Genomic DNA, 57,671 nt, shown 5'->3' on the forward strand with positions numbered 1-57,671 from the left:
GCAATTAATAGCCATCGTGACCTTTTAACCAGTTTTGGTGGGCACCATATGGCGTGTGGACTCTCTTTGGAAAAGTCAAAAATTGTGGAATTACAAGCAATATTAGATGATGAAGCAAAAAAGCAGAAGCTAGATTTAGATAAAAAGTCACAATTGAGAATTGAGCAGACGCTTGAGGTAGATGAGCTTAGTCTTGATTTTATTGCTGAATTGAAGCAACTAGCACCATTTGGGGTAGATAATCCTAAGCCAATTTTTTCTTTTGCAAATTACAAAATACAAAATGCAATCTTAATGGGACAAGAGAAAAATCATTTTAAAATGTCTATAAAAGGCAAAGGAGCAGCGATTGATGCAATTGCATTTTCTGTTGGTGAGCATGGACAACAGTTGGTAGCTAATGCCGATGACATTGAATTTGTTGGCGAATTAACTACCAATGTGTGGAAGGGTCAAACTAAGCTGCAGGTAATGATTAAGGATTTTTGTTTGAATGTCACAGAGATACCTAAGATTAGACTTAATGACTTAAGACGCAGTAGATTGACCGCTGGTTTGTTGCAAACGGATGGCGAATTCTTTTTCTTTAATGCAATAGTTTATAAAAAACTAGCTGGTTATTTTAAGCATGATGCAAGAATTATTGTTGGTCTGGAAGAGTTATCTGGGAGAATAAAAGTAGATAATCTTGTTGTCGTTGATTGTCCTCCTAATTTGGAGAGTTTCGGTATTTTACTAAAAAAAATTGAGTTTGCAGAGATAACAACAATTCTTTATCCGTATAAGCCGGTACTTCTTAATGGAATGCCATCTAAGGAGGAACTGGGAAAAGTTTACAGGTTTGTAATTTCACACAAAAATGTGGATCTAAAAAAAGATTTGAATAAATTAGCAGATTACCTGAAAATGAAAAAAGATTTGTTGATTTTTACCATACAGGTGTTTTTTGAAGTTGGATTTGTTAAAATAGACAATGGATTAATGGCTGGATCATCTTCAAGTAAACAAATTAATTTGAAAGATGCTCCTAGTTATCGTGCAAGACAACGATTGCTTGAAGCAGAAAATGTCTTATTGACGAGTAAAACTGCAGAATTTGAGGCTACTATTTCTCAATTCATAACAGTTTAATTAAAGGAGCGTTTATAAAATGGCACTAGATCTAACGAAGTATATTGCAAATATTCCTGATTATCCTGAGAAGGGAATAATCTTTAGGGATATTTCACCCTTGATGGCTGATGGTGAAGCTTATAAGCAAGCTACGGCACGAATTGTTCAATTTGCTCGTGACAAAAAAGTTGAGATGATTGTTGGACCAGAAGCTCGCGGTTTTATTGTTGGTTGTCCTGTGGCTTATGAACTTGGTGTTGGTTTTGCACCTGCACGCAAGAAGGGAAAATTACCTCGTGAAACAATTGAAGCAACATACAAGCTTGAATATGGTACTTCAGCGCTTTATATGCATAAGGATGCTGTGAGACCAGGACAGCGAGTGTTGGTTACTGATGATTTACTGGCTACTGGGGGGACAATTGGAGCAACAATTGATTTAGTCAAGCAATTAGGTGGCATTGTTGTGGGATGTGCATTTATTATTGAGCTTGATGCCTTAAATGGACGCGATAAAATTAAGGATTATGATATTTTAAGCCTAATGAATTATTAATTTAGTTGCCTTTTATGTTTTGAAGATGTGAAAATATTAGTGAGAAGGGGCTTTGACAGAATTTATTTTGTGTCGCGGCGCCTTTTTTCGTTCAGGAGGAACTTCATAGAATGATTAAACAAACTTTTGCTGTGATTGGATTAGGGAGGTTTGGTTCAAGTGTTTGTCAGACTTTAATAAACGCGGGGGCTGAGGTCTTGGTGATTGATAAAGATGAGGCACGCATCAATGATTTTAAGGACATTGCAACACAAGCAGTTATTGCTGATGCACAAGATGAAAGTACACTCAAATCAATTGGTATTCGAAACTTTGATCATGTTGTAATCGCAATTGGTGAAGATATTCAGGCGAGTATTCTTGTGACATTGATGGTCAAGGAGTTAGGAGTTAAATATATTACTGCCAAGGCACAAAATGAGTATCATGCACGTGTTTTGACAAAATTAGGTGCAGATAAAGTTGTACATCCTGAACGAGATATGGGGACAAGAATTGGAAAGAATCTCCTTTCAAGGAACATGCTGGACTATCTTGATTTATCCTCTGATATTAAGGTTGCTGAAATTAAAATTACAAAAAATTCATTTGTGGGAGCATCATTGGCCTCACTTGAATTCAGAAAAAAATATGCACTTAATGTGATTGCAATTAGGCATGATAAAAAAATAGACATCTCTCCTGCACCAAGTGATGCATTGGTTCTGGGAGATAGTCTACTAGTTGTTGGTTATCAAAGGGATGTTGCTCATTTCAATAGTTTGATGGATTGATAACTGTTATTAAGATGTGTGCAGAGGTTTGCTTTGCTGACCTCAGCGTCGTCTTTTTTTGTGGTCAAAGATAATTATGAATAGCAATATGACTAAACTAATTAGCGTAGTTATGGTACCTATCACAAATAAGGGTGGTGTATAGGTTAAAGTAATTGAATGCTTTCCTTTAGCTACATTTGCTGCAAGAAATGTATTTTGAATTTTGAAAGTCGAAACCTTTTTGCCATCTACACGGATTGTCCATCCAGAGCTATAGGGAATTGTGGTAGCTAAGAGATGGTTTGCAGTAGCATTATAAGATCCCACTAGTTTACGGGATGAAATCTGTTTCAGATTAACTGAATGTTTCTTAATCTGCTTAATCTTATTTTGAACCAAATTATTGTTCATTTTATAAAGGACAAAATTATTTAACCATAGTGAAGATTTTTTAAAACGTGCAGTTAACACAATCTCCTGTCCCTTTGAATGGTTTGCAATATTAACTACGACAGTATGCCTGAAAGTTCCGTATTGTTTCAACGGCTGATTATTTAAGTATAATGAGACGTTGTCTGAATCAAAAGCAGAACCAAGTGTTAAATAGTATGAATTATTTGTTTTAGGTGTAAATTTAAAAATTATTTGGGCTGTTTTCGCAAAATTTTTCTTTTTAAAAACAGTATTCGTCAATTTAGTTGATTGTTCAATATTTTGGAATACGACTTCGTTGAAGTTTTGTGCTTCAAAGTATTTTGTATTTTGCTTGCCGATTGTGTCATTCAACCATTCAGTTTGATATTCAATTGGATTATCATAGAGTACTTGCAGATTTTTCAACTGATTATTGGCAAGATAAGCATAGCCTAGTGCATTGCTGTTTTTATAAATTTGAGTTAATTTATTTTGTTTAATCGACGTATAACGAGATAAATCAGGTTTCTCTGTCAAGGACGAGAGCGGCTGCTCTTTTTTTAGCAATGAGCTATCAATTGGTGCAATGAAATATTTCATATTCAAGAGGGCATCACTAATAATTGTGCCGTTTGAATAAGTAACATAATTATCCCCATCAGGATTTCCAAGCATACCATAAAAATCTGGAATGCTTTTTTCAAGCGCCGAACTAAAATATGAACCGGTATTCAAATTATTAGCTAGGCCATCATTTTTGGTACGACTATATGTTTGTCCGGTACGATAAGCACTGTCTTTGAGACTGTTCAGGTAACTGCTGTCTTTTACAAGTGCCTTTGTAGGAGTTGCATAGTCTTTTTGTGTGAGATAACTCAAATTACCTAACGAAATATAGGCGTTCATTGATATCTCAACAATACTGATCAAACACAGTAAGAAAATTTTGATTTTATTATATTTTGAATTTACAGCAAAAGCCAGGACTACAAGAGCAAGGGTTGCAAAAACGGCTGTAAAAATCAAGGTCTCGTTCGTTATATAGGAGAACTTTTTCTCGTTTACGAAGGAATATGCAATTATACCGGCATAAAGAATGAAACTCAGCCAGATTTTCCAAGGGCGAATGGCTATAAAATTTTTGAGAGTTCGACTTGCTAGAAGAAGCATCCAAAAGCTTATGATGTACGAAAAGCGATATGGATACCAGACTGGGAATTGCCACCCATGCCACAAGAGATCAAGAGGTTCAAAGCATAAAGATAAGACTAGGAAAATACTAATTAAAAATGCCAAAATTCGTTCGCGTAAGCTGATTCTTGAATCGACAAAGTATAAAAAGAATCCAATCAAGAAAACAGAGCCAATAAAGAGATTGGGATAGCCCGAGGGCATTTGTTGAAAGTTAAATGAACCGACAATGAATTTGGAAAGTATTTTTAGAGCATTATATTCGAACTTAAAACTTACAGAGCTTTGCGTATACTGCCCTTTACTTGAAAGTAAAGAAGCAACTGTTGGCAGCAGAATGATCATTGAGGTTGTGACCGCAATAAGTGAGCTGGCAATAAAGCGAAGGCTCAATGAGAAAACTTGCTTTAAATCTCGTTTGCTTGAGAATACAAACCAAATAAAATATAGAATTAAAAATAAGCAGATCATATAGCCCATATAATAATTGTCAATTAGCATAATGGCTAATAAAACAATGTACGGCCAGCTTCTTTTACCTGATAAAAGTCTGTGAAGCTGCAAGACAATCAGTGGTAAGAAAATCGTTGCATCCAGCCACAGCAAATTTAATTGGTTTGCAACAAACCAACCCATCATTGCGTATGAAGTTGCAAAGGCAACGATTGTCAGACCTGACTGTGTCCGCATTTTCTTTAAAAAATAGCCAAAAGATAAACCAGCACAGCCGTACTTTAGGAGTGTAATCAGCATAATTCCTGCTGCTAAGTACTTTTCGGGAAATAACAGCAAGAATAAATTAAATGGACTCATGAGGTAATATGCCCACTCACCAACCATGTTGCCGCCGACTTCTTTGGAGAATGAATAGAAGAAGCCACTTGGATTTGATAAAAGGGTTCTTCTGAAATATGAGAAGAAATCAATGTATTGCTGTCCTAAATCGACAGTTAATAAACTACTTTTACCAAAAGGAAACATTCCTTGTGAGATGAAATAACCGCCCATTAGAAAAATAGGTAAGAAGAAACTAAGTAATAAAGGATAGTGACTACGAACAAAATGTGCTAATCTTATTTTCATGCTAGACTCCTAATAATGATTTATGTAACATCTTCAATTATAATACATACTTAAATGCAAAGTTGAAAAAAGCATGTAGTTTTTATTAAAGTTTAGACAATTAATAAAGTATCAAGACTAATTTATGGTAACATTATTAGGTGAGTTATTATGTGGTAGGCCGATGTTAGAAAAAGGCTAATTAATTATTTATTGTGAGGGAAAAAAATTGAAGTTTCTTAGAAAAACAAGTAAAAAAAGACAAATAAAGAAATCACAGACACCTTTTAGACTGAATTTTCTTTTTGTAATTGTTTTTTTGCTATTTGCTGCTTTAATCTGGCAGTTAGCAAATCTCCAAATTGTTAACGGAACCAAATTTGAATCTGAAATCAGTAGTACAGATACACAGACTGAGACAGGGAGTGTTCAGCGTGGAATGATTTATGATTCAACTGGAAAGGTTCTGGTTTCAAATAGCGCTTCGCGAGCGATTACTTATACAAAACCGTTGTCTGTTACCTCAAAACAGATGTATCAAATTGCTAACGAACTTGTTAAATATGTCAAGATCGACACTTCAACAATGACCACGGCAATGAAATCTGATTACTATCTTGGAAATGAACAAAATCTCAAGGCAGTTAACAACAAATTAAAAAAACAGATAACCAAGTTTTCAAGTTTGAGTGGAACAGCAACTTACAAAGCTGAAGTAGCTTATGTGAAGAAGCATAAGCTCACGGCTAATCTCACAAGCAAACAAAAGCAGGCAGCAATTGTTTATTCGAAGATGAGTGGTGCATATTCACTCTCAACTGTGTACTTGAAGTATGAGGATGTTAGCGATCGTGAAATGTCTGAGGTGGGGGAAAATCTGTCTCAAATGGCCGGTGTAAAGATTGGCACGAGTTGGTCGCGAAGTTATCCGAATGGTAGTTCTGTTAAAAGTGTTATCGGAACTGTCACAAGTAAAAAGCAGGGATTACCAAGTGATCAGTTAAGTGAACTTCTAGCAGAAGGCTACGCAAGAGATGATAGTGTTGGCTCAAGCTATATTGAAGCTGAATATGAAAATGTATTGAAGGGCACTAATTCGGTTACAACACTTGAAACTCAAAATAATAAAATTACCAAAGAAATTAAGACTTATGGTGGCAAAAAGGGTGACAATGTTGTTTTAACAATCAATGAAAAATTCCAACAAGATGTTCAAAGTATTATGAAAAGTGCAGTTAAGAGTGTTTCGGGAAGTAATCCTTATCTCGCTGGTGCGTATGCGGTAATAATGAACCCTAATACAGGAGCAATTTATGGTTTAGCAGGTGTTAACCGTAATATTAAGACCGGTAAGGTTTCTGAAAACGCACTTGGAACAATCAATCAGTCATTTGTTATGGGGTCTGTTGTTAAGGGCGCAACCGTAATGGGAGGTTTAATGTCTGGTGCAATTACGCCCACAAGTAATACTTTTACTGATCAGCCAATCAAACTGAAAGATACAGCAAGTAAATCTTCATGGTTTAACGCTTCAGGAAATGACAATTTACAATTAACGGCTTCTGATGCTTTGGAGATTTCTTCAAACTCATATATGATGCAGTTGGCAATGCGTGAAGCTGGGTTCAATTATCAGGAAAATGCTTCATTGAATATGTCAACCTCAATATTCAGCAAACTTAGGGGCTATTTTAACCAATTTGGTTTAGGTGTGAAGACTGGGGTTGATATTCCAGGTGAAGCTTCCGGCTATGAGGGACCCTCAAGTCAGAGCGATATTGGTAAAGCACTTGACTTGTCATTTGGTAACTATGATTCGTATACTACAATTCAGTTAGCACAGTATATGGCAACTGTTGCGAATGGTGGTTATCGTTTGCAACCGCACATTTTACAGGCCATTCGAGGTACAAATAAAGATGGTACTTTGGGGAAGACTAAATATCAGTTTACACCGAACATCTTGAACGTTGTAAGTGCAACAAGTGCAGAGTGGAATGTTGTAAAGACTGGTTTTTGGGACGTAGTTCATGGATCTAATTCATTGAGAACTGGGACAAAACTTGCAGATTTGAATCCACAAGTCGTTGCAAAAACTGGGACTGCGCAGACCTATTATGGAACTAATGAAACAACGACATTAAGTGGTGTTTCATATGCACCTGCTAAAAATCCGCAAGTTGTGATTGCGATTGCGTTTCCTGGGATGTCTGAAGAAGATTCAATCAACATGACGTCAATGAGTGCAATCTATACAGCTTACTGGAAAGATGTACAATCCAGTGATGGTTATACTACGAATTAGGCTGTCAAGGGAATTTCCTTAACATTTTTTGAAAAAATACTAGCGTGTTTGTATAAAAGATGGTATTATATTTACGTTAAGGGCTTAGTCGCCTTTTTGAAATGAAGTCGTAGTTTGGAGGTTTTGAATATGCGTGTACACATTACAATGGAATGTACTGAATGTCATGAGAGGACATACCTATCTAGTAAGAATAAGCGTAATAACCCAGATCGCTTGGAATTGAATAAGTTCTGTCCACGTGACAACAAGGTAACATTACATCGCGAAACAAAATAACAACAGGAACTTTTTCCTGTTGTTTTTTGTTATGTTACACTCTTTGAAATTCTTAATATAGAATCTTTTTGGGGGTTATTTGTTGGTAATGAATAAAGAAAAAATACTATATAGAAAAAAACAATTGGCGATATTTGAAGAGAGAAAGAGTGGATGGGACAAAGAATTAGATGAACTATTACTTTACAGAAAGCTTTTTAATTCTTCTGAATGGAGTAAGGCTGATACGGTAGGTGTGACTCTGAGTTTACCTTCTGAAATTGATACTAAACCAATTATTTTGCAAGCATGGATGGAATCTAAGCAGGTTTGCATCCCACTCACTTTGGCACAGAGAAAAATGAGTTTTAAATTATTAACTCCAACGATGAAAGTTGCGAGAAATAAATTTGGAATATTAGAGCCTGAAAGTTCCGGTATAACGCTTGAAAAGTCCCGAATTGATTTAATTATTGTTCCAGGATTAGCATTTTCTTCGAAAGGAGAGCGGCTGGGATTTGGCGGTGGATATTTTGATCGCTTTTTAGCTGATTATGGAGGTACAACGGTTAGTCTCGCTGAAAAGGCGCGCTTTTTTGAGGAATCAGTTTGGCCGGTTGAAGAAACTGATGTTTTGATAGAAAAAATATTGACTTTGTGAGGATGATTTATGGTGGTAAAGAAACCTGTGGTTACCTATACACTTTTGGGGATTAATGTAATCGTCTTTGTATTAATGACTTTGGCGGGCGGCAGTGAAAGCATCGGGGTATTAGTTGACTTTGGCGCAAAAGTTAATTCGCTCATTATTGCGGGACAATGGTGGCGCTTAATCACACCAATGTTTTTGCATATTGGATTTGAACATCTTGTTTTGAACATGATAACCTTATATTTTGTAGGAATTCAACTTGAAGGTATTTTAGGCCGTGTCAGATTTTTGGCTGTCTACTTAGTGAGTGGAGTTGCTGGAAATCTTGCAAGTTTTGCATTCAATCCAAATGCTTTATCTGCAGGTGCGAGCACTGCATTGTTTGGATTATTTGGAATTTATTTGATGATGGGAGAATCATTTAGTAGTAACCCATATATCAGGGCAATGGCAAGGCAGTTTTTGCTGTTGGTTGTATTGAATATTGTTTTTGGATTTTATGGCAGTGTTGATTTGGCAGGACATATTGGTGGGCTTATTGGCGGCTTTTTGATTGGTTATTGTGTAGGTGTTCCGCGTGTAGGCAATGTTCCACTCCCAAAAAGGGTTGTCAGCGGTCTAGCATTAGTGTGTCTATGTATTATGATGTTTACTTTGGGTTTTAAAAATTAAAGTTTTCTATTATAATTAATTGGAGATGTTTTTTTGAAGACACTTTACGACGTACAACAGCTATTAAAAAAATTTGGAGTTTTTGTTTATGTCGGTAAGCGGCTATGGGATATTGAATTAATGGCACTTGAGATTGATAATTTGTATCAGGCGGGAGTTATCGATAAGCAAACATTTTTGAATGCTAAACTGGTTTTGACTCGTGAACATAGGGTTGAAGAAAATAACTAGACATTTACTTTTTGGAGGGACAATTAATGGAAAAAAAATTAATTGGTATTGATTTAGGTGGTACAACAATCAAATTTGCAATTTTAACTGAAAAAGGTGAAATTCAACAAAAATGGAGTTTTGAAACTAATATTCTTGATGATGGGGCGCATATCGTTCCAGACATAGTTGAATCTATTAATCATCATCTAAGTTTATATGGGATGGTGCCTAAACAATTTCTTGGAATTGGTATGGGGTCACCCGGTACAGTTGACTTAGAAGCAGGAACTGTAACGGGCGCTTATAATCTTAATTGGAAAACCCAGCAAGAAGTAAAAAAAGTTGTTGAAGAAGAAACAAAGATATCTTTTGCAATTGATAATGATGCAAACGTTGCTGCTTTAGGTGAACAATGGAAGGGCGCCGGTGAAAACGATAAAGAAGTCGCCTTTATTACATTGGGAACGGGTGTTGGTGGTGGATTGGTTTCTAATGGCGAGCTTCTCCATGGCCTTGGTGCAGCAGGTGAAATCGGCCATATGATTGTGCAGCCAAATGGGTATTTGTGTACTTGTGGCAATCATGGGTGTCTGGAGACATATGCTTCAGCTACAGGTGTTGTTCGTGTTGCCCGCGATCTTGCAGAAGAATTTGCTGGAGATTCAAAATTAAAGCGTGCATTAGATGATGGACAGGAAATTACATCTAAAATTGTATTTGATTTGGCAAAAGAAGATGATCTCCTTGGGAAGATGGTTGTTGATCGTGTCTGCTATTACTTGGGACTAGCTTGTGGAAATATTGGGAATTTACTAAATCCTTCATCTATTGTTATCGGTGGCGGTGTGTCTGCAGCTGGGGTATTCTTATTAAGCCGAGTTGAAAAATATTTTTTAGAGTTTGCTTTTCCAACAGTCAGGAAGTCTACTCAGCTTAAATTAGCACAGTTAGGGAATGAAGCTGGTGTGATTGGCGCTGCATCATTGGCTTTGCGCTTCAAATAAGAGTTTAGAATGAAAAAGGGGATGATAGTTTATGGTATTAAATGTTTCGATCTGGGTTGTAATTGATATTATCGCCATTGCAATTCTACTTTACATTATTGGAAATCAACTGTATTTATGGTATCAAGGAAGACGTGTCGCTACGTTGCTTGAAAATAAAGATTTCAGGCAAGGAATGCATGTAGGACAAATTATCGATTTAAGGGATAAGGATAATTTTGATGCAGGCCATATAATGGGGGCACGTAATGTTCCATATACTCAATTCAAGATTATGAAAGAATCGATTCGTAAGGATATGCCTGTGTATCTATATGATCAAGGCAAGTCTTTAAGTACAAGAATTGCAGTTAAACTGCATAAAGATGGTTATAAGGATATTTTTGTGCTAAAGAACGGTTTTGAACGTTGGGATGGTAAGATTAAGAAGAGAAAGTAGCAGACTTGACATAGGGTAGAAAATTTAGAGGTTTTTTGGTGCTATAGTGAGTTAGTGAAAGTAATATATTTATAGGTAATGAAAAAAGGGCTGTGCCAAAACGAATGTTTTGTGGCAGCCCTTTTCTCAGATACAATTAATTAGCTTTTAGGATAGTTGTACATAGATTAATCTAAAGGTGTTATCCTTGATGTGCAGAATGCATTTTACGGATTGCACGACGTCGGTGTTGATCGTCGAGTTCTTCTTTTACTTCAATTGGTTCAATAACGTTCTTCTTGAAAGCATAAAAACAACCTGCAGCGGCGCCGATTGTTGTAACAATTCCTAATAAAAATCCTGTATTAAATTGTTTCAATTAAAAAACCCCCTCAATTTAATTAATACATATTCATTATGAAGTATTTTGATTTCAAATTCCAGTTTATTGATTATTTTGCTTAAAAATAGAATAAAAATATTGAAAGGAGCCATTTTTTTGGCTTATAAAGTGATCGTTATTGTCGGACCTACCGCAGTTGGAAAAACCTCGTTGTCGCTTGCATTGGCACAGAAATTTGATGCCGAAATAATTTCAGGGGATTCTATGCAGGTTTATCGTGGCTTAGACATTGGAACAGCAAAAGCTACTGTGGACGAGCGAAAGTTAGTTCCACACCATTTGATTGATATCAGAGAAGTTAATCAGCGCTTTACGGTTGCAGATTTTGTGCAGGATGCTAAGGACCAAATTAAGGAAATCAGCAACAGAAAAAAATTACCTTTGATTGTAGGAGGAACAGGTTTCTATCTACAAGCGTTACTTGCTGGATATAATTTAGGTGGTAATGAAGTAAAAAACAGTCAGGATATACGAATCAAATTTCAAAATTTTGCTTTGAAAAATGGAAAAAAAGCTCTGTGGAGCTACTTAAATGAGATTGATAGGGTTGCTGCGGCACAAATTCCGGTTAATAATGTCAGAAGAATTATTCGTGCTATTGAAGTGTATGAAGTGACAGGATGCAAGTTTTCGGAACAATTTGATCAACCAGATCGGGAAATTGATGCTTTGGTAATTGGTTTGAATACAGAACGTAATGTTTTGTATGAAAGAATTGAGCAAAGGGTCGATCAAATGATACACGAGGGTTTGGTGGATGAGGTTCGCTGGTTGTTTCAAAAAGGTGGGATAGATTTTCAAGCAGGTAAGGGAATTGGATATAAAGAACTTTTTCCCTTCATCAATGGGACAGATAGCTTAGCAAATGGGGTAGCAGAGATAAAGAAAAATTCGAGACACTATGCCAAAAGACAGCTGACGTGGTTTCGAAATAAAATGGATGTAACGTGGTTTAATTTGTTTTCTGATGAAACAGAGATTGAAAAAATAGAAAACACAGTTTTGTTATGGCTTAAAGAGAAAGGATAGATGAAATTTGAGCACATGGATGGATGAATTACCAGTAAAATTACAACAAAAAATTGAAGAGGTCGAAAAGCAGATAGAGGGTAAGATTCAAGAAATTGATGATCAAGCTACGTACAATCAAATGAAAGTATTGAAATGTTTTAAAGAACATCATGTGGCAGAAGAAGATTTTGCAGGTTCTACGGGTTATGGTTATGATGATGTCGGAAGAGACAAGCTGGATGCAATTTATGCAGATTATTTTAACACTGAAGATGCAATGGTTAGACCACAGTTAATCTCTGGAACACATGCCATTACGACAGCGTTTTTTGGGGTGCTTAGGCCCGCAGACACGTTATTTTATATGACGGGAATGCCATATGATACCATCCAACATGTTGTTGGTATTGTTGGAAATGAACCTGGAACATTGAAAGATTTTGGTATTAATTTTAATTATTCAGCATTACTTAAGAGTGGTGAGGTTGACTATAGAGATGTTGAACAAAAGTTGAAAGCTGACGAGAAGATTAAAGTAGTCGCTATTCAGCGCTCACGTGGTTATTCAGACCGTGCAAGCTTCACGGTTGAAAAGATCAAACAAATGATTAGATTTGTAAAGCAAATCAGGCCGAATGTAATTATCTTTATTGATAATTGTTACGGTGAGTTTTCAGAAGTGCATGAACCTACTGAATATGGAGCAGATCTAATGGCAGGATCATTGTTTAAAAATGCAGGTGCAGGTATTGCTAAGACAGGAGCTTATATAGTGGGAAGAAAAGACCTAATTAAGCAAGCAGGAAATCGTTTAAATGTCCCTGGAGCAGGCAAAAATGAAGGGGCAACTATTGGACATATGCGTGATATGTTTCAGGGCTTTTTTCTGGCACCAAATGTGACCGCAAATGCAATCAAAGGTGCAGTCTTTGCAAGTGCATTGCTAGAAAAAATGGGACTTGCTGTTTCTCCAAAATGGGACGAACCGAGGACTGATTTAGTCCAAACAATTAGTTTTGGAAATCCAGAAGCAATGATTTCATTTTGCGCAGCTATTCAGCATTACTCACCTGTAAATTCCTTTGTAGACCCAGTACCAAGTTATATGGATGGATATGAGGATGAAGAAATAATGGCATCGGGTAGTTTTACAGAAGGTTCAACAATTGAGTTATCATCTGACGGGCCTTTGAGAGCTCCGTTTACTTTGTATGTTCAAGGAGGATTAACTTATTCCCATGTAAAAATTGCGATTAGTAACGCAGTAGGCGAAACTTTCTTTGAAAACAAAAAGATGTAAGAAGATATAACATTTGGCGTTGACATTCATAATAGCCCTTGCTATCATAAGGGCGTAACTTAGAGGAGGGTTGTTATGAAAGAGAAGGAGCTCAGACGTTCGCTTGCCGTGTTACCCATTGGTACAGTAATGAAGCTCACAAATTTGTCAGCACGTCAGATTCGTTATTATGAAGAGCAGCAGTTGGTTATGCCTAAGCGTAGTGAAGGTAATCGTAGGATGTATTCTTTGAATGACATCGATCGTTTACTTGAGATCAAAGATTTTTTGGATGAAGGAATTAACATGGCTGGGATTAAGCATATATACGATGAGAATGAGCGAAAACTTGCTGAGAAGCAAGCCAAACTGGAAAAACCGCTGACCGACACTGATGTACGACGAATTTTGCGTGATGAATTTATTGCAGTAAGTGGGCTTAGCAAGCAGGATGAGTCTTCTTTTAAGCATAATAATAACTTCTAAAAATTTAATAAGGAGCGATTTAATGATGGTAAAGCCTAATTATACAAAAGATGATATTCGTAAGATAGCCAAAGATGAAAATGTTAAATTTTTGCGCTTGATGTTCACTGACTTATATGGTGTTATCAAAAACGTTGAGGTTCCAATTAGCCAACTTGAAAAGTTATTAGACGATAAACTAATGTTTGATGGTTCTTCAATAGACGGTTTTGTTAGAATTGAAGAGAGTGATATGTGGTTATATCCAGATTTATCAACTTGGATGATTTTCCCATGGGGAAGTGAACATGGAAAAGTAGCTCGTGTCATTTGTGAAGTTTACAATGCTGATCGTACACCATTCATCGGTGATCCGCGTAATAATTTAATTCGTGTTCTTGGTGAAATGAAGGAATTAGGCTTTACTGATTTTAATATTGGGCCTGAACCAGAATTTTTCTTGTTTAAACTTGATCCAGAAACTGGTAAGCCAACGCTGAATCTTAATGATAAGGGAAGTTACTTTGACTTAGCTCCTGTTGATTTAGGTGAAAACTGTCGTCGCGATATCGTTTTGGAATTAGAAAACATGGGCTTTGATATTGAAGCTTCCCATCATGAAGTTGCACCTGGCCAGCATGAAATCGACTTTAAGTATGCTGGAGCACTTCAGGCATGTGATAATATTCAAACTTTTAAATTAGTTGTGAAGACCGTTGCAAGAAAGCACGGATTACATGCGACGTTTATGCCAAAGCCACTTGACCGTATTAATGGCTCGGGTATGCATATCAATATGTCATTATTCAACAGTGAAGGAAATGCATTTTTCGATGAAAGTGATGAAATGCAATTATCTCAAGAAGCACGCTACTTCTTGGGCGGCTTGCTGACGCACGCACGTAACTTTACAGCTGTGACTAATCCAACTGTTAATTCATACAAACGTTTAGTACCTGGATATGAGGCACCAGTTTATGTTGCTTGGTCTGGTCGAAATCGTTCGCCACTTGTACGTGTTCCAATTGCTCGTGGTATGTCAACGCGTCTTGAATTGCGTAGTGTTGATCCAAGTGCAAATCCATACTTGGCGATTGCATCAATTCTTGAAGCCGGGTTGGATGGATTGCGTAAAAAACTTCAAGCTCCAAAACCAATTGATCGTAACATTTATGTAATGGATGCGGAAGAGCGTAAAGCAAATGGAATCTCTGATCTTCCATCAACTTTGCATAATGCGATTAAAGAGCTTGAAAAAGACGAAGTAATTGCAAAGGCAATGGGTCCTCATCTGTATCAAAACTTCATTGAGGGTAAGAAACTCGAATGGGGTGCTTATCGTCAAGAAGTTTCACAATGGGAACGGGATCAATACTTAGAATTGTACTAGAAATAAAAAATTGTTGGGGCTAGATCAAAAGTTAAATCTTGATTTAGCCTCTTTTTGACTCCAACTAAATTGGTTTCATAAGTCAAAGTTCTTTACTTAATAAGGAGTTGTGATATAAGTCAGGAAAATTTGAGTATTAATTCGAAGTTAGATGGAGCATTTTGACCTATGGAACATGTTTATACGAAATAAATAGAGGAGGTGGCTCAAAAGTTAAGCTTTGAACCACCCCCTTATTTATATTCAAACTTATTATGTCCGATGTCATACTCCTGATGATTTTTATTAGTTAAACAAGATAATTAAGGGTGATTTATTCTTTGGCAAGCTTAATGTATTTTATTTGATTAATGTTTAGCAGATGTGATAAATTATCTCCAAGATTATCAAGTTTGAAAATTGTTTTATTATTTTTATTTCTTGAAATAAATCCCGTTGCTGCAAATTCATTATCATGGATATCTTTATAACTGATGCTGATAACTTTATGTTTTTGGATTGCTTGGTTAATAAAAAAATTAAGCTGGAAAAGGGGCATTTGTATGCAATTACTAAAGTCTTGTCTGCTGTACGAGGTGAATTGTTTTTGAATACCCTGAGTTATTTGCTGTAGTGTTGTTTTTTTCAATTCTAGCATGTTAGAAGCACTCTCCTTTTTTCAGAACGTCTGTTCGATATTTATATTATAGAACAAACGTTCGAAAAAGCAAGCCATAAATTTATTTTTTATTAAGAAATTCTAATTAAGAATAACTTGAAATATGTTGCAAAAAAGTACATGATAATCTTAATACAATATTTTAGAGGAGAGTTTTGCAAACATGTCTAAACGGGGAATGTTGATAGTATTGTCTGGACCTTCAGGAGTCGGTAAGGGAACAGTCAGGAAAGCTATTTTTGCGCAAGATGATAATAAGTTTCATTATTCAATCTCTATGACTACGAGATTGATGCGTCAAGGAGAAGTTGACGGAAAGGATTATTATTTTGTTTCGAAGACTGAGTTTGAAAAAGAAATTAAAGATGGCGGCATGCTTGAATATGCACAGTATGTTGACAATTATTATGGAACACCGCTAAAATATGTAAATGAGATGCTTGATCAAGGTAAGGATGTTTTTCTTGAGATTGAAGTAAATGGTGCCATGCAGGTTCGTGAAAAATGTCCGGATGGGCTGTTTATTTTTTTGACACCGCCGGATTTAATGGAGTTACGTCATAGAATAAGTGGACGTGGAACTGATGATTTAGCAACTATTGATAAGCGTATGGCTAAAGCAGTCGATGAAATCGAAATGATGCAGAATTATGATTACGCAGTTGTTAATGATGAAGTTTTGAGTGCAGTGGAGAAGGTAAAGACCATCATCAGGGCTGAAAGATGGCGGGTAAAGAGATTTTTACCAGATTATAAAAAACAATTGGGAGATGTTTTAAAATGATTTTATATCCATCAGTTGATGATTTATTAGAACGTGTTGATTCACGTTATTCATTGGTAATGCTGGCTAGTAAGAGAGCACATGAATTGGATGCTGGCGCGATTCCAATGCTTAGTGAATATAAGTCAGTTAAGAATGTTGGCAAGGCACTTGAAGAGGTTGTTGCAAATGATTTGATTATTGATCCAGATGAAAGAGAAGAAGTGTAATTTTGAGTTTTAGAGAAGGGCCATGGGACTGCTGATATTCAATGGTATCAGGATAATAGTCACAATGGTCTTTTTTGATGGTCTTTTTTGATGTTCTTTTTTGACCGTATTATTGATACAATATAATTATTACTAAAGGAGGGTTACAATTGAAAAATATGCATGTTGCTGTCTGCGTAACTGGAGGAATTGCAGCTTATAAGGCGGTTATTTTTATTAGAAAATTGATCAAGGCAAACGCAGAAGTTAAGGTTATAATGACTGAAGAAGCAGCGACTTTTGTAACCCCATTAACCTTTAAAACAATTAGTCGAAACCAAGTATACTATGAAAATAGCCAGCAGCAGGGAATTGTCGAGCATGTTGAACTTGCCAAATGGACAGATATTGCAGTGATTATTCCTGCAACAGCTAATACGATTGGCAAACTAGCCAATGGAATTGCCGATAACTTTGCAACGACTTGTTTGATTGCTATGAATTGTCCAAAATTTATAGTACCTGCAATGAATGATAAAATGTATGATAATCAGGCAGTGCAAAGAAATCTAAAACAATTAATCGAGGATGGCTATCACATGTTAGAACCTGATACTGGATTTCTTGCAGAAGGATATGATGGCAAGGGACGTATGCCGGAACCAGATACGATTTTTAAGTGGGTTAGTGATATTATTGCAAATAAACAAGATTTAAAGGGGAAAAGAGTTGTGGTTACTGCAGGGCACACAATTGAAGCAATCGATCCTGTAAGATACATTACAAACCATTCTTCAGGTAAGATGGGATTTGCAGTTGCCAGAAATGCAGTACAAAGAGGGGCTGATGTGACCTTGATTAGTGGGCCAAGTCATCTGATTAATGATACTGGTGCGAGGTTAATAGCTATCAGAACAACAGCGCAGATGTATGAAGCTGTAAAAGAGCGCTATTCGGATGCAGATATTGTAATTATGTCAGCTGCAGTGGCCGATTATCATGTAATTCAGCCTGCAAAACAAAAAATTAAGAAAACAGGAAAAAGACTAACGCTTGAGTTGGAAAAAAATATTGATATTTTAAAGAAACTTGGTCAAGAGAAGAAAGCACAAAAATTAGTTGGTTTTGCTGCTGAAACACAAAACTTATTGGAAAATGGTCAACAAAAATTGATTAATAAAAATCTTGATTTGCTGGTTGCAAATGATGTATCACGCTCAGATATCGGCTTTGGCAGTGATGAGAATGAGGTGATTTTTATGCGACCAAGCAAGGAAAACATCAATAGTCCAAAAACTAATAAGGATGATATTGCTAAAATGATTTTTGATCTCATTACCGAAGACTAGGAGGAATTCACAATCGTATCTTTTGCTGAAATAATTGTTGACGTACCGGCTAAGCAGACTGACAAGCCTTTTGTATATCAAATTCCTACAAGATTTGAAAATATGATTAAGGTAGGAATGCGGGTAAGTGTACCATTTGGAAACGGTAATCGGTTAATTCAGGGATTTGTAATAGGATTAAAAATGGGTAATGATTTCTCTGGGAAAATCAAAGAAATAAAGTCCTTGATTGATGTGGAACCAGTATTAACTGAAGAAGCAATTGCATTGGCAAAATGGATGGCACATGAAACATATTCATTTTTAATAAGTTGTCTACAGGTAATGTTGCCAAGTGCAATGCGTGCTAAATATTATAAACAATTGGTTCTAGTTGACGATGAAGTAGATTCAGCCGTTAGGGGATACTTTTCTTCTAATCGAAAACAAATTCTGAATGAGGATAAGATAGATTCAGGCTTGCTGAAAAAATTATTAGCTGCAAGGGTCTCAGGAAAAATCGAGCTAGAATATTTAATGAAAGATAATCTGGTTGAAAAAAAAGTTCAGGTTATTTTAAATAGATTGACAGCGGAGAGTTATAAAAAAGAAAAAAACAAATTACGTGCTAATGCTTTAAAATTGCAACGGCTGCTAGATTATTTAATTCAACTTGGAGAGGTAGAAGTTGAACAAACGGTTCTTGAACAGAAATTAGGAATTACAAGTACCGTAATAAAGAATGCGGAAACAAAAAAATGGTTGAAACGCAAAGCTGTTGTTAAGAGAAGAGTGGCTTATAAACAAAGTGAATTTGTTAGAACAAGACCTAGAAAGCTGACTGTTGCTCAAAAAAAGGTTACTGCTAAAATTTGTAATTCTATGAGTCAAGGTAATGAAAGAACTTTCTTACTTGAGGGTGTAACGGGCAGTGGAAAGACGGAAGTTTATCTGCAGGCAATGGCGCAAGCACTTGAAAATGGTAAGACGGCTCTGATGCTTGTTCCTGAAATTGCATTGACACCTCAAATGGTAAAAAATGTAGTTGGAAGATTTGGTTCAAGAGTTGCACTACTTCATAGTGGATTGTCAGAAGGTGAACGGCTTGATGAATGGCACAGGATTCAAAATGGTGATGCCCAAGTAGTTGTTGGTGCAAGATCAGCGGTCTTTGCTCCTTTGAAGGAGATTGGGATAATTGTTATTGATGAGGAACATGAGGCAAGCTACAAACAAGAAAAAATGCCGCGTTATCATGCCATAGAAGTGGCCAAGTGGCGTGCACGGTATCATAAATGTTCTTTAGTTTTAGGGAGTGCAACACCTTCGCTTGAATCAAGGGCGCGTGCGCAAAAGGGTGTTTATGAGTGGCTTCATCTGAATGAAAGAATTAATAAGATGCCACTGCCAGAAGTTAAGTTGATTGACATGAGAATAGCAACGAAAAGGATTACTGATAACGTTGATTTTTCATCCGAATTATGTGGTGAAATCGCATTAAGACTAGAACGCAAGGAACAAATTATATTGATGCTTAATCGCCGAGGCTACTCTTCTTTTATGATGTGTCGTGATTGTGGGGAGGTTTTGCAGTGCCCAAATTGTGATATTTCGCTGACCTTGCATTTGGACAGTCATTCGATGAAGTGTCATTATTGCGGACATGAGGAGAAAATACCGCAAAAATGTCCAAATTGTGGCAGTAATAAAATTCGATACTACGGAACTGGAACTCAAAAAGTTGAGCAGGAATTGCAAAATCTATTTCCTGAGGCTCGCGTTTTGAGAATGGATGTGGATACTACTAGAAGAAAGGGAATGCATGCGAAACTCTTGAAACGATTTGGTGATAAGAAAGCCGATATTCTATTGGGAACACAAATGATCGCTAAGGGGTTGGACTATCCTGATGTGACACTGGTCGGTGTATTAAACGCAGATACAGCACTTGGATTAGCTGATTTCAGAGCAAGTGAGCGAACGTTTCAATTATTAACTCAGGTTAGTGGAAGGGCTGGCCGAGCTGATAAAGAGGGTAAAGTTATTATTCAAACTTTTAATCCCGAACACTATGCTTTACAATTGGCAAAAAAACAGGACTATGAAAGTTTCTTCTTTAGAGAAATGAATGTGCGGCATCAAAATGGCTATCCGCCATATTTCTATACAATTCAAATTACGGCTGGCGCAAAAGAAGAAGGGTTAGCTGCAAAAAAAATTTATCAAATTTATGCTGAATTAAAATCTTTTTTGAGTACAAAATCAATTATTTTAGGACCCACACCGAAAGCAATAATGCGTATTAATAATCAATTTTATTATCAGCTGATTATCAAATATAAACAAGAACCTAAATTAGATGCAGCTTTGGATGAAATTTTACAGAAGAGTCAAAAAGATGAGCGCCAAGGAGTTTTAATTTCGATTGATAAAGAACCACTTAATTTTATTTAAAAAGAAGCGAGGTATTTCAATGACATCAGTAATTTTTATGGGGACTCCCCAATTTGCAGCAACTATCCTTGAAGGAGTGATTGCAGCTGATTATGACGTTAAAGCAGTTGTGACACAACCAGATCGGTATACAGGCAGAAAACGAATTTTAACTACGTCACCAGTCAAACAAGTGGCAGTAAGGCATGACATTCCAGTCTACCAACCACAGAAGCTGGGAAAGAGTGTAGAGCTTGCACAGTTGATTGCAATCCAACCAGATGTAATAATCACTGCAGCTTTTGGACAATTTTTGCCAATGTCGTTAATCAATTCTGCAAAGATTGCAGCAGTAAATGTCCATGGCTCGTTACTACCTAAGTATCGCGGAGGAGCACCTGTTCAATATGCTATTATGAATGGCGATGATAAAACCGGAGTCACATTGATTTATATGATTAAGAAGATGGATGCTGGTGAGATGCTGGCACAAGCCGAATTACCAATCTTGCAGAATGATGATAATGGAACTATTTTCTCTAAGATGAGTCTTTTAGGAAGAACTGTTTTAATAGAGATGCTCCCTAAGATTATCAGCAAAGAGATAACCGGAACGATGCAGGATGAAGCGGCAGTCACATTTGCTCCAGTTATTTCACCAGAACAAGAAAAACTATCTCTAGATTTGACCGCACAGCAGCTTGATTATATGATTAGAGCACTTAGGCCGCAACCGGGTTCGTATTTTGAAAAGTTCTTGAATAAAAGAACAAAATTATGGGATATAAAGCCGCTTGATGAAAAAACTGAGTACGAACCAGGAGTAGCTGTATTCGTTGGTAAAAACGAGTTGAAGGTAGCGGCTGCTCAAGGAAGCGTATATAAAATAAGAGAGATTCAGCCTGCTGGGAAGCCACGAATGACGATTAATAATTTTCTAAATGGTCAAGGTCAAGGGATAAAAGCAGGACAGAGGATTATAACAAATGAATGAAGAAAATAAAAACCCACGATTAATGGCAGTTGAAATTCTAACTAAGGTTGCAAAAAATGGGGCATATTCAAATTTAGCGCTTAACCAGGTTCTTAAGAAAAATCAGCTGTCAAGAGTGGATGCTAATCTATTGACAATTATTGTGTATGGAGTACTTCAGAATCTTTTATTACTTGAATTTTGGCTAGAACCTTTTGTTAAAGGTAAAAAAATGGATGATTGGGTTAACCAATTATTGTTAATGTCTTTGTACCAGTTGAAGTTTCTAGACAAAGTTCCAGATCACGCAGTGCTCAATGAAGCAATCAAGATTGCAAAAAACAAGGGGCATGATGGTACGAGAAAATTCGTGACAGGTGTTTTGCATGCAATTTTGCGTAAGGGTGTTCTTGAGACTGCAATAATTGAAGATGAAACTGAACGTCTAAGCATTAGTTATAGTGTACCCGTGTGGATAGTTGAAGAGTTAAAGAAACAAGTCGGGTATGATAAAACAGTTTCAATTTTGGTTTCCCTGAATAAAGCACCCAAGCAAGCGCTTAGAGTAAATGAATCAAAGATTTCAGTTGAAGAGGTTGCAAGTGAATTGATTAGTCAAGGTTTCAAAGTTGAAAATAGTCAAGTTGCTGCTGGAAGCTTAATTGTAGAAAAAGGAGGGCATGTCAGTTTGACTAGTCTCTTTGCGGAAGGCAAGGTCATGCTGCAAGATGAAAGTGCAAGTCTTGTGGTTGAGGCTATGGGGTTGAACGGAGATGAACGGGTTCTAGATGCCTGTGCTGCTCCCGGTGGAAAAACAATGCAGATTGCTGATTATCTGAGAACAGGGACAGTTACAGCATTAGATATTCACAAGCATAAAATTAAGCTGATTAAAGAGAATGCTTTGAAATGCGGTTTTGAGGAAAAGATTAAGCTACTACAGCTAGATGCTAGAAAAATGGGCGCATACTTTGAACCCAAGAGTTTTAATCAAATATTAGTTGATGCACCTTGTTCTGGTATAGGATTAATGAGAAGAAAACCGGAAGTCAGATATGAAAAGTCTTTGCAAGATTCTTTAAACTTGCATAAGGTTCAAGTCGGAATATTGGATAAAGTTGCGGACTATGTTGAAGTTAATGGCTATTTAACATATAGTACTTGTACGATACTGGATACTGAAAATACACGGGTAATTACCGAATTTTTGGAAATGCATCATGAATTTGAACAAATTGAGGTAAAGACAAAACTAAAATTGCCTAATATTAGTAAAAGTTTGACAATTTATCCAGATGACTATGAATCTGATGGCTTTTTCATTACCCGATTGAAGAGAGTAAGATAAATGAGGTGGTTACCTGATGAATTTTGCATATAAGAGTGACGTGGGAGAAGTAAGACCCAATAACGAGGACTACGTGGGTGTTTTTAAGAACCTTACTGGGATAAGTTTTGCAATTGTTGCGGATGGTCTAGGTGGTCATAAGGGTGGAGATGTTGCTTCGGAAATGGCAGTTTCTCATTTAGGATTTCGTTTTGAAGAAACTGAAATTGATACAATTGACGTTGCTGCAAAATGGTTGATAGATGAAGTTCAGCGTGAAAATAAATTAATTTTAGAGCGCTCTAACCAATATGAAGATTTGAATGGTATGGGAACTACGATTGTATGCGCCCTTTTTTTTGGTGATGAGGTGCTTCTGGCTAATATTGGTGACAGCAGAGGATATTTGCTGCGAGACAGTGATTTACTGCAGTTGACTGAAGATCATTCTTTAGTAAATGAATTATTGAAAAGCGGTCAGATCAGTACTGAAGAAGCGAAAAATCATCCGCAAAAAAATATTGTTACTAGAACACTAGGAATTTCGGAAAACGCAAATATTGATGAGAAAATTATTAAATTGGAAGATAATGATATTTTATTACTATGTTCTGATGGACTTACCAATATGGTTGATGATCAAGTAATAAAAGAAGTGTTGCTGAATAATAAATCCTTTGCAGATAAATGTGACAAGCTGATTAATCTTGCAAATAAAGCTGGCGGAAATGATAATGTTACACTTTTACTTGCTTCTTCTTCGTTTGAGAGGAGGAATGAACAGTGAAGCCAGGATATGTATTGAGCGGACGATATCAGGTTGTAGAGACATTAGGTGAAGGTGGAATGGCCAATGTCTATTTGGCATATGATTTAATCTTAAAAAGAGATGTTGCTGTTAAATTGATGCGCCTTGATTTACGAGATAATGAGGCTGCAATCAGAAGGTTTCGTCGTGAGGCAATTTCTTTGACAGAACTTGTCCATCCAAATATTGTTAGTATTTATGATATTGATGAAGATAATGGTACACAGTTTTTAGTGATGGAATATATAGAAGGAATGGATTTAAAGAGTTACATAGCACAAAACTATCCCATTGCTTATGAGCGGATAGTTAATATCATGGATCAAGTATTGTCGGCCGTTGAAGAGGCTCATGCACATGATATTATTCATCGTGATCTGAAACCACAAAACATCCTAATTAATGCTGATGGACAAGTAAAAATTACTGATTTTGGAATAGCATTAGCAACCTCGGAATACTCATTGACACAGACCAATACATTAATGGGATCGGTTCATTATCTTTCACCTGAACAGGCCAGGGGAAGCGTAGTTACTAAACAATCAGATATTTACTCACTTGGAATAATTTTATTTGAATTATTGACAAGTCGAGTTCCATATCAGGGTGAAACAGCTGTTTCGATAGCCTTGAAGCATTTTCAAAATGACATGCCATCTGTCAGGTCCTTTGACGATCAAATTCCACAGGCACTTGAGAATGTCGTATTAAAAGCAACTGCAAAAAGTTTAACAGAGCGATATCAGAAAGTTTCAGAGATGAAAGATGATATTGAAACTGCACTTTCATATACCAGAAGTAATGAAGAAAAATGGAGACCTGTAGGTGCAATCGAGGATGAAACTAAGGTTTTGGAACCATTGAGTGCACAACAAATTAAAAAGAATATTGGGTTAAGTGATAATAAAACTGGTTCTGAAAAAGACAAGAAACCAAAGAAAAAGTGGAGCAAAAAGAAAAAATGGCTTGTTTGGTCACTGATTGTAACGGTGATAATAGTCTTAATGATTTTTATTACTGCACTAGCAATGAGCCCAAAGAATGTGGCAGTTCCGGATTTGCAAGGAATGAACGAAACAGAGGCTAAAACCGCACTTGAGTCCCAAGAATTAGTTGTTGGAAATATTATCAAGCGAAATAGTACAAAATATGATAAGGGGCAAGTTATCTCATCTGATCCGATTGAGAGTTCAAGTGTGCGTCAAAATTCGAAAGTTAATCTGATAATTTCAGAAGGCCCTGAAAAGAATATGTTTGGCAATTATAAAGGGCAACCATATTCTAAAGTGAAGAAAAAACTTGATAATAAGGGCGTTACAGTTGTCAAGGAAACAAAGGCATCCAGTTCAGTGGCCAAGGGAGAAATTATTAGTCAGAATATTTCAGCCAGAAAGAAAGTAGTTTGGAAACAAACGACAGTCAGATTTACCGTTAGTTCAGGTGCAAAGACAGTTATTTTACGTGATTTGACAGGTTATACGGAAAAAAGTGTGGAGGACTACGCTGATGAATTGGGACTTGTATTAAATATTGAAAACAATTCCTCAGGTAGCTCTAGTACGGGATTAGTGATTTCACAAGAACCTGCAGCGAATGCTAGCATTAAAGTAGGTGACACTCTGAATGTGGTTTTGGGGTCCACTTCTGCTAGTTCATCAGGTGCTGAATCGCAGTCGGGTGGTAGTTCCTCGGATAGTACAAGCAGTGCAGCTAATACGTTTTCTGTTAGTGTAAATATTCCATACCAGTCTTCTTCTAGTAGTATATCAAGTTCTACGAGTTCTTCGACGAGTTCCAGTACAATGAACACGATTCAGATTTATTTGCAAGATGATACTCATAGTTATAGTGATATCTATCAGCAATTTACAATTTCATCAGATACAAGTGTGACTCTACCCTTTACGCTGAGCGGTTCAACTTCTGGTAAATATAAAATTGTTAGAGATGGGCAAGTTATTGCTGAGAAGACAAATGTGACGAGCTAATCAGATGAGGTTTGAAAGGTAAGGTGATTTATTGTTAAGAGGTCAAATTCGACAATCATTAAGTGGATATTATGATGTTGATCTGGAAGGCGTTACTTATCGGACACGTGCACGTGGAAATTTTCGGAAAAAAGGTGAAGCTCCGCTCGTGGGTGATTGGGTAGAATTCAAGGCTGAAAACCAGGATGAAGGTTACATTTTACGAATAGAAAAGCGAAAAAATGAGTTAGTAAGGCCACCAGTGGCTAATATTGACTATGCGATTGTGGTAACTGCTTGCAAGGAGCCCAAATTCTCTTCAAATTTATTAGATCGACAATTGGTAATGCTTGAGAAAAATGAAATTACGCCGTTATTATTTTTTTCAAAGGTCGATTTGTTGACTGATGAAGAATATTTAAAGATAAAGCAGATTGTTGCAGATTATCAAAGAATATATGCTTGTCAATTAGGAAGTCTTGATTCTGTCATAACATTAACTGGCAAACTTCAGCAAAAGGTAATTGTTGTAATGGGACAGACCGGCGCTGGGAAATCGACATTATTGAATAATCTCAAGCCGGAACTTGAATTAGCAACGGGTGAAGTCTCAAAGGCTTTGAGCCGAGGAAAGCATACGACAAGGAAAGTAATGCTCTTACCTATTAAAGATAATTTGATTGCAGACACCCCTGGTTTTTCCTCTTTTGATTTATTAGAGATAAAAAAAGAGGAGTTAGCAAGGTATTTTCCAGATTTTCAAGAATATGCTGGAGAATGCAAGTTCAGAAGTTGTATCCATTTGAACGAGCCAGGCTGCAAAGTTAAGGCGGCTGTAGAAAGTGGAGAAATCAAGACAAGCAGATATGAGAATTATCAACAGTTTCAAAAAGAAATCAGTAAGCAAAAAATAAAATATCGAAAATGAGGTGTTAGAATGAAAATTGCTCCTTCGATTTTAAGTGCAGATTTTGCAAATTTAAAAAGAGATGTAGAAATGACAGTAAAAGCAGGTGCTGAATACCTGCATATTGATATAATGGATGGTCATTTTGTACCTAATCTTTCGTTCGGCGAGCCAATTTTAAGAGCAATTCGGCCATATTCAAAACAGATTTTTGACTGTCACTTGATGGTTGATAATCCTGAAGATTATATTGCAATGCTTGCAGATGCTGGTGCTGATGTAATTGGGGTACACTATGAGGCAACTCCACATGTTCACCGCATTTTACAGCAGATTAAGGAAGCAGGATGCAAAGCTGAGGTTGTGCTCAATCCCGGAACACCTGTAGTTGTTCTTGCGAATTTATTAGAAATGGTAGATGCAGTGCTGATCATGACGGTTAATCCAGGATTTGGTGGTCAGGAATTCTTGCCTAGTATGCTTTCGAAAATTCAGGATTTGAATCAAATTAAGGAAGACAGAAAATTTGATTTTGACATCGAGGTTGATGGCGGAATCAATAATGAGACAATTAAGCAGTGCCAACAAGCAGGAGCTACAATTGCAGTGGCCGGATCGTTTGTTTTTAATGCGGCTAATCCAGTTGAAAAAATCCAATTATTACACAAAGTGACAGGTGATTAGAATGGAAATCAATTTATTAGTTGGAGGACCAGTCAGTGAATGGCCGGCAGAGTTGCTGAAAAAAAATGATGGGCAGATCTGGATTGGTGCAGATCGTGGAGCTTTGCGACTTGTTCAAAATGGAATTCAACCAGCGATTGCGATTGGTGATTTTGATTCTTCAACAAAAGAAGAGCAAGATTTGGTCAGGAGAAATAGCAAAAAGATTTATACTGCCAAACCTGAAAAAGATGATACTGATACAGAATTAGCCTTGAAAATTGTTTTTGAAAATTTTCAAAATATTGATAGGATAAACATTTTTGGTGCAACTGGTGGTAGAATAGATCATCTCTTGGCTAATCTATTTTTTGTCCTAAGAAAACCATTTTACGAATATGCAGATAAAATTTTTATTTTTGATCGTTTCAATACTATTAACTTCTATAAACCCGGTACTTATACGATTCAAAAAGAAAAAGACAAGAAATATTTGGCTTTTGTACCATTGACAAGTGTCGAGAAGCTGAGTTTGGTTGATGAAAAATATCGTTTAGATGAAAAAAATTTTAATTTTCCAGTATCGTTAGCAAGTAACGAATTTGTAGGTGAAAAGGGTAAGTTTAGTTTTACTACAGGAGTCGTATGTGTGATTCAGAGCAAGGATTAGAATGTGATATAGAGGGAATAAAAAGTTAAAAGTATCTAATTTCATTAATATTTGAAGGAATTTCTGTGTTAAGCAGGAATTTTTTTATTTAGTAGGATTAACAATCATAATTGTAATAAAAAAGACCCGCAAAAACGAGTCTCTAGTAGTTAAACACGAGTAACTTTACCGGATTTCAATGTACGAGCTGAAACCCAAACCTTCTTAGGTTTACCATCAACCAAGATGCGAACTTTTTGCAAATTTGGTTTCCATGAACGGTTCGTTTGGTTTAAAGCATGTGAACGTTTCTTTCCGAAAGTTGTTTTACGACCAGTAATAAAATCTTTTGCCATTATTAGTTCCTCCTTTAATGATAGGATTCAAAGCATACGTACTGCTTACTCACTAGAATAAGTTATCATAATTAACGAATGATTGCAAGAATTTTCTGTAAAGTAAAATAACTTGGCAGACAAATTTGTTGTTCATTGCTTGAATTTGGCGCAATCATGCGGTATAGTGATTTAGCTAATTTTATGCTAAAATAAAACTAGTTATTGTGTGTTAAATTAAGGAGGCTGTATCTAATGGCTGTAAAAATCAAAACGCAATTTGGAAACATTGATATCAATAATGATGTTATTGCAACAGTTGTTGGTGGTGCTGCAACTGAAATATTCGGAATTATCGGAATGGCAAGTAAAAACCAGATTAGGGATAATCTGAACGAGATTCTGAAGCGCGATAATTATTCAAAAGGTGTTATTGTGCGCCAAGAGGATGATGGAGTTGCAGTTGATGTGTATATTATTGTAGGTTATGGCACAAAAATTTCTGAAATTTGCCGTAATGTCCAAGATAAAGTTAAATATAATTTGGAAACCATGTTAGGAATAACAGCTAATTCAGTCAATGTTTTTGTACAAGGTGTGCGGGTTATTGAAGAATAGTTGAGTATTATGGGGACCAAGGAGGATAAGCGAATTTGAAAGTCACAGAGATAACTGAGGCGCATTTTAGAAAGATGGTTGCGATCAGTTCAAAAAGATTAAGTAATAATGCAGAATTTATTAATTCTTTAAATGTATTTCCTGTTCCTGATGGAGACACTGGAACAAATATGAGCCTTTCTTTTGTTAGTGGTGCAAAATATGTGTCTGAATCTACCGCTAACACTGTAGGTTCCTTGGCTGTGGCATTAGCTAAGGGATTATTAATGGGCGCTCGTGGAAATTCTGGAGTAATACTATCACAGATATTCCGGGGATTCTATAAGAGTACAGAAAAGAAAGATAGTTTGAATGCAAATGATTTGGCAGCTGCTTTGACTGCTGGGGTTGAGACTGCATATAAGGCTGTAATGAAGCCTACTGAAGGAACAATCTTAACGGTTGCACGTGAGGCAGCTAGGGCGGCTAACAAGGCAGCCGGTGAAAGCGATGATACGGTTATAGTGATGGCAGCCGCATATGAAGCTGCAAAAAAGGCCTTGGCAACTACTCCAGATTTATTGCCGGTTTTAAAGGAAGTTGGGGTAGTTGATTCAGGTGGACAGGGCTTGACTTTTGTATATGAAGGTTTCTTTGATGCTCTGTCTGGCAATCAGCGTGCTGAAGATGATGCGCACCAACCAAGTGTTGAAGAGATGGAAGAAATGGTCAATGCTGAACATCATAAGAGTGTTCAAAGTCAGCTTAGCACAGAAGATATCAAGTATGGGTACTGTACTGAAATAATGGTTAAGCTAGGTGCGGGCCGTCTAGTTGACTCAAAATTCGATTATGATGAGTTTCGCAATCATTTAAATACGATTGGTGATTCACTATTAGTTGTTGCCGATGAGGAAATTGTCAAAGTACATGTTCATACAGAGCATCCAGGAAGTGTGATGTCTTATGGACAACGTTTTGGATCCTTGATTAAAGTTAAGGTTGATAACATGCGTCTACAACATGAAACAATTTTGGAGCATGATGAGCAAGAAGAAAACAAAGAAGAAGCTGTAGTAGCAAGTGTAAATAATGAAGGATATGGTATTATAGCAATTGCTTCTGGAGATGGAATCGCTAACTTGTTTAAGAGTTTAGGTGCAACTTATGTTTTAAGTGGTGGTCAGACAATGAATCCAAGTACGCAAGATATAGTTGATGCAATTAAGAAAGTTAATGCACAAAAGGTTATTATCTTACCAAACAACAAAAATATTTTCTTAGCTGCTGAACAAGCTGCAAAAGTTGCGGAGGTTCCGACAAGGGTTGTTGCAAGTAGGACAATTGCTCAAGGAATGACAGCATTAATTGCGTTCAATCCTGAAGAACAATTAGATAAAAATGCAGCAAATATGAGCGACGAGATGGATTCTGTGAAGTCTGGTCAAGTTACGATTGCAGTTCGTGATACAACTATTGCAGGAAATATAATCAAAAAAGATGATTATATGGGGATTATTGATGGGAAAATTGAATTGACTAATCCAGATAAAGTTGATGCAGCTGTGCAAATGGTAGAAAAAATGCTTGATGATGATAGTGAAATTGTTACAATAATTATTGGTCAAGACGGAACTTCTGCTGAAGCTGAAAATATCAAAAGTGCAGTTTTGAAACTTGATGAGGATTTAGAAATTGAAATTCATCAAGGCAATCAACCTGTGTATCCGTATTTAATTTCTGTCGAATAATAATTTTCATAATAGTCTGATTAATTCCTGCATAAAATTGGAATTAGTCAGATTTTTAATTCATTCAAAATAGAGGTGATGGCTTTGGCAAAAGAACTTAGTGATTCAGTAGCGGTTCTAGCAGGTGTTGGTCCCAAAAAAGTTCAGGCATTGAATAAGTTGGGTATAAACACCATTGAAGATTTGTTAACTGCATACCCATTCAGATATGATGACTATGCTGCACGCAATTTGACTGAAATTAGTGATCAAGAAAAGGTTGCTTTAAAAGGGACAGTGGCAACTGAACCAGTGCTGAGTCATTTTGGCCGCCAGAAAAATCGCTTGAATTTTAAACTGCTGGTTGAACATGATGTCATTATGGTGACCTTTTTTAACCAGGGTTATTTGCGTTCCAGAATCGAATTAGGTAAAGAACTAACTGTCTATGGTAAATGGAACCATAAAAGGCAAAACTTAACTGGAATGAAAATTTTAGCAGATGAAAGCAGCAATGAATTGGGGGGGATATATCGTTCCTCAAAAGAGATTAAACAGTCACAGGTAAAAAAGATAATTGAGCAGGCATACAGTGAATATGCCGATATGATTGTTAACATTGTTCCAGATTATCTAGCAAAAAAATACCGATTGCTTTCAAGAAAAGAAACTATTCATGAGATTCATTTTCCAACAAGTCAGAAATCTGCAAAACTAGCACGTCGTAGCGGAACTTTTGAGGAATTTTTTCTCTTTCAAGCTCGAATGCAGTATCTTAAGAAAAATGAGAATATTAATGATGGACTGAAAATTAACTACAGATTGGATAAGCTCAAGCGATTTATAGCAAGTCTGCCCTTTGAATTAACAAATTCGCAAAAAAAAGTGGTAAATGAAATCTGTCATGATATGCACTTGCAAAGACATATGAATAGGTTGTTGCAAGGTGATGTTGGTTCAGGAAAGACAATTGTTGCAGCAATAACCATGTATGCTGCTATTACAGCAGGATTTCAAGCTGCATTAATGGTTCCAACTGAAATATTAGCACAACAGCATGCTATTAAATTAGCGCAGTTATTTGAACCGATGGGAATTACAGTTGCGCTGTTGACAAGCTCAACTGTCACCAGGGTAGCACAAAGGCGGGAGTTATTATCCAATTTAAAAAAGGGTACAATCAATCTGGTAGTTGGTACTCATGCATTAATCCAACCGGATATTGAGTTCTTGAACCTTGGCCTGGTTGTAACAGATGAACAGCATCGTTTTGGTGTCAGTCAGAGACAAATTCTCAGAGAAAAGGGTAAGTCACCCGACGTATTAATGATGACTGCAACACCAATTCCGCGAACGTTAGCATTAACAACTTATGGAGAAATGGATGTTTCCACAATCAATGAGTTACCAAAGGGACGCAAAGGCATTAGAACTCAGTGGGTAAAGAACGTTCAGTTGGCGAGTGCTTACGATTTTCTTGAGCGTGAGTTAGGCAGTAATTCACAGGCATATATTGTTAGCCCATTAATTGAAGAATCTGAGGTAATGGATTTGAAGAATGCCGAAGAGATATTCAATAAAACCAATGAACGATTAGGATCGCGATATCATGTTGGATTGCTTCATGGTAGAATGAGTAGTGATAAAAAAGAAGATGTAATGTCTGCTTTTAAAGAGCATAAAATAGATGTATTAGTAACAACTACAGTAATTGAGGTGGGAGTTGATGTGTCAAATGCAACTGTCATGATGATTCTTGATGCAGACAGGTTTGGTCTGGCACAGCTGCATCAGTTGCGCGGCAGGGTTGGCAGAGGAGATAAGCAGTCTTATTGTCTCCTTGTTGCTGATCCCAAAAACGAATATGGGATTGCCCGAATGCAGATAATGACTGAGACAAATGATGGATTTGTGATTGCACAAAAGGATTTGGAGCTCCGTGGTCAAGGTGACATCTTAGGAAGCAAACAATCTGGAATGCCTGAATTTAAATTAGGTGATCCAATAGCTGATTTAAGAATATTACAGATAGCAAAGGAAGAAGCACAGCAAATAATTAGCGATGAATATTTCAAACAAAAAAAAGAAAATGAAGAACTAATGAAGTATTTAAAGCGTACTTTATTAGGGACATCATTCGATTAAAGAGGGATGAATTTAATGAGAATAGCAGTTGATGCTATGGGTGGAGATAATGCACCACAAACGGTTGTTGAAGGAGTTGAACGAGCACGCGATGAATACCGTGAGCTTGAGTTCAATCTTTATGGAAGAGAAAATGAAATTAAGAAGTATTTAAAAGACACGTCACGAATTAAGATTATTCATACTGATAGTGAAATCGATATGAATGATGAACCTGTACACGCAGTGCGGAGAAAGAAGGATTCCTCAATGGTTTTGGCTGCAAAGTCAGTTAAAGATGGCGAGGCTGACGCATTTTTTTCGTGTGGTAATACTGGAGCAATTCTTACTGCCGGATTGTTGATTGTCGGCAGAATCAAAGGAATTAGTCGTCCAGGATTACTTTCGACACTTCCGATAATTTCAAAAACTGAAGGAGCATTCAACTTGCTAGATAGTGGGGCAAACGCGGATAATAAACCTGAACATCTCCACGAATATGCGATTTTGGGTAAATATTATGCACAAAAAGTCAGGGGAATTACCAATCCAAGAATAGGCTTGCTGAACAATGGAACAGAAGAACACAAAGGAAATAAGACGACACAGGAAGCATATCAATTATTAAAGGCAGATTCCCATTTGAACTTTGTTGGTAATGTTGAGGCTAATGCAATTTTAAAAAATGTTGCTGATGTGGTTGTTGCGGATGGTTTTACTGGAAATGCGGTTCTAAAGGCAATTGAAGGAACCGCTTCGGCGACGATGCACTTGCTGAAGGACTCGATTGTTAGTAGCGGTTTATCTGGTAAATTAGGTGCATTATTACTCAAATCGACTTTTAGTGAGTTGAAAAATAAGATGAATCAATCACAGTATGGTGGGGCCGTATTGCTTGGTGTCAAGGCACCTGTTGTGAAAGCTCATGGCTCAAGTGATAGTGCGGCCGTATACTATACACTAAAGCAGATTCATAAGATGTTAGAAGAAAAGATGATTCCGGATTTAGTTGCATATTTCGAAGAAGCAGCAAAAAAAACAGATGATGTGGGGGAATAGAAGATGACAGAAAAAGAAATTTATGACAAGATTGCGAAAATTATTAATGAACGTTTTGATGTTGAAGAAGATAAGATAACACCTGCTTTGAACTTCTCAAAGGACTTGAATGCCGATTCAATAGATATTGTTGAATTTGTGCTTGAGTTAGAAGATACATTTTCGGCCGAAATTCCTGATGAAGAGGCCGAAAAATTATTCACTGTTGCAGATGCAGTTAAATATATTGCGAATCACCAAGGATAGTTATTGACATTTAAAATTCTGGAAGATAGATTGCAGCGGAGAAGATCCTGGAGCAATCTGTCTTTTTTTAGGGTAGTAACTAGCATATTTTGTTCAGATAGATGTGTAAGGGTATAATATAAGGTATTAAGTTTTAAAAAGGAGAAGACAATAAGTGATAATCGGATTAGTACAAAAACTAAAAAATGACTTTGAAATAGATTTTAAGCGACCAGAGCTGCTTGATGAAGCATTTACACATGCTTCATACGTTAATGAACACCCGAAAGAACATTTGAAGTATTACGAACGAATTGAATTTTTAGGAGATGCCGTGATGCAACTTTGTGTCTCCGAATACTTGTATCGCCGCTATCCAGGAATGCCCGAAGGAAAACTTTCACGATTGCGTGCAGCAATGGTTTGTGAAGATAGCTTCAGTAAGTTTGCAAAGGAATGTAATTTTGATGAATATATCAGACTTGGTAAAGGTGAAGAAAAAGCCAATGCAAGGCAAAGGCCAGCTTTATTGTGTGATATTTTCGAGGCATTTATTGGGGCACTATATCAAGACCAAGGGAAAAAAGCAGTAGAAGTATTCATCGCAAAAGTTGTTTTTCCGAAACTGGATTTAGGCTGGTTTGATCATTTGTTGGACCATAAGACGGAGTTGCAAGAATTATTGCAAGAAAAAGGCGAGGTCGCAATTACTTATGCTGAAGTTGCTGATCTTGGACCAGAACACGACAAAATGTATACAATGGCTGTTAGTGCTGACGGAAGAATTTTGGGAACGGGTAGCGGACATTCAAAAAAAGAGGCTGAACAAGCAGCTGCAAATGTTGCATTAAAAGCCTTAAAGTAAGTCGTATATAATCGGTTAAAAAGACGATTAATAAATAGTAAGGAAATAAAGGAGCAGTGCTGGATGAAGTTAAAGTCACTGATAATCAATGGCTTCAAATCTTTTGCAGATAAAACGCAAATTGATTTTCAAGATGGAATGACTGCAATTGTCGGACCAAATGGAAGCGGGAAGAGTAATGTAATTGAAGCAATTCGCTGGGTTTTAGGGGAGCAGTCTGCCAAAAACCTTCGTGGAGAAAAAATGCCGGATGTAATTTTTGCTGGTACAAATACTCGTGCAGCACTTAACCGCGCAGAAGTCGAGATTATTTTTGACAATCAGGATCGCTATTTATCATTGGATGAAGACGAGATTGCAATTGCGCGTAGAATTTATCGTAATGGAGATAGCGAATTTTTGTTGAATGGCAAACAGGTGCGCTTGAAGGACATTACGGGATTAATGTTGGACACTGGACTTGGAAGAGAATCATTTTCAATTATTTCTCAGGGGCGAGTTGAGTCAATTTTTAATAGCAAGCCAGAAGAACGTCGTGTAATTATTGAAGAAGTCGCAGGGGTTTTGAAGTATAAGAAAGAGAAACAAAAGGCACAACAAGAACTGGCTGAAACTGCGGATCATTTAGACAGGGTCGCAGATATTGTTGTTGAATTGCAAAAACAAAGAGAGCCATTAAAGGAACAAAGCAGCATTGCAAAGGATTATCTAGAACAAAAAAAGGGCTTTGATCATTATAATTTAAGTAAGTTAGTTCTGGAAATTGCTGAAAACAATCAGAAAAAGGATGTATTTGAAAGTGAGATAGCGCGGTTAGATACGGTTAAGACTAAAAACAAAAAGCAAGTTGAAGAGTATGAGACAACCGTTAATTTATTGCACAAGAAACAAGATGAATTGAATCACAGCCTTGACCGTTTACAAGAAGAGTCGGCGCTTTTAGCTGGTCAAAAAGAACGTTATGGCGGGCAAAAAAAAATTACACAAAAAGAAAAGGATTATCAGTTACAAAAAGTTACGGAAGTTAAGACACGAAGAGAATTAAATCAAGGCAAACTGAAACAAGTTGAAATTGAACGTACGAAATTAATAAAGCAGATTAAGGCCTTTACAGGGGAACAAGAAGAGCTACAAGGTAAAATTAGTGTTTTAACAGCGTTGCATGGAGCGAACGCGAATCAGATTACAGATGAAATTGAGGATTTGAGACAACAAATAATTGAACGAATGCAAGAACAGACGTCCTTAAAAAATCAGGTTTTGTATCTTACAAAAGAAGAGCAGCGAACTAAGGCAAGTAAAGATATTTTTATCAAAAAAACAGAAAAACAGCAAGAAAACATTAAAGCTCTTAATAAAAAAATTGTTGATTTACAATTGATTTATGAAGAAGAATGTAAGCAGTTGGAAATTGAAGGTAAGCGCTTTGAAGTTGAACAAGATAAGTTAACAGGCTTGCAAGTGAAGCTGCAACAACAAAAAGATAATTGGTACAAGGCTTTAGAGATAGTGCAGCGTGCACAAGCACAACATGATAGCTTAAAGAATATTGATGATAACTTTGCTGGATATTATCGTGGTGTTAAAGAAATTTTGCAAAAAAGAACAAACTTTGCTGGGATTATAGGTGCAGTTGCAGAATTACTAGATGTCCCTACAAAGATTGCGTATGCGATTGAAATTGCTCTGGGAAGCCAAGTGCAAAATGTTGTAGTCGAAGATGAGCGAGCAGCAAAAGCTGGTATAAATTATTTAGTAAAAAACCGTCTGGGAAGAGTTACTTTCTTACCAAGAAATACAGTGAGACAGCGGCAAATCAGTAAGTACCAGTCCGAGATTTTGGAAAGAATTCCGGGTGTGCTTGGTGTTGGCAGTGAATTGGTGAAGTGTACCAAAGTGGATCAGCCGGTTTTAAATTATTTGCTAGGGACAACCGTTATTGTGAAGGATATCGATATTGCTGTGGATGTTGCTAGGCGACTTGACCATGGTTTGAAGATCGTCTCGTTGGCAGGTGATGTTGTTAATCCTGGTGGTGCGATGACTGGTGGTACAAACAAACAAAAGAACAATGGCCTAATAGAACAAAAGAAGCAAATTAAAATATTAGCAAAAAATCTCGCAGAAATGAAACAAAAAATGAAGCAAATTGAGTTTGAAGGTGCTAAAGCAAAGAAAGATTTTGAACAAAAGAAACTAGATGTACAAATGGTAGAAAAAGATGTGACAGCAAGAAAAGATGAGAGCCACAATGCTGAAGCCCAACTTGAACTTTTGAAAAACCAAGTAAGGCATTTAAAAGAGGCACTTGTACTACAGCAAAAAGAATTTGAACAGGAAATAAAGAATAATGCTTTTGTCAGAGATAAGGATTCACTTGCTGGAAAGCAGCTTATTTTGGAACAGAAAATAAATAAACTCAGATTCCAATTTGACAATAAGAAGAACATGCTTGTTGAATTGAACAAATCCAAAGAGCAAAATGCTAAAAAAAGCAGTGAAATGAAGCAGCGCTTGGTACTTGTTACAGAAAGATTGAGTTCTTTGAATGACAAAGCTGCAATTAGCAAAAAACAGATTAATGAGTACCAAACTGGACTTCAAGCTGCACAGAAAGTATTAACTGAGATTGACAACAAACAAAAAATAGACTCCCTAAAATCTGGAGAAATAGTGCAGCAACTGCAACAGATTAGTGAGAAACAAGAAGTAATTGCTACTAATCTTGCAGAGGGTAAGAAGCAGCGAACTGAGATTCATGAACAGTTACAGTCAAATGAAGCAGAACTGACAAGGGTTAATAGCTTGCAAGAATTAACATTTAATGAACAGCGTGAACAAAGTATTAAATTGAGCAAGGTAAATGGTATACTTGACCAGAGCTTGTCTGAGCTAGCTCAGACATATGAGCTGACCTATGAAGCTGCAAAGGTGCAAAATAAAGAACAGAATTTGAATCAAGTGTTGCAGAAGTTAAAGTTATTGCGATTAGGTATCGCAGATTTAGGTCAGGTTAACATTGGCTCAATTGATGAATATGAACGTGTGAATGAACGCTTTGAGTTCTTATCGCTGCAGCAAAATGATTTGTTGGCAGCAAAAAGACAGTTGCAAAAAAGTATGCAGGAAATGGATAATGAAGTCAAGGTTCGGTTTGGGAATACATTTAAGGCGGTTGCTGACGCATTTGCTGAAGTTTTTCCACAGATGTTCGGTGGCGGACAAGCAGCTTTGAAACTGACCGATTCAAGCGATTTATTGATGACTGGAATAGAAATCATGGCTCAACCACCTGGAAAGAAGTTGCAAAAGCTGTCGTTGCTATCCGGAGGTGAAAAGGCGTTGACTGCGCTGACATTGTTATTTGCCATCTTGAAAGTAAAACCAGTTCCTTTTGCAATTTTAGATGAAGCAGAAGCAGCTTTAGATGATGCAAATGTAGATCGTTATTCAACATATCTACAGAAATTCCATGATCAGACACAATTCATTATCATTACACATAGAAAAGGGACAATGAGTAGAGCTGATATCTTATATGGAGTAACGATGCAAGAATCAGGGATATCAAGGACAGTTTCAGTTTCTCTTGAAAATATACTCGAAGAAAGTGTCGCTAAGGGAGGATAAAAATGGGCTTTTTTGATAAACTTAAACATGTTTTTAGGGGTCAAGAAGAAGAGTCGCAGACTGTTGAAGAACAAAAGTATGAAAAGGGATTAGAGAAATCACGTAAAACTTTTGGTGATAAGCTTAATGAACTGTTTGCGAATTTTCGCAGTGTCGATGAGGAATTCTTTGAAGAGTTGGAAGAAAAATTGATTGAAGCCGATGTTGGCTTTGAAACTGCTGTTAAGATTAGTGGGGAACTCCAAGAAGAAGTAAAATTGCGCAATGTAAAAGATAAAAAAGATGTTTCTAATGCAATTATTGAAAAACTTGTTTCTTTATATGAGGCAGAAGGAACAACGGAAGATAATTCACTTCATTTTGCACAGAATGGACCAACTGTTTTTCTTTTTGTAGGTGTTAATGGTGTTGGTAAAACGACAACAATTGGGAAGCTTGCTCATAGATACCAGCAAGAGGGCAAGAAGGTTTTACTTGCTGCAGCTGATACGTTTAGAGCTGGTGCAATTGAACAGCTTGTCGAATGGGGAAGACGAGTAGATGTTGAAGTTGTGCGAAAACCGGAAAGAAGTGATCCAGCAGCCGTTGTGTTTGATGCTGTTCAAAAAGCCAAGAACGAAAACTACGATATTTTACTGGTGGATACTGCTGGTCGACTGCAAAATAAAGTTAATTTAATGAATGAGCTGGGTAAAATTGGACGGGTGATTACTCGTGAATTACCAGATGCCCCGCAAGAAGTTTTACTAGCTTTGGATGCGACTACAGGGCAAAATGCATTAACACAGGCAAAACAGTTTAAAGATGTTACAAATGTGACCGGGATTGTTTTGACTAAGTTGGATGGGACTGCCAGAGGTGGAATTGTTTTGGCAATTCGTAATGAATTACATCTTCCTGTTAAGCTTGTTGGACTTGGTGAAAAGATGGATGATTTACGTGATTTTGAACCAGTTGAATTTGTCTACGGACTCTTTAATGGGCTGGTTGAGACTCCAAAAGAGGAAAACTAATCTGATTGAGGCAGGTGACGAGCAATGGCAATTGAAAAGACAAATAGAATTAATGCCTTATTTGAATTTTACGAATCGCTTTTGACTAGTAAGCAAATGGAGTATATTGCTTTGTATTATCGAGATGACTATTCGCTGGGGGAAATTGCCGAAAATTATCAGATTTCGCGACAGGCTGTATATGATAATATAAGAAGAACGGAAACGATTCTTGAGTCTTATGAAAAGAAACTTCATTTATTGCGAAATTTCCAAGATCAAAGTCAGCGGACTGATGAACTTCAAAGTTATGTCCAGAAGAATTATCCAGATGATGAAGTTTTAAACAAATTAGTTGAAAAATTAGAAGAATTAGAAGAATGAAAGTTGGTGGATTAAGTGGCATTTGAAGGATTAACAGAGCGACTCCAAAATGCAATTGGCAAGCTTCGAAAAAAAGGTAAGATTAGTGAGGCCGATGTAAGAGAGGTTATGCGTGAGATTAGGCTTGCATTACTCGAAGCCGATGTGAACTTCCAAGTGGTAAAAGATTTTGTTAAGACAGTTAGAACTCGTGCAATTGGAGCGGAGGTGCTCGAGAGTTTAACTCCCGCACAGCAAATTGTAAAGATTGTTAATGATGAATTAACAAAAGTTATGGGCGAAGAAGCCGTCGCGTTAAACAAGTCTGATAAGATTCCAACAGTTATTATGATGGTGGGTCTCCAGGGTGCTGGTAAGACAACGACCTTAGGTAAATTAGCTTTAAAGTTAAAGAATGAAAAGAATGCTCGTCCATTGATGATTGCGGGAGATATTTACAGACCTGCAGCGATTGACCAATTGGAAATTTTAGGCAAGGGTATTGATGTTCCAGTCTTCTCTTTGGGAACTGATATTTCACCAGTTGAAATTGTTAAAAAAGGGTTGGAAGTAGCTGCTGAAAAGAAAAATGATTATGTATTGATTGATACAGCTGGTCGTTTGCAAATTGATGAGTTGCTGATGGATGAACTTGCTCAAATCAAGACATTAGCACAACCTAGCGAAATTTTGCTGACGGTTGATGCAATGACAGGTCAAAATGCAGTCGAAGTTGCCAAGGGATTCAACGAACAGTTGGACGTCACGGGGGTTGTATTAACCAAATTAGATGGTGATACTCGTGGTGGTGCTGCATTATCAATTCGTTCAGTTACTGGCAAGCCTATCAAGTTCATTGGTCAGGGTGAAAAAATGACAGATTTGGATGTTTTCTATCCAGATCGAATGGCCTCACGTATCTTAGGAATGGGTGATATGCTGACCTTGATTGAAAAGGCACAGCAAGATTTTGATGAAAAAAAAGCTCAGCAAATGCAAGAGAAGATGCGTGAGAATAGCTTTGATTTCAATGATTTTATTGACCAAATGGAACAAGTTCAAAAAATGGGACCAATGGAAGACGTCATAAAAATGATTCCTGGGATGGCAAATAATCCAGCAATCAAAAACTTGAAGGTGGATCCTAAAGATATTGATCATCTTAAAGCTGTAGTATATTCAATGACTAACGAGGAACGCGAGAATCCTGATTTATTCAACCCTAGCCGCCGAAGAAGAATTGCGGCTGGGTCAGGTCGTCCAATTCATGAAGTTAATAGAATGTTAAAGCAGTTTAATGAAATGAAGAAAATGATGGGGAAAGTCTCTAAAGGAAACTTTGAAGGAATGGAAGGAATGTTTGGTAACGGATTATCAGGCAAGCTTGCAAAGATGTCAATGAATTCGATGGCACGAAAGAATAAGAAACGCAAACTTAAGCGCCTAAAGAATAAAAAGCGTAAGAAATAAATTTTTTTGTGTCTGTCAAGAAATAATCCTTTACACCAAGCTGAATTACTGTTATATTATTAACGTTAAGAAAGTTAATAGGAGGTGTAGTTAATGTCAGTTAAGATTCGTTTAAAACGTATGGGTTCTAAAAAGCGTCCATTTTACCGTATCGTTGTTGCAGATTCACGTTCACCACGTGATGGTCGTTTCATCGAAACAGTTGGAACATACAATCCATTAACAGAACCTGAAAGTGTTACACTTAAGGAAGAGAATATTTTGAACTGGTTGAGCAACGGTGCACAACCTTCAGATACAGTACGTAATATTCTTTCAAAGAATGGTGTCATGAAGAAGTTTCATGATGCAAAGTTCAGCAAATAATAAAACTTATTGCATATAAAAAGACCCTTAATTGTAAACTTAACTTATGTGCTCTAATAGTTGATTGGTTTATAATAATTGGACTATAGTGCATGTTTGATTAAGAATTGTATATAATTAGTGAATCCCTTTAGATGAAGCAGTGATGTTTTATTCAGGGGTTTTCTTTTTTTTAAAGAGGTGAAATAATGAGCTTTTATGAAGTGGGACAGATTATTAATACTCATGGAATACACGGGGAAGTGAAGATTAAAGTAATTACTGATTTTGCAGATGAACGCTTTCAAAAGGGTAAACTGCTGTATCTACTAAGGCCTGACAAAGAACTTGCACTAAAAATAATTACGGTCCGTAGAGTAAAGCAATTTTATTTACTGTCTTTTGAGAATTACCAAGATATTAATTTAGTTGAGAAGTTTAAGGGACTTAAATTAGCAATTAAAGAAGAACAGCAACAGAAACTTACAGACAATAATTTTTATCATCATCAAATTATCGGTTTAAAGGTATTCGATGAAGAATTAAATGAGATTGGGATAGTTAGTGAGATACTCAGTCCGGGTGCCAATGATGTTTGGATTATTAAAAGGGCTGGTAGAAAAGAACTTCTGTTGCCAGCTATCCATGATGTTGTAAAAAAAGTTGATATTGCAAGTGGAAGTATAATTGTTGATTTGTTAGATGGGTTGGATGATTAATGAAGATTGATATTTTAAGTCTATTTCCGGAAATGTTCAAGGGCCCTTTGGAAGCATCTATTGTTGGTAAGGCGATTGAGAGTAAAATCATTGATGTTGATATTACAAATTATCGTGATTTTACAAGCAACAATCAGCGACATGTCGATGATTATCCTTATGGGGGTGGTGCTGGAATGTTATTACAAGCACAGCCAATTTTTGATGCTTTGGATTATGTTGAAACAAAAAATGAAGGATTAGGGAATGTAATTTTGCTTGATCCAGCAGGAAGACAATTCAATCAGAAAGTGGCAGAGGAGCTATCTGCAAAAGAGCATTTAACATTTATTTGTGGCCACTATGAAGGCTATGATGAAAGAATCAGGGAGAGAGTTACTGATGAGATTTCACTAGGAGACTATGTTCTGACTGGCGGAGAACTGGGAGCTATGGTGATAATTGATGCTACTACCAGATTATTGCAGGGAACCTTAGGCAACGAAGAGTCTGCGCCGGGAGATTCATTTTCAAGTGGTTTATTGGAGTATCCACAATATACAAGACCCGCGTCATATAGAGGAATGAACGTCCCAGAGGTACTTATTAGTGGAAATCATCAAAAAATTGCTGAGTGGAGAGAATATGAGTCTCTGAAGCGAACTTATTTACGAAGATCGGACTTACTTGCAAAATTAAAATTGACTGCACGACAACAAAAGATATTAAAAGATATAAAGAACAAACTTGAGAATTAAGAACTTGATAATACTTTTACGATATGATAAGATTATTGACGGCTATACGCCACATTAACGATATTCCGCTGTTGAGAGACAAGAATGTTGGCGAAAGGAAGAAATAAAATGAACCCATTAATCAAAAAAATTACAGAATCTCAGTTGCGTAGCGATATTCCGGATTTCCGTCCTGGAGATACTGTTCGTGTTCATGCTCGAATCGTTGAAGGTACACGTGAACGTATCCAGATTTTTGAAGGTGTAGTTATCAAACGCCGTGGTGAAGGTGTCAGCGAAACTTATACAGTTCGTAAGATTAGTAGTGGAATTGGTGTTGAACGTACATTCCCAGTTCACACACCACGTGTTGAAAAGATTGAAGTAATTCGTCAAGGACGTGTACGTCGTGCTAAGTTGTATTACTTGCGTGCATTGCATGGTAAAGCAGCTCGTATTCCTGAAAGACGTCGTTAATACGTGTAAAAGAAATTGTGCTATAAAGTAAGAGAGCTTGAATATTAACACAAATTACTAATATAGATAGGCAGTACAAGGTCGGGAAAATTTGAGTACTACTCGAAATTACGAACATAGCAGGCACTTTGCTATGAGTAATTCGAAGTTAGACGGAGAGTTTTGACTTATGGAGTATATTTATTTAGAATAAAAAAGTTCTGGTATTAGCTGATGAAAATCAGTTAATGCCAGATTTTTTTGCTTTACATTTTAAATAGTGTCCTGAATAAAGGAGAATCCCTTGTGTAATCTTGAATTTTATATATTTACAACACACTCTCGCCAATCAAGAAACGGACGCGATTTTCTAAATGCGCCGGAATCTCATATTTTTGCATAAAGGATACAATGTTGATCTCACTGTAGGGGATTTCATTATACAAATTAAATATAATTTGCAACGCATAATCATTAATTTTTGACTCAATTTTAAATTTTTGTGCAGGGGTTTGATTATATAAATAGAGATCAAGTGGATCCCCATAAATTAAATGAGCTAATTCATGTGCCAACTGAAAAATGAATTGATTGGGGTTATGCCAATTAGAATTCATGATAATACTTCTTAGATTATAAATAGCAACGGGTGGAGTTGTGGGAGCAAGTTCCTGCGTCCAAATAATTTTAATATGCTCTTTTTTTGCTAATTTTAATAATTCCTCCAATGGGCTACACACCTCGCTTATTTTGAAGGCTTGTTTCGCAATAGATGACGAATTATTTCAAGTTCGTCTTCAGGAATTTCTTTCCCTTCAAATGTAAGTACGCCATCGGGAACAGTTGCTAAATCAATTTTGCTTATATCTTTTTTAGAACTTCGACCAGTTAAGTAATCTAAGGAAACCCCAAAATAATCAGCGACTTTTTTGACGCGCTCAATAGATGGTGTTCGATGTGACCATTGATAAATCGTATTTCTTCCAAACCCTAATATTTCTTCAAGTTCATAAACGGAAATATTTCTTTCTTTAGCAAGTTGCTTAATTACTTCTAATGTATACATTTTAAAACTCCCAATAAATTTAATATAACTAAAAAGTTATAAAAACAATTGAAATCTAACGTATAAGTTAGTATAATTTACCTATTAACATAATGTAGAAAATAAAATTGATACATTAGTTAGGGAAAATTATTTTGATATTACTGATTGATTCTATAATAAGATGTGGTAATCGTCAAATAAGTTAGATAATTTATTAGTGAATTGGAGTGGTTAAAGTGGAGTATGATCTTACGGATGCAATATTATTAAGTCTAAAAAGAAATAAACGGATGAAACTAAAACCGAGTTCGCAGTCTGATATAGCCGATCATTTTGGTCTTTCTAAACCGTATGTAAACCAATTGATTAACGGTAGAGTTGCACCAACAGAAAATACTGATGAGTGGATTAAAAAAATTTGTATATATGCAGGCGTGGGTTCCTAGAACTTCAAAAGGAACTAAGAATAGAATATTTATAGCTAGCTCACAAGCTAATTCAATATAAATGTATCCAAAAAAAAGGGACACGTATTAACGCGTCCCTTTTTTGGATTTAGTATATATTTTTATGGAGTTCTAATAACTAATATCCCATTACTGAGAAGATTGCACTAAGAACTACGGTACCTAAAGTAACAACAATCATCAGCCAAACAACTACCATTGTAATTTTTTGAAATCGTGATTTTTTCTTCTTTGCCACAACAAAATTCACCTTTCGTATAAGCTTTACAATATACTATACTTTTTACTGTGAATTGTGTCAAACGGTCTTTGTTGGAAACTATGTATACAAAGACTTTCTAAAACAAATTGAATTTACATAAACTAACAATTATAATTGAATGAGTAAATCTAGTAACAAAATTTCATTTATTTGTAATTTAATAGCGACGACAATTGAAGCGAAACGAGGTAAAGAGTAATGGAGATCATGGTACAAAAATTTGGTGGGACATCGGTCCAAGATGATAAGGCACGGCACAAGGCACTTGAACATGTGCGTTATGCCTTAGAGAAAGGGTATAAAGTGGTAGTGGTTGTTTCTGCAATTGGAAGAAAAGGGGCACCGTATGCCACAGATTCGCTCTTGAATCTTGTAGATGCAGATCAAACGAGTTTGTCAGCACGTGAATTAGATATGATTGTCTCAGTTGGTGAGATTATCTCAACTGCTGTATTTACACAGTTATTAAAAAAAGAGGGCATTTCTGCAGCGGCAATGACTGGTCCAGATGCTGGCTTTAGGACTAACAATGATTATCAAAATGCTAAGGTTTTAGATGTTAAAACCGAAAATATCAATAAAGCCTTTTCTGAAAATGATGTAGTGATCGTGGCTGGTTTCCAAGGACTTTCGAGAGAAGGTCATATGTCAACTCTAGGCAGAGGTGGTAGTGACACATCGGCTGCACTTTTGGGGGCAGCTTTATCAGCTAAAAGAGTTGATATTTTTACTGATGTTTCTGGAATGATGACTGGCGACCCACGGCTTGTAAAGAAAGCTAAATTTTTAAAAAATGTGAGCTATGAAGAAGTTGCAAATATGGCACATGAAGGGGCAAAAGTTATTCATCCGCGGGCTGTTGAAATTGCACAGCAAGCGCATGTCCCATTGAGAATTCGTTCAACTTGGGACGGAGTGGACGAATTAGGAACACTAATTTCGGATAAGAACCTTGCCTTACAAGATTATCGGAGCGTCACAGGAATTGCTCATCAAGTTGGGTTGACTCAATTCAGTGTTTTAACAGAGAATCTTTCAGCTGATCAGGTATTTAACTTATTGGCAGATAATCATTTGAGTGTTGATTTCATTAATATTTTACCTGAAAAAGTGGTTTTCAACTTAAACCATGAAGAATCTGAACTAGCTAAGGAATTGCTTCAGAGTAAAAAGATTGTTCATACCTTGGTAGAAAACTGTGCGAAAGTGTCGATTGTAGGTGCTGGAATCATGGGTACACCTGGAATAGCAGCAAGAATTGTAACGGCTCTGGCCAGTCATGATATTGAAATCTTGCAAACAACAGATAGCTATACAACAATTTGGGTGCTAGTTAAGGCAGCCGATTTAGAAGTAGCAGTAAATGCGTTGCATGATACTTTTTTATTACGGGAGTAAGGGCATAGGTGATTGAGATGACATGGTATTATCAGTTACTGCTAATTCTAATTGTATTTTTGTCTTTAGTAATTCTGAAGAAATTTTTGCCTAGGAAAATTCGAAGAAAGCTTAGAATACCTTATTTAATGATTATTCCGGTGATATATTGTATTTTTATGACCTCACTAACACAACTGGAATTATCAGTAATCCCGTTCTTGTTTTTTGGATTAGGCTTACTAGGAATTATGATGACTCTGGTGTATGCATATATTGAAGGCGAAATAATCTATCGTGTGTTTTTTAAATCATATTTTCGTTTTTGTGGACTTGCGGTATATGGCTTATTTATCCCATTATTTATTCTTAGCATATAAGATTTATTGGTTTCAAAAGCTGTCTCAAACTTAATTGTTTGAGACAGCTTTTTTAGTATCTTAATGCATTGAAGAATTTTCTAATTACGAAAGTTTTTGTCTATTAAAAAGTTGTTTTAGAGGTTGAAAAGAGAATTTAATAATTAAGTGGTAATTTGTGGGTGAAAAAGTGGTGTGAAGTGGGGAAATGTGGTAGTATCAAAATATAGTAGTGTCAAGGGGGTGTCTTACATGTTTATGGGTGAATATCGGCACGCAATTGATGAGAAGGGGCGCTTGATTATTCCTTCAAAGTTTCGTGAAGATTTAGGCGAAGTCTTTGTAATAACGCGTGGAATGGATGGCTGTTTATTTGGATACCCTGAATCTGAATGGAACATTTTGCAAGAAAAGCTGCAGAAACTTCCACTCACAAAAAAAGATGCCCGTTCATTTGTAAGATTTTTTTATTCCGCAGCTACTGAGTGTGAATTTGATAAGCAAGGAAGAGTAAGTATTCCAAAGTCACTTCGCAGTCATGCTTCACTTGATAAAAAGTGTGTTGTTGTGGGCGTCTCAAACAGATTTGAAATATGGTCTGAAGCACGGTGGGATGACTTCTCGACAGAAGCAGAAACTAACTTTGATGAAATTGCTGAAAATATGATTGATTTTGGTCTTTAATAATGGGGGATTAACGTGGCAGACTTTGGACATACAACTGTTCTATTGAATGAAGCAGTAGAAGGATTAGCAATTAAACAAAATGGTATCTATGTTGACTGTACTTTAGGTGGTGGCGGACATAGTGGATTAATTGTTTCTAAGCTTTCTGAAGAGGGACATCTCATATCCTTTGATCAAGATCAAACAGCCATTACATACAATCAGAACAGGTTTAAAGACGAGTTGATTTCTGGAAAGGTTACCTTCGTAAAAGCAAATTTCAGGTTTCTTAATGCAAAATTATTAGCGGAGGGTATTACTAGCGTAGATGGGATTTTATATGACTTAGGAGTCTCATCACCACAGTTTGATAATGCAGAGCGCGGATTCAGCTATCGTTATGATTCTAAGCTTGATATGCGAATGGATCAGGCTCAAGAATTGACCGCTGAAAAGATTGTTAATGAATGGTCATATGAAAAGTTAGTTCGTATTTTCTTTAGATATGGCGAGGAAAAATATGCTAAATCGATTGCTAGAAGAATAGAAAAAGAGAGACAAGTTGCTCGAATTGAAACAACTGGTCAACTGGTTGAACTGATAAAAGAGTCGATTCCTGCCAGGGCAAGGCGTACAGGTGGACATCCAGCAAAAAAGGTTTTTCAGGCAATTAGAATAGCCGTTAATGATGAACTTGGGGCGCTGGAACAGTCATTGGAAGAAGCTTTGGAACTGATTGAGATTGGCGGAAGAATTAGTGTCATTACGTTTCAATCGCTTGAAGATCGACTAGTTAAGTCAATCTTCAAGGAAAAGAGTGAAGTGCAGGATATCCCACAAGGCTTGCCAGTGATTCCCGATGAATTACAGCCGAAGTTTAAATTAGTATCACGAAAGCCGATTCTACCGAGTGAAGAAGAACTACTTAACAATCATCGAGCGCATTCTGCAAAATTGAGAGTGATTGAAAGAATAAAAAGATAATAAAGGATGTGAAGAAAATGGCACAAAATACCGCAAGACAATTAGAAACAACACTCCCTAAACGACAAGAACAAACAGCACCAATACATAAGAAACAACCAAAAGTAAAAAGCACTCGAGTACCATTTTCAGGATTTGAAATTATGAGTGCAATATTATTGAGTCTATTATTCATGGGAATGATGATTTTTGTGGTGTCTTCCAAGGTGAGCCTTTCAAGTACTCAATATAAATTACAGAATGTGAATCAAAAAATTGTCGAGATTCAAAACGATAATGTTAATACAAAACAAGAAGTTAGTGAACTTTCAAACAAAAGTAGGTTAATGAAGGTTGCACAAGATGCAGGTTTAACCATAAATGATAATTCAATAAGGAATGTTTCAAAATGATTAAAAAAAATGGACGAGAAACAATAAAGCGAAGACAGCAAAATAGGAAACGATTCGGTCGATGGATTTTCTTTAGCGTTGCAATCATTTTCGCAATGTTTATCGGTCGTTTTTTTTATATTGCAATTTTTCAATCTGTGGATCATGTGAATTTGAGAAAAAGTGTAGCTAAGCTGTATGCCAGTAAGACTGAGATAAAGGCCCAGCGTGGAACGATTTATGATGCTGATAATCAACCAATTGCAGAAGATACTTCAACTTATACAATTTACATAGTTTTATCAAAAACCGCCGTAGCATTTGGAAAAAGAGAATATTTGGCTGATAAGGATAAAGATAAAGCAGCAAGGGTTTTAAGCAAAAATTTATCAATTTCATATGCACAAGTTAAGAAAGCTTTGAATCCAGAGAATCAAGATACATACCAAGTAGAACTTGGAAACGCCGGAAAAAACATTTCACTTGAAACTAAAAATAAGATTGAAGCTGCTAACATAAAGGGAATTAACTTTACAGAAGCGCAAGCTCGACTCTATCCTAACGGGACTTTTGCTTCTCAGTTAATAGGGATTGCTGAGAATAATAATGGAAAAATAACTGGCGTCATGGGACTTGAAAGTCAATATAATAAATTGTTGACAGGTATAAATGGAGTAAAAAAATTTGAGAAGGATATTAAAGGAACACCTATTCCTGGTTCAAAAATAAAATCTAGGAAGGCCAAAAATGGCAATAATGTTTATACAACCTTGGACTCAAGGCTGCAAACTTACTTAGAGACCTTGATGTCGCAAGCACAAAGTAAGTATCATGCAAAAGAAATGAATGCTGTTTTGATGAATGCAAAAACAGGTGCAATCGTTGCTGCAACTCAACGGCCGACTTTTAATGCGCAAACCAAGACTGGGTTGAGCGACATGTGGCGTGACACCCTAGTGGAAGATGGATTTGAACCTGGTTCCACTATAAAAATTTTGACGATGGCAGCGGCAATCAATAGTGGAAAATACAATGCAAATGCAACTTATAAATCGGGAACTTATAAGATTAATGGACAGACAGTGAGTGATTGGTATCCAAGTGGATGGGGCAATATCACTTATCGTGATGCCTTTATTCGCTCGTCTAATGTCGGAATGGCACATTTAGAACAAATGATGGGAGCCAAGAGTTGGCTGAAATATATTAAACGCTTTGGATTATTGAAGTCGACAAATTCAGGGCTTTCAAATGAGGCTAAGGGTAGTATAGAATATAAATATCCGATTGACCAAGCGAATACTGCATACGGACAGGGAATAACTGTAACAGTATTTCAGATGCTTCAAGCATTTTCAGCAATCACTAATAATGGTAAAATGGTAAAGCCACAGTTAGTTCGAAAAATTGTGAATCCTAATAATGGAAAAACAGTTTACAAATTTAACAAAAAAGTTGTAGGACATCCGATTAAAGCCTCAACCGCAAAAAAAGTGTTGAGTATGATGCAAGATGTTGTTTATAATCAAAATGGTACAGGGAGTGCTTTTAAAATTGATGGGTACCGGATTGGGGTGAAGACTGGGACTGCACAAATTGGCGATAGTACAGGAACAGGATATCTCAAAGGAGAAATGAATTATATTTTCTCTGTCGCAGGAGTGGCACCTGCAAATAATCCAAAATATATTTTGTACATCACTATGAAGCAACCAACAACTTTTGCTGGTGGAACTTCAGGCCAGATGTTAGCCAGCGTGTTTAATCCGCTCTTAAAACGTGCACTCGACGAAAATTCTGGACAAACTGCAAGTAATACACAAATTGCAATAAAAAATTATATAGGTAAGAATGCTACAAGTATAAAAGCTACGTTACGAAATGCTGGATTATTAGTTACAGAAGTTGGGAATGGTAATAAAATCACGGCACAATCAGAAACAGCTGGAAGCACCTCTTTGTCTGGAGAACGAATAATTTTAATGACAGATGGGGAAAAGGTGATGCCTGACTTGACGGGATGGTCTAGAAGTGATGTCGTGAAACTTGGCAAACTACTAGGAATTAATTTTGATATTGAAGGTTCAGGCTATGTCAGTGAACAAAGCCTGGCTGCCAATAAATCATTGGATGGAACTACAAATATTATGGTAAAGCTTAAATAGGGATAGTATGGTGAATTTATGCAAGCGAGCAGATTGATTAAGAGTTTAAAATTTAAAAAAGTAGTACCTGAAAAGTTTGAAGATTTTTCGGTTTCTTTACTGACACAAGATACACGCGAAGTTATTACGGGGAGTATTTTTGTTGCGATTAAAGGAGCAAAAGTTGATGGACACGAATTGGTACAAGAAGCGATAAAAAAGGGTACGGCAATGATCATTGCACAAGAAGAACTGGACGAAGTTTCGGTACCAGTTGTATATGTTCAAAATACTAACAAAGCGATGGCAATTTTGAGTAGCTTTTTTTATGAAACATCGAGCCAATCACTTCGAATAGTTGGAGTAACGGGAACAAATGGAAAGACAACAGTCACCCACATTATAGAAGCAATTTTCCGTAATCTAGGTGAAAAAACCGGATTGATTGGCACGATGTACCGAAAAATTGATGATGAAATTTTAAAAACCAAGAATACAACTCCTGACATTATTACTTTGCAGCGTACTTTAAATAAGATGGTTGAAAAGGGTGTCAGCACGGTTGCAATGGAGGTTTCTTCAATTGCATTGATTCAAGGAAGAGTGTGGGGAATTGATTTTGATGTTGCGGTCTTTACTAATTTGACACAGGATCATCTGGATTATCACAAGACAATGGCAAATTATGCACATGCAAAAAGCTTATTGTTTTCACAACTAGGAAACAAGTACACACACTCTGGAAATCCTAAAGTGGCGGTATTGAATATTGATGATCCAATTGGCGAACAATTTGCAGCGGATACTGCTGCTGAGGTTTTGACTTATGGAATTAAAAAAGAGGCAATGATCAAGGCGGAAAATATTGAAATTCATAGCAAAGGAACTGATTTTGATTTAATTGTTTTTGGCGAGAAATTTCATCTAGGTGTCAAAATGGTGGGTTTATTTAATGTCTACAATATCTTGGCTGCATTTGCAGCTGCATATGCCTGTGGAATAGACTCTGAAAGTGTAATTACGGCGCTTGAGCAATTTCCAGGTGTCAGGGGAAGATTGCAGTTGATTACCTCTGAAAGCAAAGTATCTGCAATTATAGACTATTCGCACACACCGGATGGATTATTGAATGCCTTAGAGACAATCAATGATTTTGCAAAGGGCAAAGTTTTTTGTGTAGTTGGCTGCGGTGGAGATCGTGATAAGTTGAAGAGACCAAAAATGGCTAAAATTGCCGTTGTGCATAGTGACTATCCCATTTTTACATCAGATAATCCGCGTTCAGAAAATCCACAAACAATAATCGATGAGATGCTCGTAGGTGTTCCTGAACTAGTGGAAATTCCAACATTTATTGATAGACGTGCAGCAATTAATTTCGCCGTTGCAATGGCAAAGCCACAAGACATTATCTTGATTGCTGGAAAAGGACATGAGGATTATCAAATTATTGGAGAAACAAAGCACCATTTTGATGATGTTGAGGAAGCAAGAAAAGCACTCGATTTAAAGGAGCAGGGAAATTAGATGAATTCAATTGAAATGGTTCTTACTATAATAGTTAGTTTTTTAATAACATTAATTTTTTTACCGGTCTTTATTGATTATGCACATCAGAAAAAACAAGGACAGATGATTCGTGAAGAGGGACCAAAGTGGCATGAAAAAAAAGCAGGAACACCAACAATGGGAGGCTTTGTTTTTAATATTGCGATATTATTAACTGCAATTGTAATTCCTGTTATCTATAGACAGTTGAGTGCCAGATTACTGGTATTAGACTTCATTTTGTTACTATATGGAATATTAGGATTTTGGGACGATTCTATCAAGTTGTGGAAGAAGCAAAATGAAGGATTAAAAGCTTGGCAGAAGCTGCTTGGTCAAATAATTGGTGGCTTGATCTTCACTGCTGTGTACTGGCATGAGAGATTTCCACTTGCATTGCATTTTTTTGGTAATGAGATTAATATTGGTTTTCTGTTTGTGTTTTTTGTTGTTTTTTGGCTTGTTGGATTTTCAAATGCGGTAAATCTGACAGATGGAATTGATGGACTTGTAGCAGGACAAGCTATAATAGCTTTTGGAACATATGCTGTAATTGCGGCTAATCAAAGGCAAAGTGATGTTTTGCTCTTTTGCTTAGCAGTTATTGGTGCACTCTTTGCTTTTCTATTATTTAACCATAAACCTGCAAAAATATTTATGGGAGATATGGGGTCGTTGGCCTTAGGAGGTGCATTGGCAGCAGTCTCATTATTATTACATCATGAACTATCATTACTTGTAATTGGAATTATATTTGTGATAGAAACTGCAAGTGTAATGTTGCAAGTTGCTTCATTTAAATTAACTGGAAAGCGTATTTTCAAGATGAGCCCAATTCATCATCATTTTGAATTGAGTGGTTGGAGTGAGTGGCGCATAGATATAACTTTTTGGTTAATTGGTCTGGGCGCAAGTATCTTGAGCCTTATAGTAATACTTTAAATTTTTATTAGAAAAGGGATAGCTGTTATGAAAACAACAACAACTTATAAGAATAAAAAAGTGTTAGTTGTTGGGTTGGGAAAAAGTGGAATTAATTCTGCAAAGCTTCTTTGCAAATTAGGTTCAAAAGTAACTGTGAATGATTTAAAAAAAGCACCACAAAATATTGTAGATAACTTACAGGCTGAAGGAATCAAAGTAATAACAGGAGGCCATCCGCTTTCACTTTTAGATGACACAGATTTGATTGTAAAGAATCCTGGAATTCCTTATAGTAATGTGTTGATTGCAGAAGCTGTAAGACGTGGATTTACGATTATTACCGAACCTGAATTAGCATATGAAATTTTGGATGCGCAAATGATTGGTGTGACAGGAACAAATGGTAAGACTACTACAACCACTCTTATTTCATTGATGCTTAATCAAGGAAGAAAAGATGGAGAGGCATATGTTGCGGGAAATATTGGTATTCCTGCAACTTTGGTAGCACAAAAGGCGACTAAGAAAGATGTGATGGTCACAGAATTATCAAGCTTTCAATTGTTAGGAGCAACAAAACTTCGCCCACATGTAGCAGTACTGACTAATATTTATGAGGCCCACACAGATTACCATGGAACGCGCGCGAATTATATTAAAGCAAAGATGAATATTACAAAGAATCAGACAAAAGCTGATTACTTTGTTGTTAATTGGGATTCAGAAGAATGGCGCAAGTTAAGTACACAATCAAATGCAACAATTGTTCCTTTTTCTCGAAAGGGCACCAGCAAAGCAGGGGCTTACGAAAAGGATGGTTGGCTTTATTTTAGAGAAGAAAAGATCATGCTCGCATCTGAAATCAAGATTCCGGGTGAACATAATATTGAGAATGCACTTGCAGCTATTACTGTTGTAAAATTAATGGGCCAAGAGAATAAAAATATTGTGGAAGTTCTGAAGACCTTCTCAGGTGTTAGACATCGTACGCAATATGTTACAACGATTAATCAACGTAAAATCTATAATGACTCAAAAGCAACTAATATGGAAGCAACAGAAAAGGCATTGGCTGGTTTTAACAATCCAGTAGTGCTGCTCGCCGGCGGTTTGGACCGGGGTTTTACGTTTGAAAGGTTGATTCCATATTTTAAAAACCTGCGGGGAATAATTGTATTTGGTGAAACTGGTAATCTAGTTGCACAAGCGGCAAAGCAGGCAGGAGTTAAACAAATCGTTAAAACTGAAAATGTTAAGACTGCAGTACCGATTGCGTACGATATGAGTAAGGAGAATGATGTGATCTTACTTTCACCGGCTTGTGCAAGTTGGGATCAGTATCCAACTTTTGAAGTGCGAGGAGATATGTTTATTCAAGCAATCGAAGATTTAAAGAAAGAATTGGAGATGTAAGATAGTGCGCTTACTAATATCTGGCGGCGGCACGGGTGGACATATCTATCCGGCGCTAGCATTAATTGAGACTTTAAAAAAAGATGACACTCGTAGTTCATTTCTGTATGTCGGAACGAATAAAGGGCTGGAAAGTAAAATTGTTCCGAATGCAGGAATTGATTTTAAGACGATTGAAATTCAAGGATTTAAACGTTCTTTATCGTTGCAAAATTTTAAGACTATTTATTTATTTTTAAAAAGTGTTCATGAAGCTAAGAAAATAATTAGAGAATTCAAACCTGATGTTGTCGTGGGTACTGGTGGTTATGTTTGTGGGGCAGTTGTTTATGCTGCATCGCAATTGCATATTCCAACATTCATTCATGAACAAAATAGCATTGCAGGAGTGACAAACAAATTCTTAAGTCATTTTGTAGATAAAATTGGAATTTGTTTTGAAGCTGCTAAAACAGAATTTCCAAGTCAAAAAGTTGTCTTTACGGGAAATCCGCGGGCACAACAAGTAGCTGATATTAAACCAACCGGACGATTAGCTGAATTGGGCCTATCGGAGAACAAAAAGACAGTATTGATATTTGGTGGTTCAAGAGGTGCTCGGCGTATCAATGAAGCTGCAATGGATGCATTTGCTTTGTTTGACACGAATGAATTCCAGGTTTTATTTGTGACAGGCAGTATCTACTATGAGAAAATAAAAAGTGAAATTGGAGAAAAACAGTTAAACAACATTGTGATTAAGCCGTATATTCAGGATATGCCGGCGATTTTACCCGAAATTGATTTAATAGTTGGCCGATCAGGGGCAACAAGTCTGGCTGAAATAACTGTATTGGGAATCCCTTCAATATTGATTCCAAGTCCCAATGTAACACATGATCATCAAACTTATAATGCACGTAGTCTTGCTGACATAGATGCAGCGATAATGATTAAGGAAGATGTACTAAGTGGTCAAACATTGGCAGATGAAGTCAACGAGTTGATGAGAGATGATGAAAAAAGAAGTCAAATTGCGAAAGAAGCTAGGAAGGCTGGCATTCCAGATTCATCTAAGCGAATTGAAAGAGTGCTGACAGATTTGATTACCAATAATTAGAAATTAATGGAGGTTGGTATGAAATTTAGATTAAATAATTTTTTTGGCAGAGAAAAAAATAGTAACCAACCTCTGACACCTTGGGAACAAGCTCAAAAAAAGAGACATAAGGCGGCTTTGAAAAAGAAAGATTTTAAAAAAAAGCGGATGGGTAATAAATTGCCTAAATTGGTCAAGCAAAGAAAAATGCTCTTGCATAAGAAAATGATTATTAATTTAATCTTTTTTGGTTTCATTACTATAATTTCATTTTATTTTATTTTACCAATCAGCAAAGTTAAAGAAGTAAATGTTACTGGGGTGGATCAAGCTACACAAGAAGCGATTAAGAAGGCCAGCGGAATCAAAACAAATGATTATCTGCTGCAAGTATACTTGGAAGAAAAAAAGGCAGCTGGACAGATCAAAAATGATATTAGTGAAGTTAAAAATGTTAGTTTTGTGTTGAAAGATAGAAGTGTTAATATCCAAATTTCCAAGGAAAAAGTTGTTGGATATTTGTTAATAAGTAATAATTATTATGCGTTGAATAGTAAGGGAAACGCTTCAATTGTACAACGGACGTCACCTGAAGGCAATTTACCAGTTTTCTCAAATTTTAAAACTTCTTCTGAAACTAAGTTATTAGCAAAGGAGATGAATAAACTGGCAACAAGTTTATTAACAGGTATTTCGGAAATTCATGCAGCTCCTGATTCTGTTAATCCAGAGAGGATTAAGGTTTACATGAATGATGGAAACGAAATCATTGCGACACTCCCAACCTTTTCAGGAAAAATGAAATATTATTCACAAATTAAAGCCAAAGCAACTGGAAAAATTAAAATAAATTTTGAAGTCGGTGCATATTCAACAGAATTAAAATAAAAAAATTAATAATTTGTACAATAAAAAAGCTTGAAAAGTGTATAAATGCTAAGTGTTGTGGTAAAATTCTAGTTGTTAGTTTGAGTAAATATTAGTTAATTTTATTTTTAGAAGGGAGCTCAACCAATGGATAATTCAGGAATTTATGTTGGACTTGATATTGGAACTACTTCGATCAAAGTAATCGTAGCAGAATTTGTCAAGGGACAACTTAATATTATTGGAGTAGGCAGTGAGCGTTCTGATGGGTTGAGCCGTGGGGTCATTGTTGACATTGACAGGGCTGTAGATGCAATTAAAGCAGCAATTGATCAAGCGGAACAAAAAGCGAATATTCAAATTTCAGAAATAACAGTTGGTATACCGGCTAATCTCTTAGAAATTGTTCCATGCAATGGAATAATAGCTGTCGGTGATGGTAATGGAAATTCTAAGGAAATCGATAGTACTGACGTTTATCATGTAACAAGGGCAGCACTTATTCAAAAGTTGCCACCAGAACGAGATATTATTGATGTTATTCCTAATGAATTTACGGTTGACGGATTTGATGGAATTAAGGATCCTCGCGGAATGGTCGGTGTTCGTCTTGAAATGAGTGGTGTTTTATATACTGGACCAAAGACGGTTTTACATAACACTGTTAAGTGTGTTGAGCGTGCGGGAC

The 57,671-nt window shown here is 36.5% G+C and carries 59 protein-coding genes (2 of these 59 cut by a window edge); 52 read left to right on the plus strand and 7 right to left on the minus strand.

The annotated features are described in order from the left end of the window. The 3 genes from recJ to ABF682_RS05375 all read left to right on the plus strand — a co-directional run. A protein-coding gene (gene recJ, locus ABF682_RS05365) for a single-stranded-DNA-specific exonuclease RecJ (protein WP_415619201.1) crosses the window boundary here: on the plus strand, positions 1 to 1,131 show its end. The gene continues 1,200 nt to the left of window position 1, outside the view; 1,131 of the gene's 2,331 nt are visible here — the last part of the coding sequence; the start codon falls outside the window, past its left edge; the stop codon is at positions 1,129 to 1,131. 19 nt (positions 1,132 to 1,150) lie between these two features. Further along, positions 1,151 to 1,669 (plus strand): adenine phosphoribosyltransferase, encoded by a 519-nt coding sequence (locus tag ABF682_RS05370; protein WP_289977582.1) that lies wholly within the window; start codon positions 1,151 to 1,153, stop codon positions 1,667 to 1,669. Between the two features lie 113 nt (positions 1,670 to 1,782). Then, complete coding sequence (locus ABF682_RS05375; RefSeq protein WP_289977728.1) at positions 1,783 to 2,442, plus strand: potassium channel family protein; 660 nt, start codon at positions 1,783 to 1,785, stop codon at positions 2,440 to 2,442. Positions 2,443 to 2,484: 42 nt separating this feature from the next. On the opposite strand, the gene ABF682_RS05380 is transcribed toward ABF682_RS05375, so the two are convergent. Then, entirely contained in the window at positions 2,485 to 5,112 is a 2,628-nt protein-coding gene (locus ABF682_RS05380; protein ID WP_415619202.1) for a YfhO family protein, read from the minus strand. A 208-nt stretch (positions 5,113 to 5,320) separates the two neighbouring features. On the opposite strand from ABF682_RS05380, the gene ABF682_RS05385 reads away from it, so the two are divergent. The 7 genes from ABF682_RS05385 (at position 5,321) to ABF682_RS05415 (ending at position 10,634) form a co-directional block, all read left to right on the plus strand. Then, positions 5,321 to 7,396: a peptidoglycan D,D-transpeptidase FtsI family protein gene (locus ABF682_RS05385; protein WP_289977577.1), complete on the plus strand. Its 2,076-nt coding sequence runs from the start codon at positions 5,321 to 5,323 to the stop codon at positions 7,394 to 7,396. 129 nt (positions 7,397 to 7,525) lie between these two features. Continuing rightward, on the plus strand, positions 7,526 to 7,675 hold the full coding sequence (gene rpmG, locus ABF682_RS05390) for a 50S ribosomal protein L33 (RefSeq protein ID WP_003690623.1): 150 nt from the start codon (positions 7,526 to 7,528) through the stop codon (positions 7,673 to 7,675). An 88-nt stretch (positions 7,676 to 7,763) separates the two neighbouring features. After that, on the plus strand, positions 7,764 to 8,315 hold the full coding sequence (locus ABF682_RS05395; protein WP_289977726.1) for a 5-formyltetrahydrofolate cyclo-ligase: 552 nt from the start codon (positions 7,764 to 7,766) through the stop codon (positions 8,313 to 8,315). Between the two features lie 9 nt (positions 8,316 to 8,324). Beyond that, positions 8,325 to 8,978 carry a rhomboid family intramembrane serine protease gene (locus tag ABF682_RS05400; RefSeq protein ID WP_415619203.1) on the plus strand — a complete coding sequence of 218 codons (654 nt, stop codon included), beginning with the start codon at positions 8,325 to 8,327 and terminating at the stop codon, positions 8,976 to 8,978. A gap of 33 nt (positions 8,979 to 9,011) precedes the next feature. Continuing rightward, a complete protein-coding gene (locus ABF682_RS05405; RefSeq protein WP_289977569.1) occupies positions 9,012 to 9,209 on the plus strand; it encodes a YqgQ family protein in 198 nt (65 codons plus the stop codon). 26 nt (positions 9,210 to 9,235) lie between these two features. Then, positions 9,236 to 10,195 carry an ROK family glucokinase gene (locus ABF682_RS05410; RefSeq protein WP_415619204.1) on the plus strand — a complete coding sequence of 320 codons (960 nt, stop codon included), beginning with the start codon at positions 9,236 to 9,238 and terminating at the stop codon, positions 10,193 to 10,195. Positions 10,196 to 10,226: 31 nt separating this feature from the next. Next, positions 10,227 to 10,634 (plus strand): rhodanese-like domain-containing protein, encoded by a 408-nt coding sequence (locus ABF682_RS05415; RefSeq protein WP_289977566.1) that lies wholly within the window; start codon positions 10,227 to 10,229, stop codon positions 10,632 to 10,634. A gap of 181 nt (positions 10,635 to 10,815) precedes the next feature. Here ABF682_RS05415 and ABF682_RS05420 read toward each other — a convergent pair whose 3' ends face one another. Next, complete coding sequence (locus tag ABF682_RS05420) at positions 10,816 to 10,992, minus strand: DUF3042 family protein (protein ID WP_289977565.1); 177 nt, start codon at positions 10,990 to 10,992, stop codon at positions 10,816 to 10,818. A 120-nt stretch (positions 10,993 to 11,112) separates the two neighbouring features. On the opposite strand from ABF682_RS05420, the gene miaA reads away from it, so the two are divergent. The 4 genes from miaA to glnA all read left to right on the plus strand — a co-directional run bounded on the left by miaA (position 11,113) and on the right by glnA (position 15,161). Further along, a complete protein-coding gene (gene miaA / locus ABF682_RS05425; protein ID WP_415619205.1) occupies positions 11,113 to 12,045 on the plus strand; it encodes a tRNA (adenosine(37)-N6)-dimethylallyltransferase MiaA in 933 nt (310 codons plus the stop codon). A gap of 19 nt (positions 12,046 to 12,064) precedes the next feature. After that, positions 12,065 to 13,327 carry an aminotransferase class I/II-fold pyridoxal phosphate-dependent enzyme gene (locus tag ABF682_RS05430; RefSeq protein ID WP_415619237.1) on the plus strand — a complete coding sequence of 421 codons (1,263 nt, stop codon included), beginning with the start codon at positions 12,065 to 12,067 and terminating at the stop codon, positions 13,325 to 13,327. 75 nt (positions 13,328 to 13,402) lie between these two features. Further along, positions 13,403 to 13,792 (plus strand): MerR family transcriptional regulator, encoded by a 390-nt coding sequence (locus ABF682_RS05435; RefSeq protein WP_289977559.1) that lies wholly within the window; start codon positions 13,403 to 13,405, stop codon positions 13,790 to 13,792. Positions 13,793 to 13,817: 25 nt separating this feature from the next. Beyond that, a complete protein-coding gene (glnA, locus tag ABF682_RS05440) occupies positions 13,818 to 15,161 on the plus strand; it encodes a type I glutamate--ammonia ligase (protein WP_289977721.1) in 1,344 nt (447 codons plus the stop codon). Positions 15,162 to 15,474: 313 nt separating this feature from the next. Here glnA and ABF682_RS05445 read toward each other — a convergent pair whose 3' ends face one another. Further along, positions 15,475 to 15,798 (minus strand): hypothetical protein, encoded by a 324-nt coding sequence (locus tag ABF682_RS05445; RefSeq protein ID WP_289977558.1) that lies wholly within the window; start codon positions 15,796 to 15,798, stop codon positions 15,475 to 15,477. Positions 15,799 to 15,982: 184 nt separating this feature from the next. Between ABF682_RS05445 and gmk the strand changes: the two genes are divergently transcribed. The 11 genes from gmk to ABF682_RS05500 all read left to right on the plus strand — a co-directional run bounded on the left by gmk (position 15,983) and on the right by ABF682_RS05500 (position 27,870). Continuing rightward, a complete protein-coding gene (gmk, locus tag ABF682_RS05450; RefSeq protein WP_289977556.1) occupies positions 15,983 to 16,603 on the plus strand; it encodes a guanylate kinase in 621 nt (206 codons plus the stop codon). Then, positions 16,600 to 16,812, plus strand: coding sequence for a DNA-directed RNA polymerase subunit omega (rpoZ, locus tag ABF682_RS05455; protein WP_289977555.1), 213 nt, complete (start codon positions 16,600 to 16,602; stop codon positions 16,810 to 16,812). Before gmk ends, rpoZ begins: the two co-directional genes overlap by 4 nt. A gap of 149 nt (positions 16,813 to 16,961) precedes the next feature. After that, positions 16,962 to 18,140 (plus strand): bifunctional phosphopantothenoylcysteine decarboxylase/phosphopantothenate--cysteine ligase CoaBC, encoded by a 1,179-nt coding sequence (coaBC, locus tag ABF682_RS05460; RefSeq protein ID WP_415619206.1) that lies wholly within the window; start codon positions 16,962 to 16,964, stop codon positions 18,138 to 18,140. 12 nt (positions 18,141 to 18,152) lie between these two features. Then, entirely contained in the window at positions 18,153 to 20,573 is a 2,421-nt protein-coding gene (priA, locus tag ABF682_RS05465; protein WP_415619238.1) for a primosomal protein N', read from the plus strand. A gap of 19 nt (positions 20,574 to 20,592) precedes the next feature. Further along, entirely contained in the window at positions 20,593 to 21,546 is a 954-nt protein-coding gene (fmt, locus tag ABF682_RS05470) for a methionyl-tRNA formyltransferase (RefSeq protein ID WP_415619207.1), read from the plus strand. Next, complete coding sequence (rsmB, locus tag ABF682_RS05475) at positions 21,539 to 22,873, plus strand: 16S rRNA (cytosine(967)-C(5))-methyltransferase RsmB (protein WP_289977552.1); 1,335 nt, start codon at positions 21,539 to 21,541, stop codon at positions 22,871 to 22,873. The genes fmt and rsmB overlap by 8 nt, the downstream gene beginning before the upstream one ends. 16 nt (positions 22,874 to 22,889) lie before the next feature. Beyond that, the gene (locus ABF682_RS05480; RefSeq protein ID WP_289977549.1) at positions 22,890 to 23,639 is read left to right on the plus strand and encodes a Stp1/IreP family PP2C-type Ser/Thr phosphatase; all 750 of its coding nucleotides are present in this window, start codon (positions 22,890 to 22,892) and stop codon (positions 23,637 to 23,639) included. Continuing rightward, positions 23,636 to 25,651, plus strand: a complete 2,016-nt coding sequence (pknB, locus tag ABF682_RS05485; RefSeq protein WP_289977547.1) for a Stk1 family PASTA domain-containing Ser/Thr kinase — start codon at positions 23,636 to 23,638, stop codon at positions 25,649 to 25,651. Before ABF682_RS05480 ends, pknB begins: the two co-directional genes overlap by 4 nt. Positions 25,652 to 25,682: 31 nt before the next feature. Continuing rightward, the gene (gene rsgA, locus ABF682_RS05490) at positions 25,683 to 26,558 is read left to right on the plus strand and encodes a ribosome small subunit-dependent GTPase A (protein WP_289977545.1); all 876 of its coding nucleotides are present in this window, start codon (positions 25,683 to 25,685) and stop codon (positions 26,556 to 26,558) included. Positions 26,559 to 26,567: 9 nt separating this feature from the next. Then, a complete protein-coding gene (gene rpe / locus ABF682_RS05495; protein ID WP_415619208.1) occupies positions 26,568 to 27,221 on the plus strand; it encodes a ribulose-phosphate 3-epimerase in 654 nt (217 codons plus the stop codon). 1 nt (position 27,222) lies between these two features. After that, positions 27,223 to 27,870 carry a thiamine diphosphokinase gene (locus ABF682_RS05500; RefSeq protein ID WP_415619209.1) on the plus strand — a complete coding sequence of 216 codons (648 nt, stop codon included), beginning with the start codon at positions 27,223 to 27,225 and terminating at the stop codon, positions 27,868 to 27,870. 149 nt (positions 27,871 to 28,019) lie between these two features. Here the strand turns inward: ABF682_RS05500 and rpmB are convergent, their stop codons facing one another. After that, positions 28,020 to 28,205, minus strand: a complete 186-nt coding sequence (rpmB, locus tag ABF682_RS05505; RefSeq protein ID WP_289977538.1) for a 50S ribosomal protein L28 — start codon at positions 28,203 to 28,205, stop codon at positions 28,020 to 28,022. 234 nt (positions 28,206 to 28,439) lie between these two features. Between rpmB and ABF682_RS05510 the strand changes: the two genes are divergently transcribed. From ABF682_RS05510 to rplS, 14 genes are all read left to right on the plus strand, one after another. Next, entirely contained in the window at positions 28,440 to 28,802 is a 363-nt protein-coding gene (locus ABF682_RS05510; protein ID WP_057869046.1) for an Asp23/Gls24 family envelope stress response protein, read from the plus strand. 35 nt (positions 28,803 to 28,837) lie between these two features. After that, on the plus strand, positions 28,838 to 30,532 hold the full coding sequence (locus tag ABF682_RS05515; protein WP_289977528.1) for a DAK2 domain-containing protein: 1,695 nt from the start codon (positions 28,838 to 28,840) through the stop codon (positions 30,530 to 30,532). A gap of 84 nt (positions 30,533 to 30,616) precedes the next feature. Beyond that, complete coding sequence (recG, locus tag ABF682_RS05520; RefSeq protein WP_415619210.1) at positions 30,617 to 32,656, plus strand: ATP-dependent DNA helicase RecG; 2,040 nt, start codon at positions 30,617 to 30,619, stop codon at positions 32,654 to 32,656. A gap of 15 nt (positions 32,657 to 32,671) precedes the next feature. Then, positions 32,672 to 33,694 carry a phosphate acyltransferase PlsX gene (plsX, locus tag ABF682_RS05525; RefSeq protein ID WP_289977524.1) on the plus strand — a complete coding sequence of 341 codons (1,023 nt, stop codon included), beginning with the start codon at positions 32,672 to 32,674 and terminating at the stop codon, positions 33,692 to 33,694. 3 nt (positions 33,695 to 33,697) lie between these two features. Further along, positions 33,698 to 33,940: an acyl carrier protein gene (gene acpP / locus ABF682_RS05530; protein ID WP_289977522.1), complete on the plus strand. Its 243-nt coding sequence runs from the start codon at positions 33,698 to 33,700 to the stop codon at positions 33,938 to 33,940. Between the two features lie 154 nt (positions 33,941 to 34,094). Then, positions 34,095 to 34,784, plus strand: a complete 690-nt coding sequence (rnc, locus tag ABF682_RS05535; RefSeq protein ID WP_289977520.1) for a ribonuclease III — start codon at positions 34,095 to 34,097, stop codon at positions 34,782 to 34,784. A gap of 63 nt (positions 34,785 to 34,847) precedes the next feature. Then, on the plus strand, positions 34,848 to 38,414 hold the full coding sequence (gene smc, locus ABF682_RS05540) for a chromosome segregation protein SMC (RefSeq protein WP_415619211.1): 3,567 nt from the start codon (positions 34,848 to 34,850) through the stop codon (positions 38,412 to 38,414). Positions 38,415 to 38,416: 2 nt separating this feature from the next. Then, entirely contained in the window at positions 38,417 to 39,427 is a 1,011-nt protein-coding gene (gene ftsY, locus ABF682_RS05545) for a signal recognition particle-docking protein FtsY (protein WP_289977515.1), read from the plus strand. 24 nt (positions 39,428 to 39,451) lie between these two features. After that, on the plus strand, positions 39,452 to 39,790 hold the full coding sequence (locus ABF682_RS05550; protein WP_289977513.1) for a putative DNA-binding protein: 339 nt from the start codon (positions 39,452 to 39,454) through the stop codon (positions 39,788 to 39,790). Between the two features lie 15 nt (positions 39,791 to 39,805). Then, the gene (gene ffh, locus ABF682_RS05555; protein ID WP_415619212.1) at positions 39,806 to 41,239 is read left to right on the plus strand and encodes a signal recognition particle protein; all 1,434 of its coding nucleotides are present in this window, start codon (positions 39,806 to 39,808) and stop codon (positions 41,237 to 41,239) included. Between the two features lie 93 nt (positions 41,240 to 41,332). After that, positions 41,333 to 41,605, plus strand: a complete 273-nt coding sequence (gene rpsP, locus ABF682_RS05560) for a 30S ribosomal protein S16 (RefSeq protein ID WP_003690523.1) — start codon at positions 41,333 to 41,335, stop codon at positions 41,603 to 41,605. 188 nt (positions 41,606 to 41,793) lie between these two features. Continuing rightward, entirely contained in the window at positions 41,794 to 42,303 is a 510-nt protein-coding gene (gene rimM, locus ABF682_RS05565) for a ribosome maturation factor RimM (protein WP_415619213.1), read from the plus strand. Next, positions 42,303 to 43,040 (plus strand): tRNA (guanosine(37)-N1)-methyltransferase TrmD, encoded by a 738-nt coding sequence (gene trmD, locus ABF682_RS05570; RefSeq protein ID WP_415619214.1) that lies wholly within the window; start codon positions 42,303 to 42,305, stop codon positions 43,038 to 43,040. The genes rimM and trmD overlap by 1 nt, the downstream gene beginning before the upstream one ends. Positions 43,041 to 43,148: 108 nt before the next feature. Then, on the plus strand, positions 43,149 to 43,496 hold the full coding sequence (gene rplS / locus ABF682_RS05575) for a 50S ribosomal protein L19 (RefSeq protein ID WP_289977499.1): 348 nt from the start codon (positions 43,149 to 43,151) through the stop codon (positions 43,494 to 43,496). Between the two features lie 308 nt (positions 43,497 to 43,804). On the opposite strand, the gene ABF682_RS05580 is transcribed toward rplS, so the two are convergent. Both ABF682_RS05580 and ABF682_RS05585 read right to left on the minus strand, forming a co-directional pair. Further along, positions 43,805 to 44,203, minus strand: coding sequence for an ImmA/IrrE family metallo-endopeptidase (locus tag ABF682_RS05580; RefSeq protein ID WP_289977382.1), 399 nt, complete (start codon positions 44,201 to 44,203; stop codon positions 43,805 to 43,807). 17 nt (positions 44,204 to 44,220) lie between these two features. Then, complete coding sequence (locus tag ABF682_RS05585) at positions 44,221 to 44,541, minus strand: helix-turn-helix domain-containing protein (protein ID WP_289977380.1); 321 nt, start codon at positions 44,539 to 44,541, stop codon at positions 44,221 to 44,223. A 218-nt stretch (positions 44,542 to 44,759) separates the two neighbouring features. Between ABF682_RS05585 and ABF682_RS05590 the strand changes: the two genes are divergently transcribed. Beyond that, on the plus strand, positions 44,760 to 44,969 hold the full coding sequence (locus tag ABF682_RS05590) for an XRE family transcriptional regulator (RefSeq protein WP_289977377.1): 210 nt from the start codon (positions 44,760 to 44,762) through the stop codon (positions 44,967 to 44,969). A 139-nt stretch (positions 44,970 to 45,108) separates the two neighbouring features. Here ABF682_RS05590 and ABF682_RS05595 read toward each other — a convergent pair whose 3' ends face one another. Further along, entirely contained in the window at positions 45,109 to 45,228 is a 120-nt protein-coding gene (locus ABF682_RS05595) for a DUF4044 domain-containing protein (RefSeq protein WP_289977374.1), read from the minus strand. A gap of 222 nt (positions 45,229 to 45,450) precedes the next feature. Here ABF682_RS05595 and dapG point away from each other — a divergent pair, with 222 nt between their 5' ends. The 12 genes from dapG to ftsA form a co-directional block, all read left to right on the plus strand. Continuing rightward, the gene (gene dapG, locus ABF682_RS05600) at positions 45,451 to 46,650 is read left to right on the plus strand and encodes an aspartate kinase (protein ID WP_415619215.1); all 1,200 of its coding nucleotides are present in this window, start codon (positions 45,451 to 45,453) and stop codon (positions 46,648 to 46,650) included. 17 nt (positions 46,651 to 46,667) lie between these two features. Then, a complete protein-coding gene (locus ABF682_RS05605; RefSeq protein ID WP_289977715.1) occupies positions 46,668 to 47,009 on the plus strand; it encodes a DUF3397 family protein in 342 nt (113 codons plus the stop codon). Between the two features lie 231 nt (positions 47,010 to 47,240). Further along, complete coding sequence (gene mraZ / locus ABF682_RS05610) at positions 47,241 to 47,672, plus strand: division/cell wall cluster transcriptional repressor MraZ (RefSeq protein ID WP_289977370.1); 432 nt, start codon at positions 47,241 to 47,243, stop codon at positions 47,670 to 47,672. A gap of 15 nt (positions 47,673 to 47,687) precedes the next feature. Beyond that, the gene (rsmH, locus tag ABF682_RS05615) at positions 47,688 to 48,638 is read left to right on the plus strand and encodes a 16S rRNA (cytosine(1402)-N(4))-methyltransferase RsmH (RefSeq protein ID WP_415619216.1); all 951 of its coding nucleotides are present in this window, start codon (positions 47,688 to 47,690) and stop codon (positions 48,636 to 48,638) included. A gap of 17 nt (positions 48,639 to 48,655) precedes the next feature. Then, positions 48,656 to 49,030: a cell division protein FtsL gene (gene ftsL / locus ABF682_RS05620; protein ID WP_415619217.1), complete on the plus strand. Its 375-nt coding sequence runs from the start codon at positions 48,656 to 48,658 to the stop codon at positions 49,028 to 49,030. Then, positions 49,027 to 51,174 (plus strand): penicillin-binding protein, encoded by a 2,148-nt coding sequence (locus ABF682_RS05625; protein ID WP_415619218.1) that lies wholly within the window; start codon positions 49,027 to 49,029, stop codon positions 51,172 to 51,174. The genes ftsL and ABF682_RS05625 overlap by 4 nt, the downstream gene beginning before the upstream one ends. Positions 51,175 to 51,192: 18 nt before the next feature. Continuing rightward, on the plus strand, positions 51,193 to 52,680 hold the full coding sequence (locus tag ABF682_RS05630; protein ID WP_415619219.1) for a UDP-N-acetylmuramoyl-L-alanyl-D-glutamate--2,6-diaminopimelate ligase: 1,488 nt from the start codon (positions 51,193 to 51,195) through the stop codon (positions 52,678 to 52,680). Further along, the gene (gene mraY, locus ABF682_RS05635; protein ID WP_289977361.1) at positions 52,681 to 53,643 is read left to right on the plus strand and encodes a phospho-N-acetylmuramoyl-pentapeptide-transferase; all 963 of its coding nucleotides are present in this window, start codon (positions 52,681 to 52,683) and stop codon (positions 53,641 to 53,643) included. A 27-nt stretch (positions 53,644 to 53,670) separates the two neighbouring features. Then, the gene (gene murD / locus ABF682_RS05640; protein WP_415619220.1) at positions 53,671 to 55,038 is read left to right on the plus strand and encodes a UDP-N-acetylmuramoyl-L-alanine--D-glutamate ligase; all 1,368 of its coding nucleotides are present in this window, start codon (positions 53,671 to 53,673) and stop codon (positions 55,036 to 55,038) included. Positions 55,039 to 55,042: 4 nt separating this feature from the next. Beyond that, positions 55,043 to 56,137 (plus strand): undecaprenyldiphospho-muramoylpentapeptide beta-N-acetylglucosaminyltransferase, encoded by a 1,095-nt coding sequence (gene murG, locus ABF682_RS05645; protein WP_415619221.1) that lies wholly within the window; start codon positions 55,043 to 55,045, stop codon positions 56,135 to 56,137. 18 nt (positions 56,138 to 56,155) lie between these two features. Beyond that, positions 56,156 to 57,004, plus strand: a complete 849-nt coding sequence (locus tag ABF682_RS05650) for a cell division protein FtsQ/DivIB (RefSeq protein ID WP_415619222.1) — start codon at positions 56,156 to 56,158, stop codon at positions 57,002 to 57,004. Between the two features lie 126 nt (positions 57,005 to 57,130). Next, a protein-coding gene (gene ftsA, locus ABF682_RS05655) for a cell division protein FtsA (protein WP_415619223.1) crosses the window boundary here: on the plus strand, positions 57,131 to 57,671 show its beginning. It continues 779 nt past the right edge of the window; the window shows 541 of its 1,320 coding nt (coding positions 1-541); the start codon lies at positions 57,131 to 57,133; the stop codon falls past the right edge of the window.

Source organism: Liquorilactobacillus sp., assembly GCF_047719775.1.
Lineage (GTDB): Bacteria > Bacillota > Bacilli > Lactobacillales > Lactobacillaceae > Liquorilactobacillus.

What these genes read in the sequence shown, in the direction of transcription:
- ABF682_RS05370 (WP_289977582.1), top strand. Translation starts at nt 1,151, where the DNA reads ATGGCACTAGATCTAACGAAGTATATTGCAAATATTCCTGATTATCCT.
- ABF682_RS05380 (WP_415619202.1), bottom strand. Translation starts at nt 5,112, where the DNA reads ATGAAAATAAGATTAGCACATTTTGTTCGTAGTCACTATCCTTTATTA.
- rpmG (WP_003690623.1), top strand. Translation starts at nt 7,526, where the DNA reads ATGCGTGTACACATTACAATGGAATGTACTGAATGTCATGAGAGGACA.
- ABF682_RS05395 (WP_289977726.1), top strand. Translation starts at nt 7,764, where the DNA reads ATGAATAAAGAAAAAATACTATATAGAAAAAAACAATTGGCGATATTT.
- ABF682_RS05400 (WP_415619203.1), top strand. Translation starts at nt 8,325, where the DNA reads ATGGTGGTAAAGAAACCTGTGGTTACCTATACACTTTTGGGGATTAAT.
- ABF682_RS05410 (WP_415619204.1), top strand. Translation starts at nt 9,236, where the DNA reads ATGGAAAAAAAATTAATTGGTATTGATTTAGGTGGTACAACAATCAAA.
- ABF682_RS05415 (WP_289977566.1), top strand. Translation starts at nt 10,227, where the DNA reads ATGGTATTAAATGTTTCGATCTGGGTTGTAATTGATATTATCGCCATT.
- ABF682_RS05430 (WP_415619237.1), top strand. Translation starts at nt 12,065, where the DNA reads ATGGATGAATTACCAGTAAAATTACAACAAAAAATTGAAGAGGTCGAA.
- ABF682_RS05435 (WP_289977559.1), top strand. Translation starts at nt 13,403, where the DNA reads ATGAAAGAGAAGGAGCTCAGACGTTCGCTTGCCGTGTTACCCATTGGT.
- glnA (WP_289977721.1), top strand. Translation starts at nt 13,818, where the DNA reads ATGGTAAAGCCTAATTATACAAAAGATGATATTCGTAAGATAGCCAAA.
- ABF682_RS05445 (WP_289977558.1), bottom strand. Translation starts at nt 15,798, where the DNA reads ATGCTAGAATTGAAAAAAACAACACTACAGCAAATAACTCAGGGTATT.
- gmk (WP_289977556.1), top strand. Translation starts at nt 15,983, where the DNA reads ATGTCTAAACGGGGAATGTTGATAGTATTGTCTGGACCTTCAGGAGTC.
- rpoZ (WP_289977555.1), top strand. Translation starts at nt 16,600, where the DNA reads ATGATTTTATATCCATCAGTTGATGATTTATTAGAACGTGTTGATTCA.
- fmt (WP_415619207.1), top strand. Translation starts at nt 20,593, where the DNA reads ATGACATCAGTAATTTTTATGGGGACTCCCCAATTTGCAGCAACTATC.
- rsmB (WP_289977552.1), top strand. Translation starts at nt 21,539, where the DNA reads ATGAATGAAGAAAATAAAAACCCACGATTAATGGCAGTTGAAATTCTA.
- ABF682_RS05480 (WP_289977549.1), top strand. Translation starts at nt 22,890, where the DNA reads ATGAATTTTGCATATAAGAGTGACGTGGGAGAAGTAAGACCCAATAAC.
- rpe (WP_415619208.1), top strand. Translation starts at nt 26,568, where the DNA reads ATGAAAATTGCTCCTTCGATTTTAAGTGCAGATTTTGCAAATTTAAAA.
- ABF682_RS05500 (WP_415619209.1), top strand. Translation starts at nt 27,223, where the DNA reads ATGGAAATCAATTTATTAGTTGGAGGACCAGTCAGTGAATGGCCGGCA.
- rpmB (WP_289977538.1), bottom strand. Translation starts at nt 28,205, where the DNA reads ATGGCAAAAGATTTTATTACTGGTCGTAAAACAACTTTCGGAAAGAAA.
- ABF682_RS05510 (WP_057869046.1), top strand. Translation starts at nt 28,440, where the DNA reads ATGGCTGTAAAAATCAAAACGCAATTTGGAAACATTGATATCAATAAT.
- plsX (WP_289977524.1), top strand. Translation starts at nt 32,672, where the DNA reads ATGAGAATAGCAGTTGATGCTATGGGTGGAGATAATGCACCACAAACG.
- acpP (WP_289977522.1), top strand. Translation starts at nt 33,698, where the DNA reads ATGACAGAAAAAGAAATTTATGACAAGATTGCGAAAATTATTAATGAA.
- smc (WP_415619211.1), top strand. Translation starts at nt 34,848, where the DNA reads ATGAAGTTAAAGTCACTGATAATCAATGGCTTCAAATCTTTTGCAGAT.
- ftsY (WP_289977515.1), top strand. Translation starts at nt 38,417, where the DNA reads ATGGGCTTTTTTGATAAACTTAAACATGTTTTTAGGGGTCAAGAAGAA.
- ABF682_RS05550 (WP_289977513.1), top strand. Translation starts at nt 39,452, where the DNA reads ATGGCAATTGAAAAGACAAATAGAATTAATGCCTTATTTGAATTTTAC.
- rpsP (WP_003690523.1), top strand. Translation starts at nt 41,333, where the DNA reads ATGTCAGTTAAGATTCGTTTAAAACGTATGGGTTCTAAAAAGCGTCCA.
- rimM (WP_415619213.1), top strand. Translation starts at nt 41,794, where the DNA reads ATGAGCTTTTATGAAGTGGGACAGATTATTAATACTCATGGAATACAC.
- trmD (WP_415619214.1), top strand. Translation starts at nt 42,303, where the DNA reads ATGAAGATTGATATTTTAAGTCTATTTCCGGAAATGTTCAAGGGCCCT.
- rplS (WP_289977499.1), top strand. Translation starts at nt 43,149, where the DNA reads ATGAACCCATTAATCAAAAAAATTACAGAATCTCAGTTGCGTAGCGAT.
- ABF682_RS05585 (WP_289977380.1), bottom strand. Translation starts at nt 44,541, where the DNA reads ATGTATACATTAGAAGTAATTAAGCAACTTGCTAAAGAAAGAAATATT.
- dapG (WP_415619215.1), top strand. Translation starts at nt 45,451, where the DNA reads ATGGAGATCATGGTACAAAAATTTGGTGGGACATCGGTCCAAGATGAT.
- ABF682_RS05605 (WP_289977715.1), top strand. Translation starts at nt 46,668, where the DNA reads ATGACATGGTATTATCAGTTACTGCTAATTCTAATTGTATTTTTGTCT.
- mraZ (WP_289977370.1), top strand. Translation starts at nt 47,241, where the DNA reads ATGTTTATGGGTGAATATCGGCACGCAATTGATGAGAAGGGGCGCTTG.
- ftsL (WP_415619217.1), top strand. Translation starts at nt 48,656, where the DNA reads ATGGCACAAAATACCGCAAGACAATTAGAAACAACACTCCCTAAACGA.
- ABF682_RS05625 (WP_415619218.1), top strand. Translation starts at nt 49,027, where the DNA reads ATGATTAAAAAAAATGGACGAGAAACAATAAAGCGAAGACAGCAAAAT.
- ABF682_RS05630 (WP_415619219.1), top strand. Translation starts at nt 51,193, where the DNA reads ATGCAAGCGAGCAGATTGATTAAGAGTTTAAAATTTAAAAAAGTAGTA.
- mraY (WP_289977361.1), top strand. Translation starts at nt 52,681, where the DNA reads ATGAATTCAATTGAAATGGTTCTTACTATAATAGTTAGTTTTTTAATA.
- murD (WP_415619220.1), top strand. Translation starts at nt 53,671, where the DNA reads ATGAAAACAACAACAACTTATAAGAATAAAAAAGTGTTAGTTGTTGGG.
- ABF682_RS05650 (WP_415619222.1), top strand. Translation starts at nt 56,156, where the DNA reads ATGAAATTTAGATTAAATAATTTTTTTGGCAGAGAAAAAAATAGTAAC.